This is a genomic window from Micromonospora sp. NPDC048898, assembly GCF_043198035.1.
Taxonomy (GTDB): domain Bacteria; phylum Actinomycetota; class Actinomycetes; order Mycobacteriales; family Micromonosporaceae; genus Micromonospora.
Genome location: NZ_JBICUF010000015.1, coordinates 1 through 57,671, shown reverse-complemented (window position 1 = coordinate 57,671; position 57,671 = coordinate 1). Strand labels below are relative to the sequence as shown.

General features: G+C 70.3%; 41 protein-coding genes (1 of these 41 running past the window's edge). 24 read left to right on the top strand and 17 right to left on the bottom strand.

What is annotated here, in order from left to right:
- Both ACGFIQ_RS29005 and ACGFIQ_RS29000 read right to left on the bottom strand, forming a co-directional pair.
- Positions 1-3,165 carry the 5' portion of a beta-ketoacyl synthase N-terminal-like domain-containing protein gene (locus tag ACGFIQ_RS29005; protein ID WP_393248666.1) on the bottom strand. Its footprint begins 1,608 nt before the window's first position, so the window shows 3,165 of its 4,773 coding nt (coding positions 1-3,165); the start codon lies at positions 3,163-3,165; the stop codon falls past the left edge of the window.
- Positions 3,166-3,238: 73 nt separating this feature from the next.
- The gene (locus ACGFIQ_RS29000) at positions 3,239-10,639 is read right to left on the bottom strand and encodes an SDR family NAD(P)-dependent oxidoreductase (RefSeq protein ID WP_393248665.1); all 7,401 of its coding nucleotides are present in this window, start codon (positions 10,637-10,639) and stop codon (positions 3,239-3,241) included.
- 807 nt (positions 10,640-11,446) lie between these two features.
- Between ACGFIQ_RS29000 and ACGFIQ_RS28995 the strand changes: the two genes are divergently transcribed.
- Positions 11,447-12,361, top strand: a complete 915-nt coding sequence (locus ACGFIQ_RS28995) for a sulfite exporter TauE/SafE family protein (RefSeq protein ID WP_393248664.1) — start codon at positions 11,447-11,449, stop codon at positions 12,359-12,361.
- Between the two features lie 263 nt (positions 12,362-12,624).
- On the opposite strand, the gene ACGFIQ_RS28990 is transcribed toward ACGFIQ_RS28995, so the two are convergent.
- The 4 genes from ACGFIQ_RS28990 to ACGFIQ_RS28975 all read right to left on the bottom strand — a co-directional run bounded on the left by ACGFIQ_RS28990 (position 12,625) and on the right by ACGFIQ_RS28975 (position 15,598).
- On the bottom strand, positions 12,625-13,113 hold the full coding sequence (locus ACGFIQ_RS28990) for a hypothetical protein (RefSeq protein ID WP_393248663.1): 489 nt from the start codon (positions 13,111-13,113) through the stop codon (positions 12,625-12,627).
- Between the two features lie 177 nt (positions 13,114-13,290).
- Entirely contained in the window at positions 13,291-13,971 is a 681-nt protein-coding gene (locus tag ACGFIQ_RS28985; RefSeq protein ID WP_393248662.1) for a GPP34 family phosphoprotein, read from the bottom strand.
- Positions 13,968-14,687, bottom strand: coding sequence for an ABC transporter permease (locus ACGFIQ_RS28980; RefSeq protein WP_393248661.1), 720 nt, complete (start codon positions 14,685-14,687; stop codon positions 13,968-13,970). Before ACGFIQ_RS28980 ends, ACGFIQ_RS28985 begins: the two co-directional genes overlap by 4 nt.
- A 26-nt stretch (positions 14,688-14,713) precedes the next feature.
- Positions 14,714-15,598: an ABC transporter ATP-binding protein gene (locus tag ACGFIQ_RS28975; RefSeq protein WP_393248660.1), complete on the bottom strand. Its 885-nt coding sequence runs from the start codon at positions 15,596-15,598 to the stop codon at positions 14,714-14,716.
- A gap of 107 nt (positions 15,599-15,705) precedes the next feature.
- On the opposite strand from ACGFIQ_RS28975, the gene ACGFIQ_RS28970 reads away from it, so the two are divergent.
- Both ACGFIQ_RS28970 and ACGFIQ_RS28965 read left to right on the top strand, forming a co-directional pair.
- The gene (locus ACGFIQ_RS28970; RefSeq protein ID WP_393248659.1) at positions 15,706-16,848 is read left to right on the top strand and encodes a sensor histidine kinase; all 1,143 of its coding nucleotides are present in this window, start codon (positions 15,706-15,708) and stop codon (positions 16,846-16,848) included.
- On the top strand, positions 16,845-17,447 hold the full coding sequence (locus ACGFIQ_RS28965; protein WP_393248658.1) for a DNA-binding response regulator: 603 nt from the start codon (positions 16,845-16,847) through the stop codon (positions 17,445-17,447). The genes ACGFIQ_RS28970 and ACGFIQ_RS28965 overlap by 4 nt, the downstream gene beginning before the upstream one ends.
- A 61-nt stretch (positions 17,448-17,508) precedes the next feature.
- Here the strand turns inward: ACGFIQ_RS28965 and ACGFIQ_RS28960 are convergent, their stop codons facing one another.
- Positions 17,509-17,766 (bottom strand): DUF1801 domain-containing protein, encoded by a 258-nt coding sequence (locus tag ACGFIQ_RS28960; RefSeq protein WP_393248657.1) that lies wholly within the window; start codon positions 17,764-17,766, stop codon positions 17,509-17,511.
- Positions 17,767-17,789: 23 nt separating this feature from the next.
- Between ACGFIQ_RS28960 and ACGFIQ_RS28955 the strand changes: the two genes are divergently transcribed.
- The gene (locus ACGFIQ_RS28955) at positions 17,790-18,068 is read left to right on the top strand and encodes a hypothetical protein (protein WP_393248656.1); all 279 of its coding nucleotides are present in this window, start codon (positions 17,790-17,792) and stop codon (positions 18,066-18,068) included.
- A 90-nt stretch (positions 18,069-18,158) separates the two neighbouring features.
- Here the strand turns inward: ACGFIQ_RS28955 and ACGFIQ_RS28950 are convergent, their stop codons facing one another.
- Positions 18,159-18,650, bottom strand: coding sequence for a GNAT family N-acetyltransferase (locus tag ACGFIQ_RS28950; RefSeq protein WP_393248655.1), 492 nt, complete (start codon positions 18,648-18,650; stop codon positions 18,159-18,161).
- A gap of 163 nt (positions 18,651-18,813) precedes the next feature.
- Between ACGFIQ_RS28950 and ACGFIQ_RS28945 the strand changes: the two genes are divergently transcribed.
- Positions 18,814-19,119, top strand: a complete 306-nt coding sequence (locus tag ACGFIQ_RS28945) for a hypothetical protein (protein ID WP_393248654.1) — start codon at positions 18,814-18,816, stop codon at positions 19,117-19,119.
- Here the strand turns inward: ACGFIQ_RS28945 and ACGFIQ_RS28940 are convergent.
- The 3 genes from ACGFIQ_RS28940 to glsA form a co-directional block, all read right to left on the bottom strand.
- Positions 19,097-20,416: an ammonium transporter gene (locus ACGFIQ_RS28940; RefSeq protein ID WP_393248653.1), complete on the bottom strand. Its 1,320-nt coding sequence runs from the start codon at positions 20,414-20,416 to the stop codon at positions 19,097-19,099. The two genes, ACGFIQ_RS28945 and ACGFIQ_RS28940, sit on opposite strands and share 23 nt — an antisense overlap.
- Positions 20,417-20,497: 81 nt before the next feature.
- A complete protein-coding gene (gene glnII, locus ACGFIQ_RS28935) occupies positions 20,498-21,517 on the bottom strand; it encodes a glutamine synthetase (RefSeq protein ID WP_393248652.1) in 1,020 nt (339 codons plus the stop codon).
- A 65-nt stretch (positions 21,518-21,582) separates the two neighbouring features.
- On the bottom strand, positions 21,583-23,268 hold the full coding sequence (gene glsA, locus ACGFIQ_RS28930; protein WP_393248651.1) for a glutaminase A: 1,686 nt from the start codon (positions 23,266-23,268) through the stop codon (positions 21,583-21,585).
- 320 nt (positions 23,269-23,588) lie between these two features.
- Between glsA and ACGFIQ_RS28925 the strand changes: the two genes are divergently transcribed.
- Complete coding sequence (locus ACGFIQ_RS28925; RefSeq protein WP_393248650.1) at positions 23,589-24,281, top strand: type 1 glutamine amidotransferase domain-containing protein; 693 nt, start codon at positions 23,589-23,591, stop codon at positions 24,279-24,281.
- A gap of 69 nt (positions 24,282-24,350) precedes the next feature.
- Here the strand turns inward: ACGFIQ_RS28925 and ACGFIQ_RS28920 are convergent, their stop codons facing one another.
- Positions 24,351-25,964: an FAD-dependent oxidoreductase gene (locus ACGFIQ_RS28920; protein ID WP_393248649.1), complete on the bottom strand. Its 1,614-nt coding sequence runs from the start codon at positions 25,962-25,964 to the stop codon at positions 24,351-24,353.
- Between the two features lie 150 nt (positions 25,965-26,114).
- On the opposite strand from ACGFIQ_RS28920, the gene ACGFIQ_RS28915 reads away from it, so the two are divergent.
- Positions 26,115-27,704, top strand: a complete 1,590-nt coding sequence (locus ACGFIQ_RS28915) for a Na+/H+ antiporter (protein WP_393248648.1) — start codon at positions 26,115-26,117, stop codon at positions 27,702-27,704.
- A 162-nt stretch (positions 27,705-27,866) separates the two neighbouring features.
- Here the strand turns inward: ACGFIQ_RS28915 and ACGFIQ_RS28910 are convergent, their stop codons facing one another.
- Positions 27,867-28,115, bottom strand: a complete 249-nt coding sequence (locus ACGFIQ_RS28910; protein WP_393248647.1) for a transcriptional regulator — start codon at positions 28,113-28,115, stop codon at positions 27,867-27,869.
- A gap of 134 nt (positions 28,116-28,249) precedes the next feature.
- On the opposite strand from ACGFIQ_RS28910, the gene ACGFIQ_RS28905 reads away from it, so the two are divergent.
- Both ACGFIQ_RS28905 and ACGFIQ_RS28900 read left to right on the top strand, forming a co-directional pair.
- Positions 28,250-28,909 (top strand): hemerythrin domain-containing protein, encoded by a 660-nt coding sequence (locus ACGFIQ_RS28905; RefSeq protein WP_393248646.1) that lies wholly within the window; start codon positions 28,250-28,252, stop codon positions 28,907-28,909.
- Positions 28,910-29,080: 171 nt separating this feature from the next.
- The gene (locus tag ACGFIQ_RS28900) at positions 29,081-30,004 is read left to right on the top strand and encodes an alpha/beta fold hydrolase (protein ID WP_393248645.1); all 924 of its coding nucleotides are present in this window, start codon (positions 29,081-29,083) and stop codon (positions 30,002-30,004) included.
- Positions 30,005-30,064: 60 nt separating this feature from the next.
- Here ACGFIQ_RS28900 and ACGFIQ_RS28895 read toward each other — a convergent pair whose 3' ends face one another.
- Complete coding sequence (locus ACGFIQ_RS28895; protein WP_393248644.1) at positions 30,065-30,817, bottom strand: GNAT family N-acetyltransferase; 753 nt, start codon at positions 30,815-30,817, stop codon at positions 30,065-30,067.
- A 4-nt stretch (positions 30,818-30,821) separates the two neighbouring features.
- A complete protein-coding gene (locus ACGFIQ_RS28890; RefSeq protein ID WP_393248643.1) occupies positions 30,822-31,826 on the bottom strand; it encodes an RNA polymerase sigma factor in 1,005 nt (334 codons plus the stop codon).
- A gap of 300 nt (positions 31,827-32,126) precedes the next feature.
- On the opposite strand from ACGFIQ_RS28890, the gene ACGFIQ_RS28885 reads away from it, so the two are divergent.
- The 5 genes from ACGFIQ_RS28885 (at position 32,127) to ACGFIQ_RS28865 (ending at position 41,039) form a co-directional block, all read left to right on the top strand.
- A complete protein-coding gene (locus ACGFIQ_RS28885) occupies positions 32,127-34,955 on the top strand; it encodes a BTAD domain-containing putative transcriptional regulator (RefSeq protein WP_393248642.1) in 2,829 nt (942 codons plus the stop codon).
- 110 nt (positions 34,956-35,065) lie between these two features.
- Positions 35,066-36,274, top strand: coding sequence for an alcohol dehydrogenase catalytic domain-containing protein (locus tag ACGFIQ_RS28880; protein WP_393248641.1), 1,209 nt, complete (start codon positions 35,066-35,068; stop codon positions 36,272-36,274).
- 181 nt (positions 36,275-36,455) lie between these two features.
- A complete protein-coding gene (locus tag ACGFIQ_RS28875) occupies positions 36,456-39,335 on the top strand; it encodes a BTAD domain-containing putative transcriptional regulator (protein WP_393248640.1) in 2,880 nt (959 codons plus the stop codon).
- Positions 39,336-39,454: 119 nt separating this feature from the next.
- Positions 39,455-40,183 carry a hypothetical protein gene (locus tag ACGFIQ_RS28870; protein WP_393248639.1) on the top strand — a complete coding sequence of 243 codons (729 nt, stop codon included), beginning with the start codon at positions 39,455-39,457 and terminating at the stop codon, positions 40,181-40,183.
- A gap of 340 nt (positions 40,184-40,523) precedes the next feature.
- On the top strand, positions 40,524-41,039 hold the full coding sequence (locus tag ACGFIQ_RS28865; protein ID WP_393248638.1) for an RNA polymerase sigma factor: 516 nt from the start codon (positions 40,524-40,526) through the stop codon (positions 41,037-41,039).
- A gap of 58 nt (positions 41,040-41,097) precedes the next feature.
- Here ACGFIQ_RS28865 and ACGFIQ_RS28860 read toward each other — a convergent pair whose 3' ends face one another.
- Together ACGFIQ_RS28860 and ACGFIQ_RS28855 are read right to left on the bottom strand one after the other, a co-directional pair.
- Positions 41,098-43,161 (bottom strand): glycogen debranching N-terminal domain-containing protein, encoded by a 2,064-nt coding sequence (locus ACGFIQ_RS28860; RefSeq protein WP_393248637.1) that lies wholly within the window; start codon positions 43,159-43,161, stop codon positions 41,098-41,100.
- 247 nt (positions 43,162-43,408) lie between these two features.
- Entirely contained in the window at positions 43,409-44,689 is a 1,281-nt protein-coding gene (locus ACGFIQ_RS28855; RefSeq protein WP_393248636.1) for an MFS transporter, read from the bottom strand.
- A 412-nt stretch (positions 44,690-45,101) separates the two neighbouring features.
- Between ACGFIQ_RS28855 and ACGFIQ_RS28850 the strand changes: the two genes are divergently transcribed.
- The 10 genes from ACGFIQ_RS28850 (at position 45,102) to ACGFIQ_RS28805 (ending at position 57,530) form a co-directional block, all read left to right on the top strand.
- Positions 45,102-48,086, top strand: coding sequence for a BTAD domain-containing putative transcriptional regulator (locus ACGFIQ_RS28850; RefSeq protein WP_393248635.1), 2,985 nt, complete (start codon positions 45,102-45,104; stop codon positions 48,084-48,086).
- A gap of 297 nt (positions 48,087-48,383) precedes the next feature.
- Positions 48,384-49,031: a disulfide bond formation protein DsbA gene (locus ACGFIQ_RS28845; protein WP_393248634.1), complete on the top strand. Its 648-nt coding sequence runs from the start codon at positions 48,384-48,386 to the stop codon at positions 49,029-49,031.
- Positions 49,032-49,204: 173 nt separating this feature from the next.
- Positions 49,205-50,470, top strand: a complete 1,266-nt coding sequence (locus tag ACGFIQ_RS28840; protein WP_393248633.1) for a beta-ketoacyl-[acyl-carrier-protein] synthase family protein — start codon at positions 49,205-49,207, stop codon at positions 50,468-50,470.
- Positions 50,467-51,714 (top strand): ketosynthase chain-length factor, encoded by a 1,248-nt coding sequence (locus ACGFIQ_RS28835; protein WP_393248632.1) that lies wholly within the window; start codon positions 50,467-50,469, stop codon positions 51,712-51,714. The genes ACGFIQ_RS28840 and ACGFIQ_RS28835 overlap by 4 nt, the downstream gene beginning before the upstream one ends.
- Positions 51,711-51,965 (top strand): acyl carrier protein, encoded by a 255-nt coding sequence (locus ACGFIQ_RS28830; RefSeq protein ID WP_357080933.1) that lies wholly within the window; start codon positions 51,711-51,713, stop codon positions 51,963-51,965. Before ACGFIQ_RS28835 ends, ACGFIQ_RS28830 begins: the two co-directional genes overlap by 4 nt.
- The gene (locus tag ACGFIQ_RS28825; protein WP_393248631.1) at positions 51,962-52,921 is read left to right on the top strand and encodes an aromatase/cyclase; all 960 of its coding nucleotides are present in this window, start codon (positions 51,962-51,964) and stop codon (positions 52,919-52,921) included. The genes ACGFIQ_RS28830 and ACGFIQ_RS28825 overlap by 4 nt, the downstream gene beginning before the upstream one ends.
- A gap of 5 nt (positions 52,922-52,926) precedes the next feature.
- On the top strand, positions 52,927-53,856 hold the full coding sequence (locus ACGFIQ_RS28820; RefSeq protein ID WP_393248630.1) for an MBL fold metallo-hydrolase: 930 nt from the start codon (positions 52,927-52,929) through the stop codon (positions 53,854-53,856).
- Between the two features lie 23 nt (positions 53,857-53,879).
- Positions 53,880-55,028 (top strand): hypothetical protein, encoded by a 1,149-nt coding sequence (locus tag ACGFIQ_RS28815; RefSeq protein WP_393248629.1) that lies wholly within the window; start codon positions 53,880-53,882, stop codon positions 55,026-55,028.
- A gap of 34 nt (positions 55,029-55,062) precedes the next feature.
- A complete protein-coding gene (locus ACGFIQ_RS28810; protein WP_393248628.1) occupies positions 55,063-55,602 on the top strand; it encodes a flavin reductase family protein in 540 nt (179 codons plus the stop codon).
- Between the two features lie 20 nt (positions 55,603-55,622).
- Complete coding sequence (locus ACGFIQ_RS28805) at positions 55,623-57,530, top strand: flavin-containing monooxygenase (protein ID WP_393248627.1); 1,908 nt, start codon at positions 55,623-55,625, stop codon at positions 57,528-57,530.
- Positions 57,531-57,671: the final 141 nt, after the last annotated feature.

The window sequence follows — 57,671 nt, the reverse complement described above, 5'->3', positions numbered from 1 at the left end:
GCCGTTGCCTGCGCCGACGACGACGGCGCGGGTGGGTGCCGCGGGCGGGACCGGCGGAGGTGCCGTGACACCTCCCAGCGGCGCCACCGGTGCCGCCGGTCGGTGTGGTCGGAGCGTGGGTGCGGCGGCGTCCAGCACGCTGACCGCGTCCCGGGCCGTGTCCTGCAACAGTGCGGCGAGTTCCGCCGCCGCGCTGGACCGTCCGGCCAGGCGGTGCAGTGCGGCCAGCGCCGTCGCCGGGTTACCGCCGGTGCCCGCCGGCTCCGGCTCGCGCGTACCGGCCGCCGCCGACGCGTCGACCGGGGCGCCCGCACCGTGAGCCGGCGGACCGGCGGACAGGTGGCCCGGCCGGGTGTCGTTCACGGACACGCCGAGCAGACCGGCGGCGCCCGCCCCGAGCCTGACCAGTGGCCCACCCAGGTCCAGTGGAATCGACGGGCCACGGCGTGCCGGTTTCCCAGTCGTCTTCGCCGGTGCTGGCGGATCGAGCGCGCCCAGGTTCGGGTTGCCGCCCTCCACCCAGAGCGCGGTGGCGACCCGGCGGAGCTGGTTCAGCCCGCTGCGGTGCTTCACGTTGACCGGCATCGCGAGGTGGTCACGCCCGCGCAGGTTGTCGCTGATCAGCGAGGCGAGTTGTCCGGCGCCGAGTTGGAGGAAGACCCGCACGCCGGCGTCGTACATCGCGCCCACCATCTGACGGAACCAGACCGGCTCCATCATGTGTCGGACAAACAGTGCGTTGACCTGTGCCTCGTCGGCGGGGAACGGTGCCGCCAGGGTCGCCGACCAGACCGGTATCCGGGTCGGGTGCACCTCCCAGCGGCGCAGCGCCGCGCCGATCGACTGCAGGCCGTCGGCGAACACGGGAGTGTGGAAGGCCGACCGGAACGGCAGCTTCTGGCACAGCACGTTCTCCGTACGCAGCGCCTCGACGAGGCGGTCCACCTGGGATTCGGGGCCGTTCACCACGGACTGCGCCGGGGCGTTGTCGTGGGAGAGCACCACCCCCGGGAAATCGCCAAGCATCGGGGTGACGCGCTCCGCGCCGGCTCCCACCGCGGCGAAGACATATCCGGATACCTCGACCGAGTCGGCGTTGAACAGCTCCAGGAACTCGTCCATCTCGGCCGTGCTGATCTGTCCGCTGGTCGCGGCGGCGGTCCACTCGCCGATGCTGTGTCCCGCGACCGTGTCCGGCAGCACGCCGATGCGGCGCAGCGCCTCGTCGAGCAGCTTGCCCACCTCGATCAGCCCGGCACCGTGCCGGCCCAGGTCCGCCGCGGACCACTGCTGGTCCGGCAGCCCGAAGTGCCCGGCGATATCCGCGGTACGCGGTGCGAACTCGGCCTCCAGACCGGGGAAGACGAAGGCGAGCCGTCCGGTGCCGCCGGCCAGCAGCGGCGACGGACTGAACCAGATGTCCCGCCCACCCCGCCATGCCTGACCTCGGGCCACCGTCTTGCGGGCGACGGCCAGCAGCTTGTCCGTGGGGTTGACGATGCCGATCCGGCTCGCTTCGGCCCCGTCGGCGGGCCTGTTGCTCCGGGCCCGTGCGGCGCCGAGGGCCCGTACCTCGTGGTCGTCGCGGGCCAGCAGGCCGGCCAACCGGACCGGATCCGGCGCGGCGAGCCAGAGCACCTGGTCCGGCTCGGTGACCTCGACAGTCGTCGAGCCGGCCATGGTCGAGGCCGCGCCTCCTGCGACACCCGCTGTCACCGGGACTCCGCCGGCCGGCCGGTCTCGTCTGCCGGCCGGTTCGGGCGGCTGCTCGATGATGACGTGTGCGTTGATGCCGCCGAAGCCGAAGGCGTTCACCGCGGCGCGACGCGGCCCGTCGCTCTCCCAGGGTTGGGCGGTCGCGATCGGGGCGAACCGGGTCGCGGCCATCTCCGAGCGAGGATCGTCGCAGTGCAGCGTGGGCGGCAGCACCCCCCGGTGTACCGCGAGCGTGGCCTTGATCAGGCCGGCGATCCCGGCGGCTGGCATGGTGTGCCCGATCATCGACTTGACCGATCCGATCACCGGGCGTGGTCCGTTGCCCGCGTGCGGTCCGAAGACCTCGGCGACCGAGACCAGTTCGGCCGCGTCGCCGGTGGGCGTGCCGGTGCCGTGCGCCTCCAGCAACCCCACCGCGTCCGGCGCGGTCGGGTCCAGCCCCGCCGCTTCCCAGGCCCGCCGGATGGCCAGCACCTGTCCGGAGGAGGCCGGGTTGAACATGCTCGCCGAGCGGCCGTCGCTGGACATTCCGCTGCCCCGGATCACGGCGTACACCCGGTCGCCGTCCCGGACCGCGTCGGACCACCGCTTGAGTACGACCACACCGGTGCCCTCGCCGATCAGCAAGCCGTCGGACTCCCGATGGAACGGCCGGCTCTCACCGCGCCTGGACAGCGCCCGCAACTGGTTGAACACCGACCAGAAACTGATGTCGTGCACGTGGTGCACACCACCGGCCAGGACGGCGTCCAACCGCCCGCTGGTCAGCTCCGTGATCGCCTGGTCGACCGCGATCAGCGACGAGGCGCACGCCGCGTCCAGGGTGTACGCCGGACCGCGGAGGTTGAGCCGGTTGGCCACCCGGGACGCGGCCAGATTCGGCACCAAACCGATGGTCCCCTCCGGCTGGTACGGGCCGAGCCGCTCGTCGAACTTGTCGCGGACCAGGTCGAGCCGGCTCTGGTCCAGCTCCGGGATCAGCTCCTTCAGCACCTGGATGACCTGGCTCGACATCCGTACCCGTTGGGCGTAGCGGGCCTGGGCGGGGCTGAGGATGCCGCCCCGCCCGAGGATCACGCCCACCCGGTCGCCGCCAGGCAGCCGGTCCGCGCCGCCGGCATCGTCGATCGCGGCGGCGGCCACGTTCAGGGCGATGAGCTGGTCCGGCTCGATATCCGCCACCGACGCGGGCATGATGCCGAACCGCAGCGGCTCGAAGCTCGCGAACTCGTCGACGAACCCGCCCCGCCGGCAGTACATCCGGTCCGGTCGGTGGGCCTGCTCCGGGTCGTAGAACTCGTCGTCCCACCGGTTCGCCGGCACGTCGGTGATCGCGTCCACGCCGTCGACCAGGTTGCGCCAGTAGCTTTCCAGGTTGCCGGCGCCGGGCATCACCGCCGCCATCCCGACGATCGCGACGGGGTCGCGCCGATCGGTGCTCGTGTTCATCTTCGACCTCTCGCTCCACCGTCGACGGGCCTGCCGGGGATGCGGCTCAGCCGCCGCCGCACCTCTTGCACGATCACCAGCCCGAGGCGGTGTAGACCACGGAGTTGATCTTCGGGTCGCCCCAGGCCAACTCGCTCAACAAACTGAACGCACCCGCTTCGGGGTCGATCAGTTCGATGCCGCGGCGGGCGTACTCCCTGCTCAGCTCGTCCGTGACCATCCCGCCATGCCCGGCACCCGGCGCCCAGGGGCCCCAGTGCACGGTCAGGCAACGGTTGCCGGTGGCGTCCGCCCACCGGGTGCCGATCGCGTCGATCGCGTCGTTGGCCGCGGCGTAGTCGCCCTGACCCCGGTTGCCGTAGGCCGCGGCGATGCTGCCGAACAGCACCACGAAGCGGGGTGCGGAGCCCAGCTCGTCGATCCCGGCCAGCACCGAGCGGGCACCGTCCACCTTGGTGCCGAACACCCGGGCGAACGACTGTGGGTCCTTCTCGGCGATCAGCTTGTCCTCGATCATGCCGGCCGCGTACACGACACCGTCGACCCGGCCGTGCGTACGCTCGACATCCAGTAGCAGGCCCCGGGTCGCCGACGCGTCCCGCACGTCGAGGGCGTGGTAACGCACCTCGCTGCCCAGTTCCCGTAGCTCGGTGAGGGTGGCCTCGACCTCACGGGCGGCCAGGACCGCCTGCGCGGTGCGCTCGATCTCCGCCGGTGACCGCATCCCCCGGCGGGCGAGCGCGGCACGCAACGACGCCTTGTCCCGGGCCGACACCAGGTCCGGATCCTCGGGCTCGGTCGGCAGCGGTGTGCGGCCGACCAACTCGATCCGGCAGCGGCTCGCCATGGCCACCGTGCGGGCGAACCACGGCGTGATCCCGCGTGCCCCGCCGACCAGGACGACCACCGAATCCCGGTCGAGGCCGATCGCCGCGGCCTCGGAGGCACCGTCACCGGCCGGCCCGGCACCACTCGTCGCCACCGCTCCCAGCGGCACCGGTGCAAGGTCGACCGCCGTCCGCTCGGTCTCACCCCGTGCGACAACCGGTGCGTCCCCGCCGACCAGCAACTCGTCGAGCAGGTGTCGGGCGATCAGCTGCGGGTCGGCGGCCGCGTCGACCTCCACGTACCTGACCGTGACCTGCGGGTATTCCCTGGCGATGGTGCGGAACAGGCCGGCGAGGCCATCGGTACGGTCGGTCCCGCCAACCGGTCCTGCCGCCAGCAACCAGCGCGGGCCTGTCGCGAGCGCCTGCTTGAGGAACGGGAAGATCTCGGGCAGCAGGGGGGCGCCGGCGCCGGTCAACCCGTCGAGCAGGATCAGCCCGTCGAAGCCGGCGAGCTGATCCGCCTCCGTCCCGTCCACCACACCGGTCTGCCCACCCGCTCCGTGCTCCCGGAGGAGTTCGGCGAGGTACGCGAGCGCCGGGCTGGCACCGGTGATGAGGAAACTGGTCCCGGCGAGCGTCGAACCGCTGTCCGCCCCGGGCGGTCCCGCGATCACCCCTGGCTGGGGCAGGAGCCGCTTCGGCGTGATCCCCACGCGGCCGGCGGCGGTGACCTCCGCAGCGACCGCCGCGGTGTCGGCGACGAAGGCGATCGGGGCGGGTGCGGTGGGGATCGGCGCGGGTGCGATGGCCGGACTCATCGTGGCCAGCGCCGAGGGCGCTCCGGCGGACGGCGCCGTCATCGGCGCGGGTGCGGCGGTGGTGAGCGCGAGCGGTACGGGCGGCGTCAGCGTGCCGTTACCCGCTGACGGTGCCCCAACGGCCTGCCCCTGCATCTTCTGGTTGAGCCAGTCGACCATGGTGCGTACGGTGCGGGCCTTGACGAGGTCTTCGAGTTCGGCTTCGTCGCCTTCGACGGCGAGGCGTAGTCGGGCGGCGACCTCGCCGGCGACTTCGGCGCGTTTGATGGAGTCGATGCTGAGGTCGGCTTCGAGGTCGAGGTCGAGTTCGATGAGGTCGACCGGGTAGCCGGTGCGTTCGCTGATCACCTCGAGGATCGCGGTCTGGAAGTCGGGGCGGGTCAGCACGACCGTGCTGGTCGCGACCAGAGTGTTGGAGTGCGCCGACCCGCTCGCCGACCCGCTCGCCGACCCGTTCGCCGGGCCGAGCACCGCGGTCGCGTGGATCACGGTGGTGCTCGTCGTCGACCGCATCTTCTGGTTGAGCCACTCGACCATGGTGCGTACGGTGCGGGCCTTGACGAGGTCTTCGAGTTCGGCTTCGTCGCCTTCGACGGCGAGGCGTAGTCGGGCGGCGACCTCGCCGGCGACTTCGGCGCGTTTGATGGAGTCGATGCTGAGGTCGGCTTCGAGGTCGAGGTCGAGTTCGATGAGGTCGACCGGGTAGCCGGTGCGCTCGCTGATCACCTCGAGGATCGCGGTCTGGAAATCGGGACCGGACGCGGCGACCGGTACGGCGGTCACGTCGACCGCGACCGCCGGTGCGGCCGGGGGAGCGGCCGCCACCACCGTCGTCGTGACCTGGGCGACCTCGCTCTCGTGACCCGGTAGCACCACGGGCGGGTACGGCTGGGTGGGCTGCCACACCAGCCGCCCACCCACACCGTCGCCGAAGTAGGCGAGCATCACGTCCCGCTGCGAGGCGATCATGTCCCGGCTGGTGCGCAGGAACTCGCTCAGCAACTCGTCGCGGCCGTCCCGGCCGCCGAAGGTCGTCCCGTTCGATGCGGTCATCGACAACTCCTTGATCCGTCGTGGGGGTGTCATCCCGCCGGGCAGGCTGTTTCCGAACTGGTCGCGTACGAGCTGGCCGTCGATCGTCCAGAACGGACGCTGGGTCGTCTTGACCGCCGCGAGGTCCGCCGCGTCGCGGCCCTGGAACAACCAGCCGGTCCGAACCGGTACGCCGGCACAGGCCAGTTGAGCGACGGTGACGAGGAAGCCGCGCAGTCCCTCCTCGGGACGTGGTTCGGCGGCGACCGCCAGGTGTGGCCGGTCGCCGAGGACGGCCCGGACCAGTTTGGTGAGGACCTGACCGGGGCCGGCCTCCACGAAGGTCCGGGCGCCGCTGGCGTACATCGACTCGATCTGCTCGACGAAACGCACGGGTGCACCGATCTGCGCGGCGAGCTGTTCACGTACGCGGTCGGCGTCACCGTCGTACGGGGCGGCTGTCTGGTTCGACCAGACCGGGATCGCCGGCTCGCGTACCGTCCTGGCAGCGAGCGCCTCGGCGAAGCGTGTGGTGCCGGCGGCCACCACCGGGCTGTGGAACGCGCACGCGACGGAGAGTCCCCGGGCCGACAGCCCGGCCTCGCGCAACGCCGACACCGCCGACCCGACGGCGGGTGTCGGCCCGGAGATCACCACCTGCGTTGGCGCGTTCCGGTTGGCCAGTACGACCTCGCCGGCCAGTCCCGCTTCGGTGAGCACCCGGTCGACCTGCTCGGCGCTGGCGGTGACCGCTGCCATGGTGCCCGGATCGTCGCCGGTGGCGGCGAGGATCGCCTCGGCCCGTTGCCGGCTCAGCGCGAGCAGGGTCTCCGGGTCGAACGCGTCGGCCACGCAGAGCGCGACAAGCTCCCCGTAGCTGTGTCCGCCGGTCAGGTCGGGCCGGACGCCCAGCCGACGCAACAGGTGGTCGACGGCGAGGCCGCCGATGCCCAGTACGGGTTGGGCGACCCGGGTGTCGCGTACCCGGTCCTCCTGCTCGCGCGCCGCCTCGGGGTCGAACGCCGACGGCGGGAAGAGCAGGTCCGCCCACTCGGCACCGAGGCGCAGGTAGTGCCGTAGCTCGGGGAACGCCACGAACAGTTCGGCCAGGGCACCCGGCCGCTGGCTTCCCTGACCGGGAAAGAGGAAGGCCACCTTGCCCGGCCCCGGCTCGTCCGGCGGTTGGACCAGTCCGCGCGTCGGGTCGTGTTCGCCGGCCAGGGCCCGGTCCAACAGCTTGGCGAGTTCGTCCCGGTCGCGGGCGACGATGGCGATCCGCACCGCGCCCGCCCGGTGGTCCGCCTCGTCGGACAGGGACGCGGCCAGGTCCCGCAGCGACCACGGCCTGCCCAACTCGTCGCGGTTCGACAGCATCTCCACCAGTCGCCGTACCCGCAGTTGCGCGGCGGGCCGGTCGGCGCCGCGGAAGCAGAACAGTTCCGCCGGCCAGGACTGCCGCGTGTGCCGCGGCTCCAGGCCGTTCGGGTGCGCACTGAGCACCGCGTGGAAGTTCGTCCCGCCGAAGCCGAACGCGCTCACCCCCGCCAGCCGCTCGGCTGCCGGCGCCGCCCACGGGCGGGCGCTGGTGTAGAACGCGAAGGGACTGCGTTCCGGGCTCCACGCCGGGTTCGGCCGGGTCAGGTGAATGGTGGGTGGCTTGACCCCGGTGTACAGCGCGAGGCTCGCCTTGATCACGCCGACCAGGCCGGCCGCGCACTTGGTGTGCCCGATCTGCGACTTCACCGAGCCCAGCGCGCAACTACCGGGCTCCGCGCCGGCCTCGTCGAAGAACCGGGTCAGGGTCTCCAGTTCGGTACGGTCGCCGACCACGGTGCCGGTACCGTGCGCCTCGACCAGACCGATCTCCCGGGGCGAGATGCCGGTACGGTGGTAGGCCCGGTCGAGGGCGCGCCGCTGTCCACTCGCCCTCGGCGCGGTGAGCCCGAGCGCGCGTCCGTCGCTGGAACTCCCCACGCCCTTGATCACGGCGTAGATCCGGTCGCCGTCGCGTTCGGCGTCGGCCAGCCGCTTCAGTACGACGCACGCCACCCCCTCGCCGAGGGCGATCCCGTCGCCGGTGCTGTCGAACGTACGGCACCGCCCGGTGGGGGAGAGGGCGTGCGCGGAGGTGAACATGAGGTAGTCGTTGATGCCGTTGTGCAGGTCGGCGCCACCGCAGATCATCAGGTCGCTGCTGCCGGCGCTGAGTTCCTTGCACGCGGCGTCCATCGCGGCCAGCGACGAGGCACAGGCGGCGTCGATTGTGTAGTTGGGGCCACCGAGGTCGAGGCGGTTGGCGACCCGACCCGCGATGACGTTGGCCAGCACACCCGGGAAGCTGTCCTCGGTGACCGTGGGCAGTTGGGCCTCCAGTTCGGCCGGCACGTCTCCCAGGTAGGCCGGAAGCATGGTCCGCAGCGTCTGGGCGTGACCCATGTCGCTGCCGGCCTCGGCACCGAACACCACCCCGGTCTGGCTGTGGTCCGCGTCGGCCGCGTCGTACGGGTAGCCGGCGTCGACGAGCGCCCGGTGTGCCACCTCGAGGGCGAGCAACTGGGTCGGGTCGATGCTGCTCAGCGCCGCCGGGGGAATGCCGTAGCGGATCGCGTCGAACGGGACCGGCTCGATGAACCCGCCCCATCGGGAGACGCTGATCCGACCCGCCTGGCCAGGGCCCACCTCGGGCGCGTAGTACGTGTCGACGTCCCACCGGTCGGCCGGCACCTCGGTGACCGCATCGGTGCCACCGAGCACGGTCTGCCAGAAACTGTGCAGGTCGGGGGAGCCGGGCAGGACGCACGACATGCCGACGATGGCGATGTCCAGTGGCGCGGGCGGCTCGTCGACAGGCACGGCCGGTGGGGTGAGTTCGGCGCGCAGCGCGGCGGTCCGTACCGCGTGGAACTCCCGTGCCTCGGTGGTGACCTGCGCGTGCAGTTCCGCGACCGTGGTCGGTGCGTGGCGCAGCACCGCGACCTGGCCGGCCATGAACATTCCCTCGACGGCCTGGACCGCCTCGTCGACCTCCACCAGGCCGTCGTCCTCCCGGCGTACGCCCTTGCTGGCGATCCGCAGCCGGCCGACGTTCAGCAACTCCAGTTGCTCCCAGACCTGACGGTCCTCCACCCCGGCCGATTCCAGCTCCTCCCGCACGCCGTGGAAGTCGTCGACGAACGGACTCGGCAGGCACCGGGTCGCGTGTCCCGGTGCGGTCTCCAGCAGCGACGTGCCGGTGGCCGCGATGGCCGTACGGTGGAACAGGGGTTGAATCGCGCCCTCCTGCACCGCTTCCCGGGTGAAGAGGTAGGCGGTCCCCATCAGCAACCCGATCTGCGCCCCGCGCCCGGTCAGGGGAGCCGCCATCGCGGCGACCATCGCCGCCGACCGCGCGTCGTGGATCCCGCCCGCGAACAGCAGCTGCAACCGTCCGGCATCGTCCGGCGTGTTCGCCAGGAACTCCTCCAGCACCAGCAGCTGCGCCTCCCACAGGGGAAAACTCGCCCGCGGGCCGACGTGGCCGCCGCACTCCGCGCCCTCGAAGACGAACTTGCGCGCGCCAGCCCGCAGGAACTGCCGCAGCAGTCCCGGCGACGGTACGTGCAGGAAGGTGTTGATCCCGTCCCGTTCCAACTCGGTGGCCTGGGACGGCCGCCCGCCCGCGATGATGGCGCACGCGGGTCTGATCTCGCGGATCGCCTCGAGTTGTGCCGCGCGCAACTCGTCGGGCGCGAAGCCGAGCACCCCGACGCCCCAGGGCCGGTCGCCCAGCCGGTCGGCGGTCTCCCGGAGCACCCGGCGGGACTGTTCGGCACCGGACAGGGCGAGTGCGATGAAGGGCAGCGCACCGTCGGCGGCGACCGCGGCCGCGAACGGGGCCTCGTCGCTGACCCGGGTCATCGGGCCCTGCACCACGGGTATCCGTACGTTGAGGGCGTCGGCGAGGGCGGCACCAGGCACCAGGGCGTCCCCGGCGGCCGGTTCGACGATCGCTTCGAGCAGGGTGGCGCGGATTCCGCGTACGGCTGCGGCGGTGTCGGGCCAGCGCCGGGCGAAGACGGCGGCGAGCCAGCCGTCCTGGCCGATCGGCAGCAGCTGCGAGGCGCTGTCGTGCGGACCGCCTCGGCGGATCCCGCGTACGCCGTCGACCAGGACCGTCTCGGATCCGTCCAGCCGGCGGATCGCACCCCGTACGTCCGCCGGTAGCTCGGACTCCGGCATGAGGGCGAGCTGGCTGTCCAGGACGACGCCGGCCGCGCCGCCGATGACACAGGCGACGGCGGTGCGGGGGCCGATGCCGCCGGCGACCCAGATCGGCAGGTCGATGCCGTCGGCCGCGGCCAGTTGCTGGAGCAGGACGAACGAGCTGAGCTCGCTGACCTTGCCGCCACCCTCCATGCCCCGCGCGATGAGCCCGTGTGCCCCGGCGGCGACGGCCAGCCGAGCGTCGTCGAGGCTGGTCACCTCGACCAGCACCCGGTACCTGTCGACCAGGTCGGCCAGTTGCCATGGTGTGTCCAGCGGTACGACGACGAGATCGACCATCCCGTGGCCCGCCCGGTCCACGTCAGCCTGCGTGGCGGTGCAGCCGGCCGGCACGCGTACGCCGATCGGCTCGCTCGACCCGGCGGTGGCCTGGGCCAGGGCGGTGAGTGTCCAGTTGTCGCCGGCGGCGAGGTCCAGGACGCCGTGACCGCCGCCGTGGCGGGCGGCCGTGACGATCCCGGGACTGGGTTCGAGGAGGCTACCGGCGCTGATCGCGATCACCAGATCGCGCGTGTTCGGTGCAGGGCTCATCGGACTCCCAATTCATGTGGCGGCGGTTCTCGGACGCGACCGAATGAATCAAATGATCAACGCGGAGGTGGCCCGGCGACAATTGTCGCTGATCAATCTCGGGCTGCAATTAAGTTAGGCCAGCTTAGTTACGGCTCAGTTAAATCTCTCCAAACAGGGCGCTGGCCTGCGGATTCTTCCGGCCAGCCCGCTGGAGCACGCAAGATCTTCCGTCTGCAGGGGGTGCACCGACCTGACCTGGGCGGATGGCTGGCAGCTTCGGTCCAGCCGGGGGCCATCGTGTTACCGATCCACTTGATTTGATTTCCAAAATGTTGCCGATCACCCAGAAAGAGTGACGTTGATCACTATGGTCTTGCCGATCTGGCTTATAAAAGCACTCTTAGCTGGTCGGTTTGGTTGGGCCGGAACCATTCCTATCTGCCGAGTATGGAATTCGTCCGGGTCGGCTCCCCGTTGAATGCGCGGAATACCGACCGGAGAGGGGGGGAATCGACCGACAAAATGCCTTGTCACCGCGCGGAGCGGTTCGGTCGTCATCGTTGAACCGACCATCGCCGGGCGGGCCCGGTCCGCTACACCGGGCCGCACCGGTCGTGCTTCGCGAGCCCTTCAGGGCGTACGTCCGCTCCTCGACACCCTCGGGGTCGATGGGCCGCGACGCCTGCGCGTGCCCAGCGGCACCGCCACCGCCGGGTGCCTGTCGGCGATCACCGGACCGGCAAGACCTCGCCGACGGGGGCCCACCCGCCTGCCCAACCCGAGCCCTCTGCTCCCCACCTGCCCTCGACGAACTGGTGGTCCCTCATGCGCAAAATCCTCCTGCTTGCCCTGGTTGGCCTCGGCGCCCAACTGGTCGACGGCAGCCTCGGCATGGCCTACGGCGTGACCTCGACAACCCTGCTGCTCGCCGTCGGCGTCCATGCCGCCGCCGCCTCGGCCACCGTGCACCTCGCGGAGATCGGCACCACCCTCGCCTCGGGTGCCGCCCACTGGCGATTCGGCAACGTCGACGCGAAGGTCGTCGCGCGGATCGGCATTCCTGGTGCGGTTGGCGCCTTCGCTGGCGCGACCTTCCTGTCCAGCCTCTCCACCGACGCGGCGGCACCGATCATGTCGCTGATCCTGCTCACCCTCGGTAGCTACCTCCTGGTCCGCTTCACCACCTTCGGTCTGCCACGAGGCAACGTGGGCAAGCCGCTTCGCAAGCGATTCCTCGGTCCGCTGGGCCTGCTCGCCGGCTTCGTCGATGCCACCGGCGGCGGTGGCTGGGGGCCGATCGGGACCCCGGCGATCCTGGCCAGTGGCAGGCTCGAACCACGCAAGGTCATTGGATCGATCGACACCAGCGAGTTCCTGGTCGCCGTCGCGGCGAGCCTCGGCTTCCTGGTGGGGATCGGTGCCGAGAACATCAACTTCGGCTGGGTCGTCGCGCTCCTCATCGGCGGGGTCGTCGCCGCGCCGGTGGCCGCCTGGCTCGTCCGCAAGGTCCCGCCCCGGGTGCTCGGCTCCGCGGTCGGCGGCATGATCGTGCTGACGAACAGTCGAACCCTGCTTCGCGGTGATTGGTTCGATGCCCCGGCCACCGTTCGTTATAGCTGTTACACGGTCATCTGCGCGATATGGGCGGCCGCCGTCGCCCACTCGATCCGTCAACACCTGACCGAGCAGCAGCGGAATCCGGTCGGGACCGGTAGCGACTCGACGCCTCGACCCAGCTGACCACAATGCCGGCACCTCCCGGTCCGGGCCACGTACCGGGGGTCTGTGTCAAAGCCCTCGGCCAGGGGCTTTGACACAGACCTAAAAGGATGTGCGGTTTGCCGGGACCGGCGCGCCGCTCCTCGCGGTAGCTCGCTGGGCGTCGCGCAGGCTGACCGTGGGTTGCTCAGGGGACGCTGAACCAGGTGCCGCGGGCCGCCCGGACATGCGAATCGGCGGTGCCCGTCGGGTGACGGTCACCGCCGATTGCGTGGTCGAACCGGTCAGGTGGCGGAGCAGGCGGCGTCCAGCTCCTTGATGGCGGCTTCCAGGGCCTTCTTGCTGGGCTTGGCGTCGGCGGACTCGTTGTACGCGTCGCTCAGGCCCATCATCTCGTTCTGGACTTTTTCGGAGGCTGCGGTGACTGCCTGGTTGGCACCCATCGAGTGCGCCAGGATCGCGACCGAGCCGGCGGCCCACTGTGCACTGACCGCGAAGTGCCCGGCTGGCGGGCCGATCTTCTCGGCCTTGGTGATCTTGGCCGCGTTGTCCTTGATGTCCTTCTTGATGTCGGCGCAGGCCTTCACTGTGGTCGCGTCGTTGGCCGTGGCGCTGGTCGCGGTGGTGGGCGCACCGCCGGTCGGGGCGGCGCTCGACGCCGCCGGGGACGGCGAGGTCGCGGTGCCCTCAGATGTGGGCTGCGGATCGCAGCCGGCCATCGCGATCGCCGCCGCAACTGCCACACCGGTCAGGACGAGTCGAGTTCGGTTCATCGATGTTTCCCCCATGATCTTCATGTTCGGCGGACGCTACCAGCCCCGGTCGAACGGGTGGGATCAGTTAACGGGCCGACGAGCACCACATGAGGTGGGACCTGTGCGCTGACCCCGCCCAGACGTCGGCCGGAGGCAGTGCACCTCGTGCGCTCGGCGTCGACGAACCGGGTGTCCCTAGCTTCGAGGAAGCACGGTGATGGCCGCGATGGCGCTGTTGACGACGGTGGCCGTCACGGTGCGCGTCACGGCTGCCGCTGCGGCATCGGCGCCCCAGTCGCCCCGCTCGATTTCCTTGGCTCGGTCGATCACCGGTGACGTCCACGGGATCTCGCGGTCGAACTGCGGGAGCGTTCCGCTCGCCGAGAGCAGCGCCGTGAGCGCGGCGACACGGGCCTGCGGCTCGGCACCGTCCACGAGGACCTGCCGAACGTCGGCGAGCAGACGGGCCCGTCGTTCGGTCCGGCCGTCGCGCAGGGCCGTCGTCCGGAACAGGCCGAGCACCCTACGGGGCTCCTGGTCGATGTCGCCTCGTGCGACGAGCCGCTCCAACACCGGCTCGCGCAGGCTCGGACCGATCGCGGCGAGTGCGGTCTGCACCCCTCTCGGTTTCTCGGCGAGGTAGTCCCAGGCCTGACGCAGGAGGCCATCCGACGGTGGGTGACCCGCCACGCTCCTGAGCCGCCCCCGGTCCGCCGTGCTCAGGTGCCCGCCGAGGGCGAGGTCCGCGAGGACGGCTCCGCCGAGGACGTAGAAGAGGGTGTTCTCTCCCGCGATGGTTCCGGATCGGGGTTGGAACAGGAGCAGTAGGAGATCTTCTGCCAGGGTCGGGGCGTCCAACCGGGGTTCGATAGTCATCGGCGGGGCTCCCAGCGGAAGAGGCGGGTGGCGAGGGCAACGGCGATGACGACCCAGCCGAGCGTGGGCGCGAGCAGAAGCAGGGAGTCGATCATGGCGACGCCGCCGTTCCAGGCGTTCATGGTCAGTTCGGTGGCCGCGCCGCCGGGCAGCAGCCGCTTGAGCCAGGCGAGGTTCTCGGTGCCGGATATGCCCACCCAGCTGGCCACGGCGATCACCCCGAGGGTAACGGGCAGGGTGGTGACCTGGGCGTGTTCGGGGGAGTTCGTCAGCCCGGCCGTGGCCAGGGCCAGGCCGATCATCATGGCCAGGGCCGCGATGGTCGCCACGACCAGCAGGGCGACGTTCGCCGGTCCGCCGGCGACCACGGCCAGGGCGGTCAGGATCGCGGTCACCTGGATCAGGGCGAGGATAACCACGGGCAGTAGCAGGCCGGCGAGGATGCCGGCGTCGCCTTCGGCGGTGGAGCGCAGCCGCTTGAGGAAGAGGTTCTGCCGTCGGGACGCCAAGGTGGTGACGGCGGTGGTGTAGAGCCCGAACGCGGCGATCGTGAACATGACGATCGCGGCGATGTAGCCGAGGCTGCCGAGGGCGGCGTAGGTCTCGTGTTGGCGGACGAAGAACGCGCTGACCACTACCGGGATGATGAGGCTGGTGATCAGCACCAGCCGGTTGCGGAAGAGTTGGATCAGTTCGCTGGACGCGATGGACAACACGGTGACGCTCCTGTCGGAAGATCGAATCAACTGTTGATGGCGCGGAAGACGTCGTCGAGCCGGGTCGGCCCCGCCGTCAGGTCCCGCAGCTCCACGGCGTGGTCCTGTGCCCAGCCGAGCAGGAGGTGCAGGTCCTTCTGCAGCTCGAAGGTCTCGATGACGACCTTCCCGTCCGCGTTCGCGGCGGCGCGCACCGGCAGCATCGACGCCGATGCCGCCGGGAGGGCGAAGCGGATGACCGCCGGCAGGGTGTGGGTCAGCTCGGAGACGGTGCCCTCCCGGTGGAGGGCGCCCTCGTGCATCAGCCCGATCCGGTCCGCACGCTGCTGCGCTTCCTCCAGGTAGTGCGTGGTGAGCACGATGGTCGTGCCGTTCTCCCGCAGCCGGTCCACGGTCGCCCAGACGGCGTCGCGGGACTGGATGTCGAGGCCGGTGGTCGGTTCGTCCAGGAAGATCAGCTCCGGGGTGCCGTAGACCGCGGTGGCGAAGTCCAGCCGCCGTTTCTCCCCGCCGGACAGCTGCGAGACCCTGCGGCGGGCTCGGCCGGTGAGGTCGACCAGGTCGAGCACCCGATCGACGTCGTCGACGCGTCGGGTGAGTCGGCCGACCAGACCGACGGACTCACGGACGGTGAGGTCCGGGGAGAATCCGCTCTCCTGGAGCATGACGCCCATTCGGGGATGTACCGCTCGCCGGTCGTCGGGGCGGTGCCCGAGGACGCGTACGGTGCCCGACGTTGGCTTCCGGTGTCCCTCGACTACCTCCAGGGTCGAGGTCTTCCCGGCCCCGTTGGTGCCCAGCAGTGCGTAGAGCTCTCCGGGCCGTACCTCGAAGGAGAGGTCCTTCACGGCGTGGAAGTCGCCGTAGGTGAGGTTCAGCCGTTCGACTTCGATGACGGGTGTGGTGGACATGCACCCATGACAGCGCGGGCACGGCCGACCCGTCAGTGGCACCACGTCATCACCGCGTGTGACGTGGTGTCACTGGTCGTGGCCCCTGGCTGCCGGATACTGACCTGGTGACCGCGAGATCGCCGCGCTTCACCGAGTCGACGCAGGGAAGACTGCGCCGGCTCCATCTCGCCACGGCACTGCCGCCCGTGGTGTTCGCCGCGGTGGTCCTGCTCTACACCGACGCGCGTACCTGGTGGCACCTCGTCGTGCTCGCGCCGGGGGCCGTGGCGGCCGTGGTGGCCTTCGAACGCTGGACGGCCAACGACCTCGCCCGGGTCGCGCTGCCCTGCCTGGTCGTAGCGGCAGCGGTCTGGCCGCTCGGGGTCCTGGTGACCGGCAGCCCCAACGCCTACTGGGGTGTCTGCGCCGTCGGCTCGCTCGCCATGCGCGAGGTGCGACGGCGTCGGGCTCTGACAATGGCCGGGCTGTTCACCTACGTCGCCGCCGTCGGTGCGGCGCGGCTGCTGGTGCAGCGGGACGACATCGGTCACGTCCTGGTCACCTACGTCCTCATCCCGACCGGCCTCACCGTCGTCGTGACGGTCTTCACGGTGGTGGGCGAGCGGTTCTACGACCTCATCCGGGAACTCGAACAGACCCGGGAACGTGAGGCGGAGCTGGCCGTGGTCCGGGAGCGCGTGCGGTTCGCCAGCGACCTGCACGACATCCAGGGCCACACCCTGCACGTGGTCAAGCTGAAGATCGCCCTGGCGCAGCGACTGCTGCTCCGCGACACGGCCCGGGCGGAGAAAGAGCTGCGGGAGACGTACACGCTGGTCAGCGACACCATCGCGCAGACCAAGGAACTCGCCTACGCGCAACGGCGGCTCAACCTGACCGCGGAGATCGAGAACGCGAAGAACCTGTTCGAGGCCGCCGGCATCCGGGTCCGGGTGACCCGGGAGGCCGATGCCGATGCCCGCGCCAGCGAACTGCTCGGGCAGGTGCTGCGGGAAACGACCACCAACATCCTGCGGCACGCACAGGCCACCCACGTGCAGATCACGCTCGGCGCGTCGGGCATCACCATCGTCAACGACGGGGTGACCGCCACCTCACCCCCGGAGTTGCGAGGGCTGGCGGCACTCCGGCAACGGGTGGCGGGCGACGGAGGTGAGCTGACCGTGGAACAGCAGCAGGGACGCTTTCGGACGGCGGCGACGTTCCCGGCCGTCCGTGCCGGCACGGAGCGGGGGGACCGCCGGTGACCACCATCGTGCTCGCCGACGACGAGGCGCTGCTGCGTACGGCCCTGGCCGCGCTGCTGCCGATGGAGGGCGACATCACCGTTCTCGCCGAGGCGGTCGACGGCCAGTCGGCGATCGCGGCCACCCTGCGGCATCGGCCCGACGTGCTGGTCATCGACCTGGAAATGCCGGGCGTGGACGGCCTGGGCGCGGTCGCCGAGATCCGCCGCGAACGGCCGGAGCAGGTGATCCTCATGCTGACCCGGCATGCCCGCCCCGGCGTGCTGCGCAAGGCACTCAGGCTCGGCGTCCAGGGCTTCGTCAGCAAGGCCGCCGAGCCGGCCCACATCACCTCGGTCATCGCCACCCTGCACTCGGGGAAACGCTGGATCGACCCGGACGTGTCCGCGCTCGCCGTCACCGAGGACTGCCCCCTCACCGATCGTGAGGCCGACGTCCTGCGGGTCACCGGCGAGGGCTACTCGGTCGCCGACATCGCCGCTCGGCTCCATCTCGCCCCGGGCACCGTCCGCAACTACCTCTCCAACGCGATGCGCAAGACCCAGACCCGAACCCGCCACGAAGCGGCCCGCTACGCCCGCGAACACGACTGGCTGTAACGGCGGTCCGGCACCACCCGGCGGACGACTCCGGACGATCTCGATCGCGGCACGCGGGTAGTTACAGGGCAGCGCTGGTCTTTCCCAGGATGGCGGCGAGTGCGCCGAAGTCGACGTCCTGCCCTTCGGTGATATCGACGGTCTTGCGCTCGCCGGTGCCCATCGCCCGGAGGAGCCCCTTGACCTCGGGGACGTCCGCCGCGTTGATCACCATGAACGAGACCTTGGCCTTGGCGACCGCGTAGTGGCCGTTCTTGAGGAAGTGCGGCTTGCCGTACTGGAGTCGCTCCTCCACGCCTGGAACGGTCTGGTCGATCATCGCGCGCAGCTTCTCGTCGCGAGGTGGCCACCGAGGCCGTTCTGGCGGCCTTCGGCGACCACGCTCTCGCCCGTCGCCCCCGCGGCGGTTACCACCTGTGGGTGTCGCTTCCCGCGCACCTCGACGAGCATCAACTGGTCCCCGCGGCGCTCGCCAAGGGCGTCGCCATCACACCCGGCACGAACTTCTCGGCCTCCGGCAACAGCCTCCGGCATGTCCGGCTCAGCTATGTCGCGGCACCGTCGGCCTCCGACGTCGACGACGCCATCCGCCGGCTCGCGCCGCTGCTCATCGAGCACTGATCCCCGGCTACGGGTGATCCAGGGCGTGGTCGCCAGTGCGATGTTCGGCGTGGTCCGGTGGCTCCACCCACCACGACCGCCGCTGCGGTGTCAGGCCGAGTCGTCGATGATGGCGCGAAAGCGAGTCGCCAGGCGGATGGCCCGAACGTTTCCCGACATGATCCGGGCTTGTTGGACGGGGTGGCCCTGCGCGGCGGCGAGGCCGGCCACGTGCCGGGCCGCCGCGGTGCCGACTCCACGGCCCTGCCATCCGTCAGCGATCAACAGGGCGATCTCCGGCGGTCCGCAGTCCTGCCACAACAGGTGGGCGAGACCGATCAGCCCTGGCCGCTGCGGACAGGCGATGAGAAACGTGTAGCCGCGATCGTGGTCGATCAGATGCCGCCACTCGGCGTGGCGGATCCGGTCTCGCGACGCGTGGTAGCGCGCCCTGCGGCTCTCGGCGGAGCATTCCCAACGATGCAGGTGGTTGACCGCATCGAGGTCGGTGAGAGCGGCTCGGCGAAGGTGCAGTCGGAGCCCGCCGGCTGTCATCAGGTCCACGTCGTCGTGCTGACTCTCGATGAGGAGCCCCTGCTGCACGGATCTCCTTTAGGGCTGGTAGCGAAGGACGGCAGCGCCAACGTCAGGCGCACCACGTACCGAGTTTCCGAGACTGGTTTCCGGACGAGCTGGAGAACGTTTTCCCGCTGAACCGCCGCGGGCCCAGGTTCGTGAACTCAGCGGAAGACTTCGGTGCCGAAGAATGTGCGGAAGACGTGCGGAGCTGGCGACCACCAAAATCGTCGGCTACGCGGCGGTGGTGGCGGCCCTGCACGGGCGACTCGCACCCGATGCCGCCGTACTGCTGTTCGGCGGAATGGCGAAGGACCGGCCCTATCCGGGTTCCACGGTGCTGTCCACAGTCGACGCTGGCATTGTCGGCCTGGTGCGCACCCTGAGCGTGCGCGCCGCTGGACCGGGAGGGTTGGTTCGCCCTCCCGGTCCAGCCACGGCGATCCGTGGTGAGCGATCGTCGACGCGGCCGGTCAGCGGGTCGACGGCCCGTTGAGGCCACCGACACTCTCGTGTCGGGCGGTTGGGGAGTGCGACCAGGCGCCGATCGTGCCAGTAGGAACGTCGGCCGCCTCCCTCGTGTCGAAGTCGTAGGCGTTCTCGGTGTGCAGGATCTGGTCGACCCCGGTGACCTCGTCCGAACGCGTCACCCGGAAACCGATGGTCACATCAATGATCTTGACCAGCAGCCACGTCAGCACCAGGGAGTACGCCGCGACGGCGAAGGCGCCGATCGCCTGCTTCAGTAACTGGCCCGCGCCAGCACCGGCCACGAGGCCGTCCGTCACGTCGAAGACCCCGATGAGAAGGGTGCCGAGAACACCGCCGACCGCGTGCACAGCCACGACATCCAGCGAGTCGTCGTAGCCGAACCGGTCCTTCAGACTGACGGCCCAGGCGCAGCCGACGCCAGCGATGACGCCGATGGCGATCGCGCCCCAGATGTTCACGACCGCGCAGGCCGGGGTGATGGCCACCAGGCCGGCGACCGCTCCCGAGGCGGCGCCCAGCGAGGTGAACCCGCCCTTGCGGACCCGCTCCCACATGAGCCAGCCGATCAGACCGGCACCGGCCGCCACCTGCGTGTTCATGAAGGCGACGCTGGCGGTGCCGTTCGCGGCGAGGGCCGATCCGGCGTTGAACCCGAACCACCCGAACCAGAGCAGGCCCGAGCCGAGCATCACGAGGGGCAGGCTGTGCGCCCGCATCGACTCGCGCCGGAAGCCGACCCGGTTGCCGAGCACCAGGAGCGCACCGAGGGCGGCCATGCCCGCGTTGATGTGGACCGCCGTGCCCCCGGCGAAGTCCTTGATGCCGAGTTTGAAGATCCAACCGCCGGACTGCCACACCCAGTGGGCAACCGGGAAGTAGACCACTGTCACCCACAGGGCGACGAACAGCATCCACGCGCCGAACCTGGCGCGGTCGGCGATCGCTCCGCTGATCAGCGCCGGCGTGATGACGGCGAACATCATCTGGAAGACGGCGAAGGCAAGCACCGGAACACTCCCGGTCAACGTGGTGTCCGAGATTCCGCTCATGCCCACGTTGGACAGGTCACCGAGAAGTCCAAGCCCACCGAGGTCCTCACCGAAGGCGAGCGAGTATCCGTAGGCAACCCAGAGAACGCTGACGATGCCCAGGCTGACGAAACTCATCAGCAGCATGTTGACCACGCTCTTCGCGCGAACCATGCCGCCGTAGAAGAACGCCAGTCCCGGGGTCATCAGCATGACCAGCGCGGCGCTGGTCAGGACGAATGCGGTGTCACCCGCGTCGAAGCCAGCTGGCATCGAGGTGCACTCCACGTCTTGAGCGCCGCCGCGTCGAAAGCGGCGGCGGTTGGATGTCGTACGGGAAGAGAGGCCGGTGCCTCAGGCGAGGTCGGCGGCCTCCAGGGCGGTGCAGCAGGTGTCGACGATGAGCCGGGTGACGGTGTACGGGTCGACGTTGGCGTTGGGCCGGCGGTCCTCGATGTAGCCCTTCTTGTCGATCTCCACCTGCCACGGGATGCGGACGGACGCGCCACGGTCGGAGACGCCGTAGCTGTACTCGCTCCACGGCGCCGTCTCGTGGGCACCGGTGAGGCGGGCCTCGACGCCGGCGCCGTAGCTGCGGATGTGCTGCAGGGGCTTGTCGCCCCGGCCGAGGGACTCGCAGGCCTCGATGATCGCCGCGTAGTTCTCCCGCATCGCGCCGGTGGAGAAGTTGGTGTGGGCGCCGGCGCCGTTCCAGTCACCCCGCGCGGGCTTGGGCTCCAGGGTGGCGGAGATGCCGAAGTCCTCGGCTGTGCGGTGCAGCAGCCAACGGGCGACCCAGAGCTGGTCGGCGACCTCCAGCGGCGACAGCGGGCCGACCTGGAACTCCCACTGGCCGGGCATGACCTCGGCGTTGATGCCGGAGATGGTCAGGCCGGCGGCCAGGCAGTTGTCCAGGTGCTTCTCGACCACCGCGCGGCCGTAGATCTCGTCCGCGCCGACACCGCAGTAGTAGCCACCCTGCGGGGCCGGGTAGCCGCCGTCGGGGAAGCCCAGCGGGCGGGAGCCCTGGAAGAAGGTGTACTCCTGCTCGATGCCGAACAGGGGCTGCTGGGCCGCGAAGCGGTCGGCCACCGGGCGCAGCAGGGCCCGGGCGTTCGACTCGTGCGGGGTGCCGTCGATGTTGAACACCTCGCACAGCACCAGCAGGTGCGCCCCGCCGCGGATCGGGTCGGGGTAGGTGGCGACCGGCTCCAGGACCCGGTCGGAGCTGCGGCCCTCGGCCTGGTTGGTGCTGGAGCCGTCGAAGCCCCACGTACCCGGCTCGACGCCGTCAGCGATGATCTTCGTCTTCGACCGCAGCTTCGCGGTCGGCTCGGTGCCGTCGATCCAGATGTATTCAGCCTTGTACGCCATGTGTCTCTTTCTCCTGTGAACGGGCCGGATGGCCAGTCGAAATCGTGGTCGGACGAACGGGCGGCTCAGACCGCCGCGAGCGGCACGCCCGTTCGCGCGAGGTGGGTGTCCACTGCCGGACTCGCGACGCCCAGCGCCGACGTGAGCACCGTGACGACCCGGTCGTGTGCGCCTCGCTCGGCGTCGTGGAGGGGGGTGCCTCCCCAGCGGTCCCGCAGAGTCGGATCGGCCCCGCGGTCCAGGAGGTACTGGACCACGTCGAGGTTTCCCTCGGAGGCGGCCAGGTGCAGGGCGGTACGTCTGTCGTAGTCGGCGGAGTTGGGGTCCTTCCCCGCCGCCAGCGCGAGCCGGACGTACTCCAGGTCACCGTGGCTGGCGGCCCACAGCAACCGCGTGGTCGACGCCACCTCCTCCTCGTTGCGCCCGCGCCGCGGGTCGCGTTTGCCGGAGTCCTCCCCGGTGGCCAGGGAGTCGTAGACGTGGAAGTTGAACCGGTTGACGAGGTCCGCGCAGAAGGCGACCCCTCGGACGGAGTTGCCCAGCGCGTCGAGGCGCGGCGACCAGACGCAGACGCCCAGTACGCCGGGAACCACGATCATGAGTCCGCCGGAGACGCCGCTCTTCGCCGGCAGGCCGATCGTGAAGGCGAACTCCCCGGAGTAGTCGTACATCCCGCACGACGACATCAGGGACAGGCACTTGCGTACGGTGTCGGCGGAGAAGATCCGTTCCCTGGTGAGGGGATTGACACCGCCGTTGGCCAGCGAGGCGGCCACGACCGACAGTGACCGCGCGTCGACCTCGATCGAGCAGCACTGGAAGTAGAACTCCAGCGTCTCGGTGAGGTCCGTCCCGTCCGGGAAGGCCCGGTGCTCGCGCATGAAGTAGCCGAGGGCGAAGTTCCGGTCGGCCGTGCGGCGTTCCGAGAGGTAGACGGCGTTGTTGAACCCGACCGCCCCGCCACCGGCCAACCTGCGCCACGTCTCGGCGACGTGGTCGAAGCGGTCGGCCATCTCCCAACCGGGGCGCAACAGCGAGCAGCACATGATGGCCCCGGAATTGATCATCGGGTTGTGCGGGAGCCCCTCGCTGTTCAGCGTCAGCTCGTTGAACCCGCGACCGCTGGGCTCCCGCCCCACGTGCCGGTGGACCTGCTCGGCGCCGTGCTGTTCCAGCGCGAGACAGTAGTTGATCGGTTTGCAGACCGACTGGACGCAGAAGACACTCTCGGCGTCTCCCAGCGCCAGGCGCTGCCCGTCGGTGGTGCACAACGCGATCCCGAACTTCTCCGGATCGACGCGGCCCAGTTGCGGGATGTAGTCGGCGACCTGGCCCTCGTCGAGACCCCTCAGCCCTTCGTAGATCGCGAAGATCTCCGTTCGGAGCGCGGCGAAGTCCGGAATGACGAGATCCCCGCGAAGCGCCTTCTCGATGACGCCGCCGCCTGCCCTGCACAGTGCGACGAAGCGGGTCAGGTCGATCCGTGCCGGCCCCTCGGCGCCCACGGCGGGACGCAGCTCGCCCCAGACCTGGGCCAGACGCGGATCAGCCTCCGAGATTCCCGATGCGCGCAGCCGGTTGGCCAGGTCGGCCGACGAGACGGTGCCCTGCGGGTCGACGGTGAAGGAGGCGAACAGCTTCCCGTATTCTCCGACTCCGGAATCGTCGGTGGGTGACGCTTCGACGGGGTTGCCCGACCACGCCTGCTCGATTCGACGCGCTGTGGTTCGGGATTTCTTTATCGCGGGCATGACGTGGCTCGACCACTCCGTAGAAAGTTTGTGTCAGTGCGGCCACCGGCGTAGTTGCTCGTGCCTCACGGCATTCGGCCGGCCGGCCTCGCACATTCGAAAGGCTACGGGGGGTCAGTGCACATCCGCTTGATTCTGACTGACCAACGGCTGGTCACCGGGCACGCATCGACAATGGTGTCGGGTCTTGCCTGTCGTCAACTATTCGTAAAGCGCGGCCACGTACAACTACCGTGCCGTGACGGGCCTCATCCTCGGCCCAGGAATGTTCACGGCGAACCAGGGCACGTAGGAGCGGACCGATGATTCGAGGAGTGGACATGACAAAGGTCCTGATGGTGTTGACCTCGCACGACCAGTTGGGCGACACCGGCCACAAGACCGGCTTCTGGCTCGAGGAACTGGCCGCGCCCTACTACCGGTTTCGCGACGCGGGATGGGAGGTGACGCTCGCCTCGCCTCGGGGCGGCCGGGCACCCCTGGACCCGAAGAGCGACGAGCCGGACTTCCAGACCGACCAGACCCGCCGGTTCACGGCGGACGCCGAGGCGCAACGCCAGCTTGAGACGACGGTACGGCTCGACTCGGTCTCCGCCGACGACTTCGACACCGTCTTCTACCCGGGCGGCCACGGCCCTCTCTGGGACCTCGCCGAGGACAACGACTCGATCAGGCTGATCGAGCAGGTCGTCGCGGCGGGCAAGCCGATCGCGCTGGTGTGCCACGCTCCGGGCGCGTTGCGGCACTGCACGACGCCCGACGGCAAGCCCCTGGTCGCCGGGAAGCGGGTCACCGGGTTCACCGACAGCGAGGAGGAGTACATGGGCCTGACCAAGGTCGTGCCCTTCCTCGTCGAGGACGAGTTGGTCGCCAAGGGTGCCGAGTTCGCCAAGGCGGGCAACTTCGAGTCGTACGTGGTGAGCGACGGGCTGCTCGTCACCGGCCAGAACCCGGCCTCGTCGGCTCCGGCGGCGGATCAGCTGATCTCGCTGGTGAGCCGGGCCGGCGCGTAACCTCGATTGTCTCCGTCCGGCGGGACCACCGCGGCCCGCCGGACGGCCGACATCGACCGGAGATCAAGCTCAGCTGGCCCGTACCGTGTGCACCGCGGAGACCGCGGCGGCGCCTTCACCGACGGCGGTGGCCACCCGTTTGGTGGAGCCGGACCGGATGTCGCCGACTGCGAAGACACGGGCAGCGCTGGTCTGGAACGGCAGCGGCGCCTGGCGCGTGCCGGGAGGCAGCCGGCTGTCGGTCAGCACGAAACCGTCGTCGTCCGTGGCGACGCCCTTCAGCCAGTCGGACGCCGGGTCGGCGCCGATGAAGCAGAACAGCCCTCGGCAGACCAGCCTCTCGCGCTCGCCATCCGACGTCACGACGATCGCCGCCAGTGCGTCGTCACCCTGAAGCTCGCGCAGGGTGCTGCGGGTGTGGACGTGGATCTGCGGGTGGGCGTGAATCCGGTCGGCCAGGTACGTCGACATCTTCGCCCCGAGGTCGGCCGAGCGCACCACCAGATGCACAGTGCAGCCGCGTGCGGCCAGGGAAAGGGCCGCCTGCCCGGCCGAGTTGGCGCCGCCCACGACCGCCACCGGCTGCGACTCGTAGCCGCGCAGGTCCAGCTCGGTCGCGGCGTACCGGATGCATCCGCTCTGCTCGAACTCCGCCCAGCGCTCGATGTCCAGGCGTCGGTAACGCGCTCCGGTGGCGGCGACGACCGCGGACGTCTCGATTCGGGTGCCGTCCGCCAGCTCAACGACCGGCCGCGACTCGTCCGAGACGTCGAGGCCCACCACCGCGCAGGGCGCGTAGATCTGGACGCCGAACTTCAGCGCCTGGATCATCGCCAGCCGGGCCAACTGCTCGCCGCTGACGCCCGCGGGGAAGCCGAGGTAGTTCTCGATCCGCGCGCTCTTGGCCGCCTGGCCGCCCAGGCCGGTGCCGTCCAGCAACACGGTGACGAGGCCCTCGGACGCGCCGTAGACCGCCGCGGCCAGCCCGGCCGGCCCGGCGCCGACCACGACCAGGTCGGGGTTGCGCGCCGTGGCGACATAGGTCAGGCCGAGCGCCTCCGCGACAGTGCCCGGGGTGGCGCGACGCAGTACCCGGCCGGCGGTGACCGCGACCGGAAGGTCGTCCTCGCCGACGCCTGTCGTCCGCATGAGCGCCCGCCCGGACAGCGAGGCCGCGTCGAGCCAGGCGTGCGGGAGGAGCATCTGGGTCACGTACGTGCGCAGCTCCAGCGATTCCGCCGCGTGCGGCCGACCGACGATCTCCAGGGCGTTGCCGGCGGCCCCGCGCATCAGTTCACGCCGGGCGCGGAAGGTCTCGATCAGGACGTCGGCGATGTCGACCTGCTCGGCGAGCACGCGGCGCAGTTCCGGGGCCGAGATCCGGACGACAGTCCCGGCCGCGACGACACGGACCGTGAGGAAGACCTGCTGCCCGGTGAGGAGACTCAGTTCGCCGAGGAACTCGCCTGGGCCGCGCCGGTAGATGAGGCGCTCAGGCTCCAGCGCCGTCGCGTCGCGGACGGCCTCGGCGGTGGCCGTGCGCAACAGGAAGAAGTCGTAGGAGCTGTCGCCGACGGCGTACAGATCCTGTCCCGGCTGGACCTCTTCCTCGGTGCCGTAGCTGGCGAGGCGGTCGAACTGCTCCGTGTCGAGGACAGGGCCGTCGGCGTCTCCGGTGCTCATGCTCGAACGATAGGTTCCGTCTGTTGACGACAAGTGGATCCCCGACCGGTGGGCGCAGAAACCCTCCACTCGCTGTCCACCACGTCACGTCACTCTTGTCGAACCGCTGGCGGCGTAGCACCCGGCCCGAGACGAAGGACAGGGAACCTGATGTCCAGCCTCGCATTGGTGGTGGCGGTCGGCGTCGCCATCCTGACGGGTACGGGCGCGGCCCGTCGTCTCCGGATCGCGCCACCGGTGTTGCTCCTGATCGCCGGTGTCCTTCTCGGATTCGTGCCCGTACTGCGCGTGGTGCATCTGCCGCCCGAGGCCGTCCTGCTGGTGTTCCTCCCGGTGTTGCTCTACTGGGAGGCGTTCACCTCCTCGCTGCGCGAGATCCGCCGGAACCTCCGGGTGATCGTGCTGCTGAGCACCTTCCTCGTGGTCGCGACCGCGGCGGGTGTGGCCACCGCCGCGCACGCGCTCGGGCTCGACTGGGGACCGGCGTGGGTGCTGGGCGCCGCCGTGGCTCCGACCGATGCCACGGCGGTCGGTGTCCTGGGCCGGATGCTGCCGCGCCGCATCGCGACCATGCTGCGGGCGGAGAGCCTGGTCAACGATGGCACGGCGCTGGTGATCTACACGCTCGCGGTCGGGATCACGCTCGGCGAGGAACACCTCAGCGTCGGTCGGGTGGCCGGCCTGTTCGCCCTGTCGTACCTCGGCGGCATCGCCGCCGGCGTGGCTGTCACGTTCCTCGTCCTGCAGATCCGCCGCCGGCTGAGCGACCCGTTCCAGCACAACCTCCTGGCGCTGATGACACCGCTGACCGCCTACCTGATCGCCGAGGCGGCCGAGGTGTCCGGTGTCCTCGCGGCCGTGGTCAGCGGACTCTGGGTGGGCCGCGCCTCGCCGCGCCTGTTCCCCGGAAACGCCCGCCGGCACGTCCAGACCGTCATGGACTTCCTGACCATGCTGGCCAACGCGGCGCTGTTCGTCCTGGTGGGGCTGGAGGCGCAGTCGGCCGTCCGCGGGCTGGACAGCACCGGGCTGGCCCACGGCCTGCTGGTCGCGGTCGTGGTCTGCGCGGTCATCGTCGCGGTGCGGTTCGGCTGGCTGTTCACCAGCCCGTATCTGATCCGGGCGATCGACCGCCGGCCGCAGCAACGCGAAAGACGGCTGAGCGGTAGGCCGCGGGCGCTCATGTCGGCGGCCGGTTTCCGCGGGGCCGTGTCGATGGCGGCGGCGCTCGCCGTACCCCATGCCCTGCCGTCCGGGGCGGAGTTTCCGGACCGGGATCTGATCGTCTTCGTCACGGCCGTCGTGATCGCCGCGACCCTGCTGCTCCAGGCGCCGTTGATGCCGCGGGTGACGCGGTGGGCCGGGCTGGGCGCCGACGGGGAGGCCGAGCGGGAGCGCCGTCAGGCCGAGATCGGGGCGATGGCGCACGCCCTCGCGTCACTGCCCGAGATGGCCGCGAAGCTGGGCACGAGCGACGACGTGCACAGGCAGTTGCGGACGGAGTACGACCGCCGCCTGCGCGTGCTGCGCGACGGCGACGCCGACTCCGGGCCCGACGAGGCCGCTGCCACCTACGAGCAGCAGTACGCCGACCTGCAGTTGGCGGCCATCGACCACCGCCACGACACCGTCGTCCGCATGCGTGACCAGGGCGAGATCGACGACGAGGTGCTTCGCCGCGTCCAGGACGGCCTCGACCTCGAACAGGTCCACATGACCCAGCGCCGCGACAACGCCTAGGGCCTGTGTCAAAGCCCTCGGTCGAGCCGAGGCGGAGTCCAGGCGGCGATCCGGCAAGGCGGAGATTCGTCCGGATACCGGTGTTGTATCCGGACCAATCTCCAACGCGGCCGGTCGTCGTCTGGGCCCGCCGCAGGCCGGCCAGGGGCTTTGACACAGGCCCTAGCCGGACTGCTCGGGGACAGGTGTCGAGTCGGGGCGGCCGACCCGCGTGGCGATCTCCTGCAGGGCCGCGATGTGGGCGCTCAGCGCCGCTCGACCGGTTGGGGAGAGGTTGATCCAGGTCCGCGGGCGCTTGCCCACGTAACCCTTGCGCACCTCGACGTAGCCGCCGTCGCTCAGTACTTGCCCGGATGCTCCCAGGGCACGTGGGTGATGGGGTTTCCGACCATCCGCGATGCGTCGTCGCACCGTCGCTGTGCGCGTTCACTATTCGTCAAGAGCCGGCCTTTACGGTTGCCGGGACCGATCGGAATGTCATTGGGACGCTCGATGGTCGGGCGCGGCCGTCACATCGACGTGCACGGAATCGAGAAGAGAGAAGAATGGCAGACAGTCGCGACATGTACCTCGTCCACAGCGCCTTCCGACGCGAGTTTCCCGCTGCCGCGGCACTCGTCCGGACCGTTGCCGCCAACGACGGCGCCGCCGCCGCACGGGTCGCCGACCACGTACTCATCCTCACCGGTCTGTTGAACCTGCATCACGCCGGTGAGGACGAGAAGGTCTGGCCGAAACTGCTGCAACGGGGCCCGAATGAGATCGCGCCGTTGGTCGAGACGATGGAACGTCAGCACGAGGGCCTGCACGAGGCACTTGTCGAGGTGGAGAGGCTGGCCACCGTATGGCGCTGGAGGGCGACGTCGGCTGACCGTGACGCGTTGGCCTCGGCCGTCGACGCCATGATCCCGCCGATGCTGGAGCACCTGGTCACCGAGGAGACACACCTGCTGGCGTTGATCGACAAATACCTGACGGACAAGGAGTGGGCCGAGGTGGGCGCGGCCGCGATGGCCACGATGCCGAAGAACCTGTTGCCCATGGCCTTCGGGATGGTGCTGCGCGACGGCGCCCCCGAGCACGTCGCGGGTCTCAGGGCGGTCATCCCGGGTCCGGCCTGGTTCGTGCTCTCCCGGCTCGGGCCGGGCGCGTACACCCGGTACGCCCGTCGTCTGGGCCTGGACAGGGTGGGCAGCGCCGCCTGACCGCGCACTGACAGTCGAGCCGATGAAGGGCAGCCGGGAACCCGGCTGCCCTTCATCGTGCACCCGGGCCGCGTCGGAGATGGTCAGTGGAAATCAACTGCGATCCGACATGCTCGACCTGGGGGTTGCCGGGGGGCTGCTGATGTCATTCGTGGTCACCGAGGAGTTGTCATGAATACTGGTTCGGAAAAGGCGCACACGGTTCGGGTTGGCGACCTCTCCCTGATCTGTCACATTCGTGGCCGCGGCCCGCTCTGCTTCGTGCATCCGGGTGGTCCGGGGCTTTCCGGAGACTATCTGCGCATGCCACTGCTGGAGCGCCGCCTGACGATGGTCTATCTCGAGCCGGTGGGCACGGGCGGTTCGAGCCGGTTACCGGCGGGAGCGACGTACGACCTCGAGACCTACGCCGACCATCTCGACGCGGTGATCGCCGACCTCTCCGACGTCCCGGTGCTGGTGCTGGGGCATGGGCACGGTGGATTCGTCGCGCAGAATCTGGCGTTGCGCCGCCCGGACCGGACCGCCGGGCTGATCCTGTACGCGACCGCACCGGTGGCCGATGAGCACACCCGGGCGGCGGCACGGGAGAAACTCCGGCAGTACGCGCTGGCCCACGCGGACCGCACCGATGCCGAAGCGATGATCGCCGCGTTCGACCGTCCCGCCGGTCGGTGGGTGCACGAGAGCACCGCACGGCTCTGGCAGATCCTCCCCGCCTACTTCGCCGACTACTGGCGACGGCGCACGGAGTTCGCCCATCTCCTCGGTGCGCTGCCCTGCTGGCCGAGGCCGGCCACCGACTTCGACCTTCGTGGCGCACTGCCCTCGATCAGCGCACCGACGATTGTCGTGGCGGGTGTGCACGACTTCGCCTTCGGCCCGGAGTCGGCCGAGATGCTGCGGTCGGCCATTCCCGAGGCGGTCCTGGCCGAGTTCTCCGACAGCGGGCACTTCGCGCACCTGGAGGAGGCGGAGCGCTTCAGCCATGTGGTGCTGGAGTTCGCCCTGCGGGTCTGTGGCGGCGTTCCCGGCCGGCCTCGTCGGCCGAGCGAGCTGGCCCTGACCGGACGGCACGATGCGCGGTGGTGGTGACGGGCGCGGCGGCGCCGCCCCGGCCGGCAGTGGAGCGGCCGGGGCGGCATCGCCGCAAGCTCACTCCGGGAGTTGGTAGAGGCGATAGCGGGCGACGGTGTCGAAGCCGATCCGCCGGTACACCGGCTCGCCCTCGGCGCTCGACTGCAGCGTGGCGATCCGCCGCCCCGACTCGCGGGTGATGCGCAACGCCTCGCGGGTGAGGGCGGTCGCGATGCCACGCCGACGGAAGTCGGGGTCGGTGGCGATGCAGTACAGCGCGCCGATGTCGGTGCCGAGCGACAGGGTGCACGTGCCGACGGTCCGGCCGTCGACGGTGCCCGCGAGCCGGACCACGTCGGGGTAGGCGAAGTTCAGTTCCCGGTCGACGACGATCCCCAGGTCACCGGAGATGCCGAGCGGCCCGGCGTAGGCCTCGACGTACTCCCGCATCCCGACCGGGCCGACGACGGTCCGGATCAACAGATCGGCGGGCGTCTCGGCCTCGGCCACGGTGGTCACGTCCACCGCCATGATCGGCATGTCGGCGATCTGCTCCGCGCCGCGATCGAGCAGGCCCTCGGCGGTGCCCTCGTCGCTGTCCGCGCCCACCCACCAGCCCCACCGCGAGCCGGTCAGGTGCTTCCTCGCCTCCGCGATCGCGTCGTCGAGTTGCTGGCCGCGGACGCGGAGGACCCCGTTGAGCAGTGGGTGGGGGATGTCGGTGCGGTAGGTCGGCAGGTCGGTGTCGGGGCGCGTACCGGCCCAGCCGCACCAGTAGCGGCGGTTGGCGGCGAGTTGCGGGCCCAGGTCATGGATGGAATGGGTGGTCATACCCTCAAGGGCCGGTCCGGCGGCCAGAAGTTCGATTCGCCGGGGGTGTGATCTCCGGGCGGGGCGGTCGCGGGGCGTGCAGGAGGCGTACCTCACACACCAGGCCCTTCTTCTCGCGGAGCAGCCAGGTCCCGCCGGGCGGGCAGTGGAACGGATCCTCCGGCGGGTTGACGAAGGCGTTCTCCCAGATCGTGATGCCCGCACCAGCCACCACTCCGGTGACCTGAAACGCGACCCCGGCGTCATAGTCCCGTCGCATGGCCGCGAAGACCGGTTCGCGGCCGGTCGTCCGTCTGCCACTCGGCCAGGAGAAGGTCATGTCCTCGGCCCAGCGCGCGGCCACCTTGTTCAGCGGCGCACCGTTGGGCACGGCGGACAGCACAGTCGTCGCCTCCTCGCGCCGTTCGGCCCGCAGCGCCGCGGTCTCGTCGTGCCGCTCGTCGTGGACGCGGGGCAGGACCTCGGCCAGCTGACGGCGCGCTTCGCTCAGGCGGCTGCGGACGGTGCCGATCGGGACCCCGCAGAGGTCCGCGATCTGCTCGTACGAGTTGTTCTCGGTGAAGTAGCGCAGCATCGCCACCGTCTGTGCGGCCGGCGACAGCTGGTGCAGGCCGTGCCAGATCCAGTCCCGCAGTGCGCTGCGGTCGATCCGGGCGACCGGGTCGTCCAGCTCCGAGGCGTGCAGGGTCTCGCCGGCCACGCCGACCGGTACGGGCCTTCGTGAGCGCAGGAGCCTGCGGCAGTTGTTGCGCACGATGGCGTGCAGCCAGGGCCGGACCGCGGCGGGGTCACGCAGCTCGCCGATCCGGCCGAACGCGGTGATCGCGGCATCCTGGCAGGCGTCCTCGGCGTCCGGCACCGCGCCCAGAATCTGGTGTGCCACCGCGAGCATGCCGGCGTAGTGCAGCTCGAACAACAGCGTGAAGCTTCGCGGATCGCCCTGCTGGGCGGCCCGGACCAGCTGCTCCGCGTCGCCGGCCGAGGCGGGTCCCGAGATTGGTAGGAGCATGCCGGAACGCTAGCCCCGGCCAGTGGAAAACTTCTTCAGCGGATCGAACTTTCGTCCTGCCGCCTGGATCTGCAGGACATGCCCGTCGACACAAGCCAGGACCACCCCGCCCGCGGCGCGGCCCGCCTCGTGCCGTTTTCAACCCCGACGTCCGTCTTGCCACTCGCGGCACCCGGTGGTTCGGCGAGCCGGAGGGGTGGACGCTCGATTCAGTCACCGTCAAGTGAATCCGCACAAGAGCCGGTTCGCTCCACCCGGTCGGCGGAGCCGGCATCGACGGGTGCGCTGCGCCTGCAGATCATGGGCCCGCTGCGGCTCTGGCGCGGCGCCGTCGAGCTGGACGCGGGCCCGCGTCAGCAACGCAGCCTGCTGGCGCTGCTCCTGGCTCGTGCGGGGCGACCGGTCAGCACCACCGATCTGACGGGTCTGATCTGGGGCGCGGACTCGCCGCCCAGCGCGGTGAACGTCGTGCACAAGTACGTGGGCGCGCTGCGCCGCCTGCTCGAACCCGATCTGCCCACCCGCTCGGCCGGGTCCTACCTGCTGCGGCACGGCAACGGATACCGCTTCGTCGCGGGGCCGGAGACGCTCGACCTTCTCGCGTTCCGCCGCCACGTCTCCGCCGCGAAGTCCTGCCTGGGGCAGGACCGTCCCGCCGAGGCGCTCGACCACTATCTCAGCGCTCTCGAGCTGTGCCACGGTTCGGCCGGTGCCGGCTTGACCGACAACGCGGCGGCAACCTTCGCCGGCATCGACAGCGAGTTCTTCGACGCCGCGGTCGCCGCCGCCGCGGTGGCCGTGCGAGTGCGTCAGCCCGCGCGGGTGCTGGCCTCGCTGCGGCTCGCCGCGGAGATGGGCCGGCTCAACGAGCCGGTCCACGCGTGCCTGGTGACGACGCTCGCCGCGGCCGGCCATCAGGCCGAGGCGTTGGCGGTCTACGGCGCGATCCGCGCGCGCCTGGACGACGAGGTGGGCATCGACCCTGGGCACAAGCTCCAGGACGCCCAGCGGCGGGCCCTCACCCAGGCGGGGATGCCGTCCTCCGGGGACCCGATCCCGGTCCCCGGGATGTCCCGCCCGATTCCCCTGGTGCGTCCGGCGCAGCTTCCGCCGGACCTGCCCCTCTTCGTGGGCCGCGACTCCGAGCTGACGATCCTGGACGACCTCGTGACCGGGATGAGGGCCGTCGGACGGACCAGCCCCCTGGTGGTCGCGATGAACGGCATGGGCGGCGTCGGCACGTCGACACTCGCGGTGCATTTCGCGCACCGGGTGGCCGGCGAGTTCAGCGACGGGCAGCTCTACCTCGACCTTCAGGGTCACCTCGGCGAGGGCGAGAGCCGGACGGCCGGCGACGCGGTGCGCCTTCTCCTGCACGCGGTGGGCGTGGCCGCCTCCGACGTTCCGGACAGGTTCGACGCGCGGATCGGGATGTACCGGAGCATGACCGCCGGCAGGCGGATCCTGGTCCTGCTGGACAACGCCCGCGACGCCGCCCAGGTGCGTCCGCTGCTGCCCAACTCCGCGGACAGTCTCGTGCTCGTCACCAGCCGGCGGTCGCTCGTCGGCCTGGCCGCGTTCGACGGGGCCCATCCGCTCCGCGTCGATCTGCCCGACCTGCCGACGGCCCGCCGGCTGCTCGAACGCCGTCTCACCGACCTTCCGGCCGGCGGAACGGCGGGCAGGGAGATCGTCGACGAGATCATCGAGCTGTGCGGCCGGCTTCCGCTGGCGCTGGCCATCCTGGCGGCCCGGATCGCCGTCCGCCCGCGACTGTCGCTGGCCTCCGTCGCCGCCGAGCTACGCGACGGCGCCCGCCGGCTCCAGGCGTTCCCCGGCGGGGGCGGCTTCAGTGATCCGCGTACCACGTTCTCGTGGTCCTACCGGCAGCTTGGTCCCGGTGCCGCCCGGCTGTTCCGGCTGCTGTCGGTGGCCCCGGTGCCGGGCGTCACGGCCGCGGCCTGCGTGAGTCTCGGCGGCCGCGACGCCGACGACACCCGGTCCGAGCTGGCCGAGCTGATCGAGGCGGACCTGGTGACCGAGCACGCGGACGGCCGGCTCACGTCGCACGTGCTGGTCCGGACGTACGCGCAAGAGCTCCTGCACGCCGAGGAGCCGGCGGCGGAGCGACAGGCGGCGATCAGCCGCCTGCTGCAGTACTACCTGCACAGCAGTTTCCACGCGCAGGTGGTGCTGGAGCCGAACCGGACGCCGATCGAGCCACCGCCGCCCCTGCCCGGTGTCGTCGCGGAGCAGCCGGAGACGTACGACGAGGCCATCGCCTGGTTCGCGAGCCAACGGGAGGTGCTCACGGAGGCGGTCCACCGGGCGGCCGACATCGGGTACGGCATCGCGCCCTGGCAGCTCGCCATCACGATGCAGCAGTACCTGCAGTGGGCCGGCTACTTCCAGGACTGGGAGGACGTCATGCGGGTGGCGCTGTACGCGGCACGGGAGAGCCGTGATGTGGTCGGGGAGGCGCACGTCCTGCGCAGCCTGGCCGGCGCCCGTCATGTGTTCGGAGCCAACGACGAGTCGCTGCACCTGCTCGGCGAGGCGCTGCGCATCTTCGAGGACCGGGACATGCGGCTGGAACAGGCGCTCGTGCACAACAACTTCCACCAGGTGTTCAGTGCGCTGGGCCGGCACGACCTCGCCCTCGACCACAGCGCGAAGGCACTGTCGCTGTCCCGCCTTCTCAAGAATCGTCGGGCCGAGGTCGTCAGTCTCCTGTTCAGCGGGACGTCGTTCGCCGGGCTGGGTCGGGTCGAGGAATCAGCTCGGGTGTTGACCGAGGCCCTCGCACTCAGTCAGCGGATCGGACGCGGCCGAGCGGAGAGCGAGATCCGGGCCGCCATCGCCCGCAACCTGGCCGCATCCGGACACGTCGACGAGGCGGCCGAGCAGCTGGAGCTCTCGGCGGAGACGGCGTACCGCGTCGGGGATCGGCCGTTGCAGTTCGACGCGCTGCGGCAGCTGGTCGAAGTGCTGATCACGGCGCGTGACGTCCCCGGAGCCGAGCGGGTGATCGAGCGGGCCCGCGCGGTTCTCGGGGAGTTGCAGGGCGGTGGCACCGACAGCATGCGTGCCGCTCTCATCCGTCTCACCGAACTGCTGTCCCCGGCCTGACGATCTCGGACGGGTTTGCGGTGCTGTGTCACGGGTAGCCCGGAATTTCGTCAGAAGGTCAGCGCGTGCTGGATCGAACGCCGGTGCACAGTGTCGCAGAGGAGCGCCCAATGAAGGCTGTCGTTTGGCACGGCATCGGCGATATCCGCGTCGACGACGTGGCCGAGCCCCGCATCGAGGCGCCGACGGACGCCGTCGTCCGGATTACGACGGCGGCGATCTGCGGCACGGACCTGCACTTCGTGCGGGGCACGATGCCCGGGATGAAGCCGGGCAAGATCCTCGGCCACGAGGGCGTCGGGGTCGTCGAGGAGGTGGGACCACAGATCCGCAACCTCAAGCCCGGAGACCGGGTGGTGATCTCGGCGGTGCTGGGCTGCGGGTCCTGCGCCTACTGCCGCCGAGGGCTCTTCGCGCAGTGCGACGACGTCAACCCGTACGGGCCGCGCTCCGGCACGGGCTCGCCCGGCTCACCCGAGGCGCAGGGCCCGTTCAACGGGTTGCAGGCGGAGTACGCGCGGATCCCGTTCGCGCACACCAACCTGATCCGGCTGCCGGAGAACGTCACCGAGGCGCAGGCCATCACGCTGTCCGACATCTACCCCACCGGCTACTTCGGCGCGGTGCTGGCCGACGCCAGCGACGGCAACATCGTCACCGTCTGGGGCTGTGGGCCGGTGGGCCAGTTCGCCGTCCTCTCCGCCTACCAGCGCGGCGCGTCGCGGGTGATCGCGATCGACGGACATGCCGACCGGCTGGAACACGCCCGCCGGCGAGGGGCCGAGGTGATCAACTTCAACGAGACCGACCCGGTCGAGGCGATCATGGAGTTGACGAACGGAATCGGCGCCGACTGCGCCATCGACGCGGTCGGCGTGGATGGCGAGAGCCCGAAGTCGGGCCCCGCCGCGGGCAGGGACGACGAGCGCAATCGCGAGGACCAACGCAAGATCTCCCCGAACCTCGACGGTGGGGGAGTGGACGGGCACTGGAAGCCGGGAGACGCGCCCAGCCAGGCGCAGACCTGGGCGGTGGAGAGTCTCGCGAAGGTGGGCACCCTGGGGATCGTGGGCGTCTACCCGCCCGCCGACCGGTTCTTCCCGATCGGCACGGCCATGGCTCGTAACCTCACCGTCCGGGCCGGGAACGGCAATCACCCCAGGTACATCCCGAAGCTGGCGGCGATGGTCGCGTCCGGCCAGGTCCATCCGGAGGACGTGGTGACGGAACACGAGCCGCTCACCGACGCGATCGACGCGTACCGCGAGTTCGACAGGCGCAGCCCCGGCTGGCTGAAGGTCGCCCTGCGGACCGCGTGACCGCCGATCGGCGTCGAATCACGTGGTGGTCCATCGCGCGTGCAGTGGGCCGGCGGATGTTTCGTGGGCTCTTGGTGGCTCGGAACCGTACCGCGGTGACGGCCGGTCCAGTCGACGTCAACAAATGATCCACTGTCTGTGACTACGTTTCGAGGGTCATTCGACCTCGAAGGAACAACGGTTGGCCCACTCGAACGCGCTACGCCTGCAGATCCTGGGCCCGCTCCGGATCTGGCGGGGTGACGTCGAACTCGACGCGGGCCCGCGGCAGCAACGCTGCCTGCTGGCCCTCCTGATCGCGCACCCGGGCCGCAGGATCGCCATGACCGAGCTGATCGACCTGGTGTGGGGACCTGGTCCGCCGCCCAGCGCGGTGAACGTCATCCACAAGTACATCGGTGCCATCCGCCGGCTCCTCGAACCCGGCCTGTCGCCGCGGGCCGCCGGCTCGTATCTGACCAGGCACGACACGGGTTACCGCTTCACCGCGGGCCCAGCGACGCTGGACCTCGTCGCGTTCCGCCAGCTCGTCGCCCAGGCGGCGGAGAGCGCGCGCGGCGACCGGCTGGAGGAAGCGCTGGCCCGTTACCTGGAGGCCCTGCGACTCTGCCACGGACCGGCCGGTGAGACCCTGGCCGACACCGCGGGGGCCACGGCGACCTTCTCCGGGTTGGACGGTGAGGTCTTCGACGCCGCCGTCGCCGCCGCCGAGATCGCCACCCGGGTCGGCCAACCGGCGCGGGTTCTGGCGTCGCTGCGACTCGCCGCGCAGATGGGACGGCTGCACGAACCGGTGCACGCCAGCCTGGTGACGACGCTCGGGGCGGCCGGACACCAGGCCGAGGCGCTGGAGGCGTATCGGAGCATCCGCGCCCGGCTCGCCGACGAGTTGGGCATCGACCCGGGGCGGGATCTGCGCAACGCCCAGCACCGGGTGCTGACCCAGGCGGCCGCACCGGACGTGGAGTCCGGCGCGGCGGTGCTCCCGGCGCCGCTGGTGCGTCCGGCGCAGCTGCCACCGGACCAGCCCATGTTCGTGGGACGGACGTTCGAGCTGACGGTGCTGCGCGACCTGGTTCTGGGCATGGGCGACGGCCAGCGCACCAGCCCGATGGTCGTCGCGGTGGACGGGATGGGTGGCGTGGGCAAGTCCACGCTCGTCACCCACTTCGCGCACTCGGTCGCGGACGAGTTCACCGACGGCCAACTCCACCTCCACCTGGGCGGCAACACGGGGGAGGACGGCACCGTCTCGGCGGCGGACGCGTTGCGCTCGCTGTTGTACGCCCTCGGTGTACGCGCGGCGGAGGTGCCCGACACGTTCGACGCGCTGGTGGGCACGTACCGGAGCCTGACCGTCGGCAAGCGGATGCTCGTCCTGCTCGACGACGCCCGCGACGCCTCGCAGGTGCGTCCGCTGCTCCCGAACTCGGCCGAGAGCCTGGTTCTGATCACCAGCCGGCGCCCGCTTGTCGGTCTCTCGGCCTCCGAGGGCGCACGCCTGTACCGCGCGTACGTCCCCGACCTGCCCGACGCTCGCAAGATGCTGTCGACCCGGCTCTCCGTCCTGCCGAGCCGTGCGGCCGAGGGCATCGACGCCGACGTCCTCGACGAGATCATCGAACTGTGCGGCCGGCTGCCGCTCGCGCTGTCGATCCTGGCCGCCCGGCTGAGCGTGCGGCCCCAGCTCTCGCTGGCCACGGTGGCGGCCGAGTTGCGCGACGGCGCCCGACGGCTCGCCGCGTTCCCGGGCGGCGTGGGCGTCACCGATCCACGCACCGCGTTCTCCTGGTCGTACCGGCAGCTGAGCCCCGGCGCGGCACGGCTCTTCCGACTGCTGTCGGTGGCGCTGACCCCGGGCATCACCCTCGGCGCCTGCGTCAGCCTGTCCGGACGGGACCCGGATCGGACCCGGGCCGAGTTGGAGGAACTGACCGAGGCGGCGCTGGTGTCGGAGCAGGACAAGGGCTGCTACACCTCGCACGTGCTGGTCCGGGCGTACGCGGAGGAGTTGCTCCGAACGACCGATCCGATCGACGAGCAGCGAGCCGCCGTCACCCGGCTGCTCCAGTACTACCTGCACAGCAGCTTCAACGCGCAGGTCATGCTGCATCCGAACCGCCCTCCGATTCCACCCGCCCCGCCGGAGCCGGGTGTGCGGGCGGAACAGCCGGCGTCGTACGAGGAGGCCAACGGGTGGTTCGCCGACCGGCGCGAGGTGCTCCGGGAAGCGGTTCGGGTCGCGGCCGAACTGGGCTACAGCACCGTCTCCTGGCAGTTGGCGCTCACGATGCAGCAGTACCTCGAGTGGGCCGGATACTTCCAGGACTGGGAGGACGTCATGCGGCTCGCCCTGCAAGCCACGCGCGACGACCGGGACGTGGTCGGCGAGGCGCACGTGCTGCGCAGCCTGGCCGGCGCGCGGTGGTTTCTGGGAGCCGACCAGGAGGCGCTTGATCTGCTGTCGGCCGCGCTGACGGTGTTCGTGGCGAACGGGATGCTGCTGGAGCAGGCGCTCACCCAGATCAACATGCACGCGGTCTGCACCAGCCTCGGCGAGCACGAGCGAGCCCTGGAGTACGCGGAGACGGCGGTGTCCCTCTGCCGTGCGGCAGGCAACGAGACGGCCGAGATGCGCGGCCTCTACTCCAGGGGCAGGTCGCTCACCCACCTGGGCCAGTACGAGCACGCGGCCCAGGTGCTGCAGGAGGCGCTGAACCTCAATCGCCGCGTCGGGCGCCCGCACGAGGAAGGTATGAACAAGGATTTCGTCGCGGACAACCTGGTCAAGCTCGGTCGCGCCGAGGACGCCGTCAAGGAGCTTGAGGCGGCCGTCGAGTCGGCGCGCCTGCTCGGCGAGGGGCCGTACCATTTCCAGGCCTTCGTGAGCCTGTCCGAGCTGCTGATCTCGATGGGTGACGTGGGCGCGGCGCGTACGGCGTTGGCGGGCGCCCGGGAGGTGCTGGGGTCGTTCCAGGGCGGCGGCCCCCTGCGCATGCAGGCCAAGCTGCGTCATCTGGCGGCAGAGCTGGATCGTGCGGCTCACCCGCCACCGAACTGACGACAACCGCGTGCCGCCGACGGCCGGTGCGGACCTGAACCGATCACGGGCATGCTCCGTGTGGATGTCGATCGGTTTCCGGACCTCCTGGAAGCCGCTTGACCGCTGGAGAATCCGAGATGACACGCAACCACCTGACTCCCATCCTCGCCGTGCTGGCCCTCGGCGCGGCGACGCTCACCGGGTGCGGCTCGTCCCAGGTTCCGCCCGGCCCGGCCCGGGCCGTCGACCTGGGCAGCAGCCAGCCGGCAGCTCCGGGCGGTGGGGCCGGTCCCGCGCTCCTGTCCGGCACCGCCAAGTCCAACAACTCGGCGGAGGGCACCGGTGACTGGGCGGTGCCCAACGGCGGGGTCGCGACCGGGAGCGCCCAGGAGTCCGCCCAGCGTTGGACCCAGTTGACCGCGAGCAGGGTGGCAAAGCTCGACTCGGTCGTGGTCAACGGTGCCGGGCTGACCCTCTACCGGTTCGCCAAGGACACCAAGCCGGGTGACACCCTGGGTCAGGGCGTTGGCGGCACCTGGTTCGGGGTGACCCCGGTCGGCGGGAAGGCCGGCGTCCCCGGTGGGGAGCAGGCCACCCCGGACGCCTCGCCGGCGTCTCCGGCAACGAGCGCCGTCTTCTTCGACGACCCCAACTTCGGCGATGGTGCGGGGTCGCAGGGTGTGGCCGGCACCGGCTGCCGGAACCTGGACCGACCGGGGGCCGCGTCCTCCGTGGCCGCTCCGGGCTCGCTCAAGATCTGGGCGGGGAAGGACTGCACCGGCCGCTCGCAGGTGATCAACGGCGACGTCGCGGATCTGGGGACTGTCGGCTTCGACAACGCGGTCGTCTCGGTGCGGCTGGGCTGACCCCGTCGGCACGGCACGGCACGGCACGGCACCGCGCCGGCTCGGCCACTGGCCGGGCCGGCACCGCTGAGGTCGCCGGAGCCACTGTCACGACCTGGGTGACCGTCAAATCGACGGGGCAGATCGACGTCGCGCGCCCGAAGTGACCCAACGGTGGCGCGGTGGCGCGCACCCCGACCCGGACGGGGCGCCGCCGGTCAAGAGTTCGTCAAGAGGCTGGATGGTGGCCGCACGTAGCGTCTGAGCTGGGACCGGTCGCCGGTACCGCATTGCGTTCGCGTCAGAGCGGTGTCGCTGGCGGGGCTGGTCCCACCCCTGCACCTGGGAGGCCAGACGCCAGATGACATCCGCAGACCCCACCTGCCCGGCCACCGGCCAGACTCTCTCGCTGGACGAGCTGATGACCGACCACACGGAACCGTTGTTCACGTTCGTCCGGACTCTCGTGACGGATCACCACCTCGCGGAGGACATCGTCCAGGAAACCTTCATCTGCGCCTGGCGGCACACCAACCGCCACCGCCACGGGCAGGGCTCGGTCCGTGACTGGTTGATGACGATGGCGCGCGACCTGGCGGTCACGTCACTGCGGGAGGTCGCCGTCCAGCGCGAGACGATCGATGCGGAGGTCGACGTCCCCGAACCGGATCACGCGGACGCCGCCGCCGCCACGGCCGAGGCTGTCACGCTGCTGCGTCGGCTGCCCGAGGAACATCGCGCAGTGCTTCTGCACACCTATGTCGCCGGACGGACGGCGCACCAGACAGCCCGTGTGCTCGGAGTCCCGGTCCGCACGGTCCGGTCCCGGCACAACCACGCGCTGTCCGCCCTGCGGGCGAGCTGCACGGCCCGATGACCCTAGCTTGATCTTTAACCTGGGGTCGATGCGAACCAACCCCAGGTTAAAGATCAAGCTAGGTGGACGATCGTAGGACCGAGCCGGAGACCTCCACGGTTTCTCGCGCGCCGTGCACGGCGACACCGGTCAGCCGGATGCTGCCCAGGGCATCGGGGAGGTGCGGATCGGTGGCCACGGTCCCGTTGTCGACGTGGAGCCCGAGCATCGCGCGCAGGAACAGCAGCGGCGCTCCGCTGGCCCAGGCCTGGGGGTTGCAGGCGGTGGGGTAGGGGACCGGTCGTTGGCCGAGCGAGCGGTCGTACCCGGAAATGGCCTCCGGGAGGCGGTAGTCGAAGTGGGCGGCCGCTTCCAGCATCGCCATGGCGATGCGGTTCGCCGCGTCGCGGTGACCGTACCGGGCGAGCCCGGCGGCGATGATCGAGTTGTCGTGTGGCCAGACGGTCCCGAGGTGGTAGCCGATGGGGTTGTATCCCACGTCCTCGGTGGATAGGGTGCGGACACCCCAGCCGGAGAACATCTGGTCGGACATCAACTGCCGGGCCACCGTGGCGGCCCGGTCGGGCGGGACGATGCCGCTCCACAGCAGGTGGCCCATGTTCGAGGTCATCGAGTCGATGGGGCGTTTGTCGGCGTCGAGGCCGATCGCGTAGTAGCCGCCGCGTGCGGGCAGCCAGTAGTCGCGGTTGAAGCGCTCGCGCAGATCGGCGGCTTCGGCACGCAGACGTCGTGCCAACGCGCTGTCGGCCCAGGGCCCGTCGGCGAGTTGTGCGGCGCGGAGCTTCGCGTCGTAGGTGTAACCCTGGATCTCACAGGTGGCGACCGGCAGGGAGGGGAGCCTGCTGTCGGCGAACTGGACGCCGTCGGGTGAGTCGCGCCAACAGTGGTTGCGCATGCCTTCGGGGGAGCGCGTGGCGTACTCGACGTAACCGTCGCCGTCGCGGTCGCCGAAGTGGTCGATCCACCGCAGGGCGGCGTCGGCGTTGGGGCGCAAGCTTTGGACCAACGCGTCGTCGCCCGTCCATCGCCAGTACTCGGAGAGCAGGATGAGCCACAGTTGGGTGGTGTCGGACGCGCCGAAGCACGGGCCGTACGGCATGATGCCGAGCTGCGTCAGCTCGCCGGACCGGTACTCGTGCAGGATCTTGCCCGGTTCCTCGTCGCTGAAGTCGTCAACGGTGCTGCCCTGGTGTGCGGCAAGGGTGACAAGCGCCCCCCGGGCCACGTCCGGTCCGCAGCTGATGCTCTGGTAGGCGGTGATCAGGGTGTCCCGCCCGAACACCGCCAGGAACCAGGGCATGCCGGCGGCCAGCAGAACGACCTGCTCGCCGTGGATCTCCTTGACGATCCGCATCGACACCAGGTCGCGGGCCGACTTGTGGTAGACGTCGCGCAACAGGTCCGAATCCGTGCTGAGGTGCGGCTTGTTCGCCCTCCACCGCCACGCCGCGTCGTCGGCGCCGGGGTCGTGCTCCTCGCCGAAGGTTCTGCTGACCGGCAGGTAGTCCCTGCCTTGGCAGTTCAGCAGCACCCGCAGCTCGCAACCCCAGCTGTCACCTCGTCCCAGGTGCACGTCCCAGACCAGTGCGTCGCCCTCGACCCGGTCGGCGTGCGGCTCGGCCGCCACGGTCGTGACGGCCGACCAGTGCGAGTTCTGATACGAGAATCGCAGGGCGGAGCCGTCCGACAGGTGGTCACGCTGGATGTCGGGCAGCCTGCTCCGTCCCGCCTTCTTGATCTCGAAGAGGTCGGCGAAGTCCGCGCCGACAGCCAACCGCAGACGTACGGAGACCGGCTCGGCGCCGAAATACTCCACCGTGATCCGCTCGCACATGCCGTCTCCGACGAACCGTTCCCGCCGCACGCCGACCCGGTTCGCCGCCAGGCCCTCGACCTCGGGATTCGCGAGGAAGAAGGCCGCCGAGTACGCGTCGACGGGGTTCGCGCTGAGCACGAGCGGGGCCTTCCCGTCGAGGGTCAGTTCCCAACGGCTGATATAGCGGGTGTCATCGTGTACCAGACCAGCGATGGAGTCCGTCGGCACGTCACCTGTCGAATTGGACAACATGAACGTCCGGCCCTCGAATACGCCGACCGAGTCCGAGCCCAGTTCCGGTGGCATATCCCGGGTGACGCCGCCGTTCGTCGTGCCGGAGCGTTCTGACGACTGGGAGCTGGAAGGCGTCGACCGAGATTGCATGGCACCCAATTCCCCCCGCCGACAGTGGGACGGCCCTGCCGTACACGCTCGTAGTCTAGGGCGAGAAAAGTCGACCGCGCGGCGATATCGAAGGGCTGCGCGGCCCATCGTGCCGGTGGGCGGTCGGGCGTTCGCGGGTGTGGCCGCCCACCGGCACGGGGTGTGGCGTTTACGCGGGCGTGACGGGTGCCCTGGTCCGGCCCAGGGTGGTGAGGAAGAGAATCAGGCCCGCGGTGGTGAGGACGAATCCCGCCCACACCGTGGAGAGGGTTCCCCACCCGGCGGCGATGGTGACGGCGCCACCGATCGCGCCGAGCGAGTTGGCGAGATTGAGGGCGGCCAGGTTGAGGGCGCCCATGAGGGTGGGCGCGTCCGGTGCGAATTCGGTAAGCCGTACCTGGATGGTGGGAATGGCGAACATCATCGTCGCTCCGACGCCGAACAGCGCCGGCATGAGGATCAGAATCTCGCCGCCAAGGAAACCGATGGCCCCGAGCAGCACCAGGACATAGCCGAAGCCGTAGATGAGCGGTCGGCTGCCGTACCTGTCGGCGGCCCGGCCGCCGAAATAGTTCCCGAATGCCATGCCGAGACCGAAGACGGCGAGGGCGACGGGGATGAGCGAGGGGCTCTGGCCCGCCGCGTCGGTGACGAACGGCCCGATGAATGTGTAGACGGCGAAGATGCTGGAGATGCCGAGCGCCGCGACCATGACCATCAGCCAGACCTCGGGTCGCCGAAGGGCGCCGAGTTCGCGTACCACGGAGTTGCCGTGCAGGTCGTCGGTGCGGGGCAGCCACGCCAGCAGCGCCGCGCCGGCCAGGAGACCCACGCCGATGACGGTCCAGTAGGTGGCGCGCCACCCGGCGTGCTGGCCGACGAGGGTGCCGAGCGGCGACCCGAGGACGGTGGCCACCGTCAGACCGCCCATCACTGTCGCGAAGGCCCGTCCGCCCTTGCCCGGACCGTAGACGTACGCGGCGACGACCGCGCCGGCGCCGAAGTAGGCGCCCTGGACGCTCCCCGTGACGAAGCGGAAGACGACGAGGGTCGCGATGTTCGGGGCCAGGGCCGAGAGGACGTTGCCGACGAGAAAGAGCACGAGCAGGCCCAGCAGCAGGGTACGGCGGTTGGCCCGGGCCGCGAGGAGTGTGATCGCCGGCGAACCGATCATGACACCGAACGCGTAGGCGCTGATCGCGTACGTCGCGACCGGGATGGACGCGTCCAGGTCGGAGGCGAAGAGTTGGATGATCCCGTTGCTGCCGAACTCGCCGGTGCCGATGGCGAAGGCGCCCAGGGCCAACGCGAACAGGGTCAGCCCCTTCCGGCGACCCGGTTGCGCGGCGGTACGCCGCTTCGCCTCCGGGGAGCGCTGGGACTCGTACGGCTTGTTGAACACACCGGGTCGGTCCGGGTCGGTCCGAGTGTTGCTTGCTGACGCGGTCATGGAGCCCTGTCCTTGCCGAGGAATACCTTCCGGCAGATGATGACGACAGGTAGTTGACAACTTCTGAGTGAGCTTTGGAGCAGCGCGGAAAGGTGCTGTCCACAAGCGAGCCCGGGCGACTGGCGAACCGAACAGATCCGCACGGCATGCCCGAACGCGACGCCGCCCGCCGAACCACTCGGCCTGGTCGGAAACCTCAGCGCGCGGGGCAAGGGTCCCATCCGTGACGAAACGGATGCTGGCGCTCGACCGGCAGAGGAGGTGTTCCCACGAGCTCGCCGTCGCGGGTTTTCCGCCCTTCCGCGCCGCTATCGACACAGACGTCCGCTTCGCCCTGACTGGCGAGTCCCTTCGGCGTGGCCGGACGTAGACTTGTCGGTACCGCGAGCAGCGGATGTTCACGATCCGTCAAGTGAAACAGGAGATCGAATTGTCGAAATCGGCCGGTGCCCGTCACCCCGACGACGGAGCACGGCCGGTCAGCGGCAGCATGCGGTTCCAGATCCTGGGCCCCCTGCGGATCTGGCGCGACGACGTCGAGCTGAGCGCCGGGCCCCGACAGCAGGGCAACCTGCTGGCCCTGCTGCTGGCGCGAGCAGGGCGACCGATCAGCGTGAGCAACCTGACCGAGCTGCTCTGGGGCGAGGACGCGCCAACCAGCGCCACAAACGTCATCCACAAGTACGTCGGCACCCTGCGACGGCTGATGGAACCCTCGCTGCCCCCGCGCGCAACCGGCTCGTACCTTCGCCGCCACGGTGGCGGTTACCTGTTCGCGCCAGGTGCTGGCACCCTCGACCTGGTCAGCTTCCGCGAGCTGACCGGCGCCGCCCGGGCGAGTGTCGCCCTGCGGGACCGAGACAGGGCGCTCGACAGTTACGTCGAGGCACTCCAGCTGTGGCGCGGGCCGGCGGGCGACACGTACGCCTCCGGGTCGGCCGCGACGTCGATCTTCGCCGCGCTCGACCGCGAGTTCCTCGACGTGTGCGTGTCCGCAGCCGAACTCGCGGTGTCGCTGAGCTGTTCGGGGCGCGTGTTGCAACCCCTGCGCCTGGCCGCCTCGATGGCTCCGTTGAACGAACCGGTGCAGGCGAGTCTCATCTCCGCGCTGGGCGCGGCCGGTCACCAGGCCGACGCGCTCAAGGTGTTCCGGACGGTGCGCTCTCGCCTACTGGAAGACCTGGGCATCGATCCAGGGCCGGCGCTTGAGGCCGCGCACCGGCACGTGCTCACCCAGGCGACGACGGCGGAGGACTCCGCGGGCGCCGGTCGGGGGCAGACACTCGACCGCCTCCCCCCGGAGCCGCTGGTGCGACCGGCGCAACTGCCACCCGACCTGCCCGCCTTTGTCGGGCGTACCGAAGAACTCGCGACGCTCAGCGCTCTGCGCAGCGGGTCGGGTGGCGCCGGTCGGACCGGCCCCCTGATCGTCGCTCTGGACGGGATGGGCGGGGTCGGCAAGTCCACGCTTGCCGCGCACTTCGCACACCTGGTTTCCGGCGACTTCACCGACGGGCAGCTGTACCTGGACCTGCGCGGCGACCAGACCTCGGACGAGAGCGTGTCCGCCGGGGACGCCGTCGGGTCACTGCTGTCATCGCAGGGTGTCCACGTGTCCAGCATTCCGGAGACGCTGGCGGCGCGGGTCGGTACGTTCCGGAGCCTCACCGCCGGCAAGAGCATCCTCGTGCTCCTCGACAACGCGAGCGACTGTGCGCAGGTGCGCTCGCTGCTGCCGAACTCGCCGGAGAGCCTGGTCCTCGTGACGAGCCGCAAGCCGCTCGTCGAGCTTGCCGCCATCGACGGAGCCCACCTGCTGCACCTTGACCCTCCGGACATGCGGACCGCCCGTGAGTTGGTTCGGCGCCGGCTCGTGAGCGCACCGAACCGTGCCGTGGTGGGCTGCGCGTCGCCGGCCGACATCCTGGACGAGATCATCGAGCTGTGCGGTCGCCTACCGCTGGCGCTGGCAATCCTGGCCGGGCGACTGAGTGCCCGTCCGCGACTCGCACTCGCCGACGTGGCCGCGGAGTTGCGCGACGGCACGCAGCGGCTCGCCGCCTTCTCCAGCAGCCACAGCGTCCGGGATCCGCGGGCCGCCTTCGCCTGGTCGTACCGCCAGCTCAGCCCGGACGCCGCCCGGCTGTTCCGGCTGTCCTCCGCCGCCATGGCGCCCGGCCTGTCGGCCGCGGCCTCCGCCAGCCTGGCCGGGCACCCGGGGCCGGTTGCGCGCGCGACGCTGCGGGAACTCGCCGACGCGGCGCTGCTGGACGAGGACGACAGGGGGCGATTCACATCGCATGTGCTGGTCAAGGCATACGCGCAGGAGCTTTTTCTGACGCACGAGCCCGCCTTGGACAGGACCGCGGCGACCGCCCGGCTTCTGCAGCACTATCTGCACAGTGGATATCGGGCGGCGATGGTGCTGGCACCGGAACGCCCGATGGTCGCGCCGTCTCCGGCACCGGCCGGCGTCGCGCCGGAGCAGCCCACCACCTACGACGAGGCGATGCGCTGGTTCGACGACCACCGCGAGGTGTTGCCGGAGGCAGTGCGGCGCACCGCCGAGGGTGACTTCGGCGTCGCCGGGTGGCAGGTGGCCCTCACCATGCAGCCGTGGTTGCGGCGCAGCGGGCGATTTCACGACTGGCAGGACGTCATGCGTGTCGCACTGGTGTCGGCCAGCGACAGGGGAGACCGGGTCGGCGCGGCGCACGTCATGTGTAGCCTGGCCGACGCCTGTTCCTACCTCGCCGCGTACGCAGAGGCCCTCGACCTGATCTCAAGCGCGCAACAGATCTTCGCGGAGCACGGCCTGCTGGCGGAGCAGGGCGTCGTTCACTCCACCCTGCACCGGATCCACAGCGAGCTCGGCCAGCACCAGCGTGCGCTGGAGGAGAACGAGAGAGCGCTGGCCCTGTACCGTGCCGCCGGCATCGAGCAGGGTGAGATCTGGGCATCGGCGGCCCAGGGCCGCTCGCTCGTCCGGCTCGGTGCTCTCGACGAGGCCATGTCGTGTCTGGACGAGGCGCTCGCTCGCGGCGAGAAGAGCGAATGGACGACGGACGAGGCCGACATCCTCATCTCGATGGCCGAGTGTCTCGGTGCGATGGGCCATCAGCACCGGGCCGTGGAGCACCTCGAACGGGCGGTCGACGCGGCCGCCGAGTCGCAGAACCGGATCGGCGTGTTCGAGGCCTCGATCATGCTCTGCGAAGCACACCTGGGTCTCGACGAGGTGCCTGGCGCCTGCCGGGCGTGGCGGCAGGCGTGCGACGCGATGCACGCCATGCAGAACGGTGGGACCCGCAACATGCGGGACAGGGTCTGCGACATGGGCGACAAGCTGACCGAGGTCACCGAATTCTATCCACGATCCCAGGACACGCAGAGGTGAGATCCGGGCGCCAGCGGGGCGGGTGACGCTGGCGCGGGCCCGGCTGCCTGCTGTCGGACGCTCTCAATGATCTTGAGAAGACCGGCCGCTGGCCGCGTATCTCTCGGTGGAGGGCTTGAAGATGCGCGGCCGCCGGCACTGCCCGAGACCGTGGCGTGGATCCACGAGCATGATTTCCATGCGACGATCGGAGCCGGCAGGTGGCGGGCCCAGGTGGGTGAGATCGATCTTTGAGCGTGATGAGCCAGGATGCCTTCGCGGCCGCATGCCACGCCGCTTACCCGAAGGGGCCCCTCGATGACCGATCGCCAGACGCTGGACATGTGGTTCGACCCGCTCTGCCCGTGGGCGTGGGTGACATCGCGCTGGTTGCTCCAGGTGGAGCAGGTCCGGCCGGTACGGGTCAGGTTCAAGGTGATGAGCCTGGCCGTGCTGAACGCCGACAACGACAGCGTGCCGCAGGAGTATGCCGATCGCCCGGATGCGTACTTCGCTCTGCGCCGAGAGGCGTGGGGCCCGGTGCGCATCTGTGTCGCCGCCGCCCGGACCGCCGGTCCCGAGGTGTTGCGCGACCTCTACACAGCACTGGGTACCCGGATCCATCCCGGTGGGCAGCAGCTCGGTGACGAGCTGTACCGGGCGGCCCTGGCCGATGTCGGTCTCGATCCGAACCTGGCCGCGGCGGCCGGCAGCGAAGAGTACGACGAGGAGTTGCTGGCGAGCCACCACGCCGGGCTCAAGCCTGTCGGATTCGACGTTGGCACGCCCATCATTCACGCCCCCGGACCGGACGGTACGACAGTCGCCTTCTTCGGCCCGGTGGTGACGCCCGCCCCACAGGGCGAGGCCGCGGGCCGGTTGTGGGACGGCGTCCTGCTGGTCGCGGGCACGCCCGGGTTCTTCGAGCTGAAGCGGTCCCGCGACACTCCGGCGATCTTCGGGTGACACGTGATGGGAGCCACCGGCCGGTGGCTCCCATCGATCTTCCAGTCGGGTTCGAGCCGTTCATCGCACGCTGGGTTCACCGCCGCGGATCCCGCCGGGCGGTTGCCAAGATGAGCAGTGAGGACCCTGTCGATGCTCACCTCGAAGACTTGCGAACGTCCGGACGGTGCCCGGTGACGCGGCGTGTCGTCATCACCGGGCTCGGTGTCCGTGCTGCCGGTGGCAACGGTGTCAAGGAATTTTGGGATCTGCTCTGCTCGGGCCGTACGGCGACCCGGCGGATCTCGTTCTTCGATCCCTCGCCGTACCGGTCCCAGGTTGCCGCCGAGGTCGACTTCGACCCGGTCCTGGAGGGCCTGAGCCCTCGGGAGATCCGCCGGATGGACCGGGCCACCCAGTTCGCCGTGGTTTGTGCGCGAGAAGCCGTCGCGGACAGCGGGCTGGACGTCGGAACTCTCGACCCGTACCGGCTCGGGGTCAGCCTGGGCAGCGCGGTCGCCGCAGCGACCAGCCTGGAACGCGAATACCTCGTGCTCTCGGACAGCGGCCGCAAGTGGGTCGTCGACCCCGAGCTGGTGTCGCCGCACATGTTCGACTACCTGGTGCCCAGCGTCATGCCGGCCGAGGTGGCCTGGACTGTGGCGGCCGAGGGCCCGGTCACGATGGTCTCCAACGGCTGCACCTCGGGCCTGGACTCGGTCGGACATGCCGGGCAGCTGATCCGGGAGGGCAGCGCCGACGTGATGCTGGCCGGCGCATCGGACACGCCGATCACCCCGATTGTCGTCGCCTGCTTCGACGCGATCAAGGCGACGACCACGCTCAACGACGACCCGGAGCACGCGTCCCGGCCGTTCGACGCGACCCGTAACGGTTTTGTGCTCGCCGAGGGCGCCGCCATGTTCGTTCTCGAGGAGTACGAGCACGCGCGCAACCGTGGCGCACACATCTACGCCGAGTTGGCCGGCTACGCCACACGCTGCAACGCCTACCACATGACCGGCCTGAAGACGGACGGCCGGGAGATGGCCGAGGCGATCCGGGTGGCGCTGGACGAGGCCCGGCTGGATCGCGGCGACGTCGGCTACGTCAATGCGCACGGATCCGGCACGAAGCAGAACGACAGGCACGAGACAGCCGCGTTCAAACGCAGCCTGGGACCGCACGCGTACGAGGTGCCAATCAGCTCGATCAAGTCGATGGTCGGGCACTCGCTCGGCGCGATCGGCTCGGTGGAGATCGCCGCCTCGCTGCTGGCCATCGAGCACGGCGTGGTCCCACCGACGGCCAACCTGCACCACCGCGATCCCGAATGCGACCTGGACTACGTCCCTCTGACAGCCCGTGAGCAGGCAGTGCCGAGCGTGCTCACGGTGGGCAGCGGCTTCGGTGGCTTCCAGAGCGCGATGGTTCTGCGACGTCCGGAGGAGACCCGATGACCACCCCGGTGTACGTGACCGGCATGAGCGTAGCCGCGCCCAACGGGCTGGGTCTCGAGCGGTTCTGGGACGGCCTGCTGGCCGGGCGCAGCGGCATCGCGCCGCTGACCCGCTTCGACGTCCAGCGCTTCCCGGCCACTCTGGCCGGCCAGATCACCGATTTCGAGGCGCGCGAGCACCTGCCCGGCCGATTGCTGCCGCAGACAGATGTGTCCACCCGGCTCGCTCTGGTGACCGCCGACTGGGCGCTCGCCGACGCCAAGGTGGACCCGTCCGAGTTGACCGATTACGACATGGGCGTTGTCACCTCGAACGCCGCCGGCGGTTTCGAGTTCACCCACCGGGAGTTCCAGAAGCTGTGGTCGATCGGTTCGCAGGCGGTCAGCGTCTACGAGTCGTTCGCCTGGTTCTACGCGGTGAACACCGGCCAGATCTCGATCCGGCACGGCATGCGTGGCCCGAGCAGTGCGCTCGTCGCCGAGCAGGCCGGTGGCCTGGACGCGGTCGGTCATGCTCGCCGGACCGTCCGGCGAGGCACCGCGCTGATGGTGACCGGCGGCGTGGACTCCGCTTTCGATCCGTGGGGCTGGGTCTCGCAGATCGCCAGTGGGAGGGTTAGCCGGGCCGTCGATCCCGCCCGGGCGTACCTTCCCTTTGACGCCTCGGCCTGCGGCTACGTGCCCGGCGAGGGCGGCGCCGTGCTGGTCCTGGAGGACGCCGCCGCGGCCCGCGCCCGTGGGGTGCAGCGGGTGCACGGTGAGATCGCCGGCTACGCGTCCACCTTCGATCCGCCGGCCGACTCGGGCCGCCCGCCCGGCCTGCGCCGCGCCGCCGAGATGGCCCTGGCTGACGCCGGGATCCAGGCCGGTGAGGTGGACGTGGTGTTCGCCGACGCGCTGGGTGTCGCCGCGTCCGACGCCGCCGAGGCCGAGGCGATCCGTGGATTGTTCGGTCCGAACGAGGTGCCGGTCACCGCGCCGAAGTCGCTCTACGGCCGGCTGTACTCCGGCGGCGGTCCGACCGACCTGGTCACCGCCCTGCTGTCCATCCGTGACGGCGTCATCCCCGCCACTGCCGGGACCGCTGACGTACCGGCCGACTACGGCATCGATCTGGTGTGCGGCACCCCGCGCTCCGCTCCGGTCCGTACCGCTCTGGTGCTGGCTCGCGGTCTGTGGGGCTTCAACGCGGCCGTCGTCGTCCGCGGGGTCAACGATTCGCTCGAGAAGGAGACCTACCGATGAGCAACTTCGCCGTCGACGACCTGCGCCGCATCCTGATCGCGTGCGCCGGCGAGAGCGAGGCCGACCTGAATGGCGACATCGCCGACCGCCAGTTCGACGATCTCGGATACGACTCGCTCGCCCTGATGGAGACCGCCGCACGGATTGAGCAGGACTACGGCGTCCGCATTCCCGATGAGCAGATCGTGGAGCTGGACACACCGCGCGCGGTGGTCGACGTGGTGAACGCCGTCCTCGTCGAGGCGTCATGACGCACCGGCGTGTGCACTCGCGGGTGGTGGCGGTGCCCGCCGCCACCGTCTACGGCCTGGTGGCCGACGTGAGCCGCTGGCCTGTCATCTTCGAGCCCAGCATCCACGTCCACCACCTCGAACGCGGCGACGGTCACGAGCGTTTCCAGTTGTGGGCGATGGTCAACGGCGAGGTGAAGACCTGGACCTCGCGGCGCACCCTGGACCCGGAGGCCCTGCGGATCACGTTCCGCCAGGAGCACAGCCAGCCACCGGTCACCTCGATGAGCGGTGAATGGATCTTCCGTCCGCAGCCGGACGGCGGCACCGAGATCGTGCTCGTGCACGAGTTTTCGGTCGCTGGCGGCGAGCGACAGGTGGCGTTGCTCGAGCAGGCACTGGACGCCAACAGTGAGCGTGAGCTGGCTGCCCTCGGCCGCATCGGCGAGCTCGGACATCCCGTCGACGACCTGGTCTTCACCTTCTCGGACGAGGTGGAGCTGCCGGGCACCGCCGCCGACGTGTACGACTTCGTCTACCGCAGCGACCGCTGGCCGGACGCGCTGCCGCACGTGCGGCGGGTGGTGCTGCGCGAAGAGGAGCCCGGCGTCCAGGACATGGAGATGGAGACCGTCACCGGCGACGGCAGCACGCACACGACACGTTCGGTTCGGGTTTGCCTGCCGGGGGAGCGGATCGTCTACAAACAACTGGTCCCGCCGGCGCTGCTGACCGGGCACAGTGGTTCGTGGCTGTTCAGCGAGCGGCCCGGCGGGTCGCTCGTCGTTGCTGAGCACACCGTCGCGATCAACCCGGCCGCGATCACCAGCGTGCTGGGTGCGGGAAAAACCGTGGCGGACGCGCGGAGCTTCCTGCGTGAGGCCCTCGGCCGCAACAGCCGGGCCACCTTGACGTACGCCGGCGCCTACGCGAGCGACCGGGCGGCCCTCTCGCCGGACGAGGGCGTTGCGCGATGAGCTTGATGGCCGGCACGAGCCGTACCGACGGCCCTTCAGGCAGTCAGCAGTTGGTCGAGATCGCCGACGGCGTCTTCGCCTATCTGCAACTGCCCGGCGGGTGGTGCGTCAGCAACGCCGGTGCGGTCTCCGGTCCGGAGACGCTGATGGTCGTCGACACGCTCGCCACCGAGCAGCGGGCTCGCCGGCTGCACGCGGCCCTCAGCGGCCTCGGCGGGCCACGCCGACTGGTCGTCAACACCCACCACCACGGCGACCACAACTTCGGCAACCACGTCTTCGACACGGCGACAGTGGTCGCGCACGAGCAGGCCCGGGTGGAGATGGCCGAGACCGGCCTGGCGCTCACCGGGCTCTGGCCGGACGTGTCGTGGGGTGACGTACGGGTCACTCTGCCGACTCTGACCTTCCGTGATCGTGCCACCGTGCACCTCGGTGACCGGGTCGCCGAGCTTGTCCACGTCGGCCCGGCGCACACCACCAACGACGTCCTGGTGTGGCTGCCTGCCACACGGGTGTTGTTCGCCGGGGACGTGCTGCTCAGCGGCGCGGCCCCGTTCAACCTGATGGGCTCGGTCAGCGGCGCGGTGACGGCGTTACAGCGTATCCGGGAGCTCGACCCGCGCGTCATCGTGTGCGGGCACGGGCCCCTCGCCGGGCCCGAGGTGATCGACGAGAACCTCGCCTATCTGCGCTGGATCCAACAACTCGCCGAGGAAGGCGCGGCGCTGGGGATGAGCCCGCTGGAAACCGCGCTGTCGGCGGATCGTTCCGCCTTCGACCACCTGCTGGACCCGGAACGGATCGTCGGCAACCTGCACCGCGCGTACGCGGAACTCACCGACGGACCGCTCGGGCGCCCGCTCGACGTCGTCAGCGTCTTCGGCGAGATGGTCGCCTTCAACGACGGACGCCTGCCTGCCTGTTTCGCCTGACCCGCTTACTCGAAGGACATTCGATGACTTCACCGCGTACCTGGCCGTTGCGCCGGGTCTTCGCCGTAGCGGTCGCCGCCGCCGCGGTCCTCACTCTTGCCTATCAGCCGATGCGCAGCGAGGGGAAGCCGGCGGCTCAAACGGCGGCTGGGCAGACCGCTCACTCCCCACACCTCGCCGCAGCCGGACACACCACCTCCTCCCAACACTCGGCTGCGTCGGATGAGCCCGCGCCGCAGCGCGCCGACGCCACAGGGAAGGCTGTCGCCGTCTGCCTGGTCCTGGGCCGGCCGGAGATCGAACAGGACCTGCGGTTGCCGGCGAGCGTGGCGCAACGCCTCTATCAGGACACCCGCTCCTACCCGGGCCCGTGCGCCGACTACGGCCCGGCCCAGCGGGTCGGCACGGGTGGCAGCGTGCGGATCGCCACCCAGAGCATCGGCAGCCGCCCGATCAGCATGTCGTTCGTCTTCGACAAGGGCATGCTCACCGGGTTGCCGACCGAACTGTCCGACGGCAAGCACTGCTACGACGTCAACGGTGACGGCGCCATCACCCGCGACACGGAGTGCGTTCATGAGCACGAGTACATGCTCGAGCTGCCGCAACGCTTCCGGCAGCGCGTCGGCGGCCCGTTCAAGTGGGCCATGCTCAACTGGGACCCGCGCGGACACGCACCCGATCAGATCTACGGCGTGCCCCACTTCGACCTGCACTTCTATCTGCAGGAGGAAGCCGAGGCGATGGCGATCCGCACCGGCCCGTGCGGCGGGATGAACCTGATCAACTGCGACGACTACGCGCGGGGCCGCAAGCCTGTGCCGCCGGCCTACCTGCCGGCCGGCTACGTGGACATCGACGCCGTGGTGCCCGGCATGGGCAACCACCTCGGCGATCCGGCCGCTCCCGAGTTCAACGGCGCGCCGTTCACCCACACCTTCCTGTACGGCGCCTACGACGGTGACATCACGTTCTACGAGCCGATGATCAACAAAGCCTGGTTCGACGACTTGGCCGCCGGACGGGCCGCCAACTCCTGCACTCCCGTCAAGCTGCCGGCCGCGTGGGAGGTGGCGGGTTGGTACCCGACGCAGTACTGCGTCGCCTACCGGCCGAACCGGCAGGACTTCACAGTCTCGATGACCGGTTTCGTTCAGCGGTCCGCGTCCTGAGTGTGAGGGCGACCGCACCCGACAGGAGGAACTGATGCTTTCCACCGACTCCGCGGTCGACGGCGCCTCCACCTTCGACCTGGCCGACTATCGCGACGCGATGGCCCGGTTCCCGACCGGGGTCGCGATCGTGACCACTCACGACGAGAGTGGTACGCCCTACGGGTTCACCGCCAGCTCGCTCTGTTCCGTCTCGCTGCACCCGCCGATGCTGTTGGTCTGTCTGGCTCGCACGGCGAACTCCTACCCGGTGTTCGCCAGCAGCGGGAGCTTCGCCGTCAGCATTCTCGGCGCGCACCACACCCAGCTGGCCCGGCGCTTCGCCGGCAAAGGCGTCGACAAGTTCGCCGCCGGCGGATTCGAACGCACCGCCGGCGGCGCGACGGTGCTGGGTGACGCGGCTTCAGTGCTGGAATGCGCGGTGCACAGCCGGCACACCGCCGGCGACCACATGATCCTCGTCGGCGCGGTCTGCGACGTGCGGGTCACCGGAGACACCGAGCCAGCCGTCTACTTCGACCGCGGCTTTCACCACCTGCGCGGTCCGGCTGACGGCGGACCGGCCGGCCCATGACGACGACACCGGGGGAAGCCATGCGGGCAATCAAGCCGATCACCGCCGACGACGACACGCTGCGGGCCCACCTGAGCGACGCGGAGGCACCGGCCCTGCTGATGACCGTCGCCCACCTCACCGGCGACCTGTCGATCCTGCGCGACGATCTGCGACCCAACGGCTGGCTCTTCCTGCCACAGGGCGGCCTGACGGACGAACAGCAGGACCATGCCCGCGAACTCGCCCTCAACGCGCTGCGGCGACTGCGCGAGGGAGCCGCGGTGCCCCGGCTCGACCGCCGCACGCTGCGGCGGGTCACCAGTTGGGCGATGGGCGGCGACACCGAGGACCTTCTGCCGTTGCTCGAGCAGGAGGTGATCCTGCCCGGCGAGGACCCGAAGGAGCCCGACTGGCGGCTCGACCAGGAGGCCCCGGGCCGAGACGCCCGGGTGGTAGTCATCGGCGCCGGCCTCAGCGGACTGCTCGCAGCGCACCGGCTCAACCAGGCGGGCGTGCCGGTCGTGGTCTACGAGAAGAACGCCGACCTCGGCGGCACCTGGTTCGAGAACCACTACCCGGGCTGCCGGGTCGACGTGCCCAGCCACCTGTACAGCTATTCGTTCGCTACCCGTACCGACTGGCCCGACCACTTCTGTAAACACGACGAGTTGCTGTCCTACCTGCGGGATTTCGCGAAACAGCACGGTCTGCTGGACCTGATCCGCTTCAACAGCGAGATCCGCGCGGCGCACTGGGACGAAGCGGCCGGTCAATGGCGGCTGACTGCGGACACGCCCGACGGGCCACGCACCGAGCAGTGCACAGTTCTGGTCAGCGCCGTCGGTCAGCTCAATCGCCCGCACGTGCCGCAGTTCCCGGGCAGCGAGGAGTTCGCCGGCCCGGCGTTCCACTCGGCCCGGTGGGATCACCGCGTGGACCTCACGGGCAAGCGGGTCGCGGTGATCGGCACCGGCGCCAGCGCCTTCCAGTTCATTCCGGAGGTAGCCAAGCAGGCGAGCCACCTGACAGTCCTGCAACGCACCCCGCCTTGGCTCCGGCCCACCCCGCACTACCACGACGCGGTTCCGGTCGGCGTCCAGTGGCTCTACGAGCACCTGCCCTACTACGCGGCGTGGCAGCGGTTCTGGTTGTTGGCGCCAGGCCTGCGCGGCGTACTGGAGGGCTGGGTCGTCGACCCCGACTATCCGCCCAGCGAGCGTGCCGTGTCGGCGCTCAATGACCAGTTGCGCGCCACACTGACGGCATATCTGGAGAGCCAGCTGACCGACCGCCCCGACCTGCTGCCACTCGTCCTGCCGCGCTACCCGGTCGGAGCCAAGCGGGTGCTGCGCGACAACGGCAGATGGCTGGCCACCTTGAAGAGCGACCACGTCCGCCTGGTTACCGCGGCCGTCGACCGGCTCACCCCGGACGGCGTACGCGACGCGGACGGCGAGCTGCATCCGGCCGATGTGATCATCTATGGCACGGGATTCCGAGCCTCGCAGTTCCTTACCCCGATGACCGTGACCGGGCGCGACGGCGTCGACCTGCACGAGTACTGGAACGGCGACGCACGCGCGTACCTGGGACTGACCGTGCCCGGCTTCCCCAACCTCTTCTGTCTGTACGGTCCGAACACCAACCTGTCCGGGCAGGGCGGCAGCATCATCTACTTTTCCGAGTGCGGGGTGACCTACCTCGTCGACGCGGTGCGCAGGCTGGTGCAGGGCGGGCACCGAGCCATGGAGGTCCGCCCGGAGGTGTTCCGCGAGTTCAACACCTGGGTGGACGAGGCGAACGCCCAGCGGGCCTGGGGCTTCTCCAACGTCAGCAGCTGGTTCGTCAACGCCGCCGGGCGGACCGCGCAGAACTGGCCGTTTCCGGCCCAGGACTACTGGCGGCGCACCCGGGCCGTCGATCCGGCCGACTACGAGCTGCGCTGACCACGAACGGGGGGGGGGGGGGGGGGGGGGGCCCCCCCACCCCCCCCCCCGGGGGGGGGGGCGGGGGGCGCCGCCCCCCCCCCCGCGGGGGGGGGCCCCCCGCCCCGCCCCCGGGGGGGGGGGGCCGCGGCGACGCGCGGC

Coding starts and splice junctions, on each gene's coding strand:
- ACGFIQ_RS29000 (WP_393248665.1), bottom strand. CDS start 10,639: ATGAGCCCTGCACCGAACACGCGCGATCTGGTGATCGCGATCAGCGCC.
- ACGFIQ_RS28995 (WP_393248664.1), top strand. CDS start 11,447: ATGCGCAAAATCCTCCTGCTTGCCCTGGTTGGCCTCGGCGCCCAACTG.
- ACGFIQ_RS28990 (WP_393248663.1), bottom strand. CDS start 13,113: ATGAACCGAACTCGACTCGTCCTGACCGGTGTGGCAGTTGCGGCGGCG.
- ACGFIQ_RS28985 (WP_393248662.1), bottom strand. CDS start 13,971: ATGACTATCGAACCCCGGTTGGACGCCCCGACCCTGGCAGAAGATCTC.
- ACGFIQ_RS28975 (WP_393248660.1), bottom strand. CDS start 15,598: ATGTCCACCACACCCGTCATCGAAGTCGAACGGCTGAACCTCACCTAC.
- ACGFIQ_RS28960 (WP_393248657.1), bottom strand. CDS start 17,766: ATGATCGACCAGACCGTTCCAGGCGTGGAGGAGCGACTCCAGTACGGC.
- ACGFIQ_RS28945 (WP_393248654.1), top strand. CDS start 18,814: ATGTGCGGAAGACGTGCGGAGCTGGCGACCACCAAAATCGTCGGCTAC.
- ACGFIQ_RS28940 (WP_393248653.1), bottom strand. CDS start 20,416: ATGCCAGCTGGCTTCGACGCGGGTGACACCGCATTCGTCCTGACCAGC.
- glnII (WP_393248652.1), bottom strand. CDS start 21,517: ATGGCGTACAAGGCTGAATACATCTGGATCGACGGCACCGAGCCGACC.
- glsA (WP_393248651.1), bottom strand. CDS start 23,268: ATGCCCGCGATAAAGAAATCCCGAACCACAGCGCGTCGAATCGAGCAG.
- ACGFIQ_RS28925 (WP_393248650.1), top strand. CDS start 23,589: ATGACAAAGGTCCTGATGGTGTTGACCTCGCACGACCAGTTGGGCGAC.
- ACGFIQ_RS28920 (WP_393248649.1), bottom strand. CDS start 25,964: ATGAGCACCGGAGACGCCGACGGCCCTGTCCTCGACACGGAGCAGTTC.
- ACGFIQ_RS28915 (WP_393248648.1), top strand. CDS start 26,115: ATGTCCAGCCTCGCATTGGTGGTGGCGGTCGGCGTCGCCATCCTGACG.
- ACGFIQ_RS28905 (WP_393248646.1), top strand. CDS start 28,250: ATGGCAGACAGTCGCGACATGTACCTCGTCCACAGCGCCTTCCGACGC.
- ACGFIQ_RS28900 (WP_393248645.1), top strand. CDS start 29,081: ATGAATACTGGTTCGGAAAAGGCGCACACGGTTCGGGTTGGCGACCTC.
- ACGFIQ_RS28895 (WP_393248644.1), bottom strand. CDS start 30,817: ATGACCACCCATTCCATCCATGACCTGGGCCCGCAACTCGCCGCCAAC.
- ACGFIQ_RS28890 (WP_393248643.1), bottom strand. CDS start 31,826: ATGCTCCTACCAATCTCGGGACCCGCCTCGGCCGGCGACGCGGAGCAG.
- ACGFIQ_RS28885 (WP_393248642.1), top strand. CDS start 32,127: ATGGGCCCGCTGCGGCTCTGGCGCGGCGCCGTCGAGCTGGACGCGGGC.
- ACGFIQ_RS28880 (WP_393248641.1), top strand. CDS start 35,066: ATGAAGGCTGTCGTTTGGCACGGCATCGGCGATATCCGCGTCGACGAC.
- ACGFIQ_RS28870 (WP_393248639.1), top strand. CDS start 39,455: ATGACACGCAACCACCTGACTCCCATCCTCGCCGTGCTGGCCCTCGGC.
- ACGFIQ_RS28865 (WP_393248638.1), top strand. CDS start 40,524: ATGACATCCGCAGACCCCACCTGCCCGGCCACCGGCCAGACTCTCTCG.
- ACGFIQ_RS28860 (WP_393248637.1), bottom strand. CDS start 43,161: ATGCCACCGGAACTGGGCTCGGACTCGGTCGGCGTATTCGAGGGCCGG.
- ACGFIQ_RS28855 (WP_393248636.1), bottom strand. CDS start 44,689: ATGACCGCGTCAGCAAGCAACACTCGGACCGACCCGGACCGACCCGGT.
- ACGFIQ_RS28845 (WP_393248634.1), top strand. CDS start 48,384: ATGACCGATCGCCAGACGCTGGACATGTGGTTCGACCCGCTCTGCCCG.
- ACGFIQ_RS28835 (WP_393248632.1), top strand. CDS start 50,467: ATGACCACCCCGGTGTACGTGACCGGCATGAGCGTAGCCGCGCCCAAC.
- ACGFIQ_RS28830 (WP_357080933.1), top strand. CDS start 51,711: ATGAGCAACTTCGCCGTCGACGACCTGCGCCGCATCCTGATCGCGTGC.
- ACGFIQ_RS28825 (WP_393248631.1), top strand. CDS start 51,962: ATGACGCACCGGCGTGTGCACTCGCGGGTGGTGGCGGTGCCCGCCGCC.
- ACGFIQ_RS28820 (WP_393248630.1), top strand. CDS start 52,927: ATGGCCGGCACGAGCCGTACCGACGGCCCTTCAGGCAGTCAGCAGTTG.
- ACGFIQ_RS28815 (WP_393248629.1), top strand. CDS start 53,880: ATGACTTCACCGCGTACCTGGCCGTTGCGCCGGGTCTTCGCCGTAGCG.
- ACGFIQ_RS28810 (WP_393248628.1), top strand. CDS start 55,063: ATGCTTTCCACCGACTCCGCGGTCGACGGCGCCTCCACCTTCGACCTG.
- ACGFIQ_RS28805 (WP_393248627.1), top strand. CDS start 55,623: ATGCGGGCAATCAAGCCGATCACCGCCGACGACGACACGCTGCGGGCC.